This is a genomic window from Methylococcus sp. EFPC2, assembly GCF_016925495.1.
GTDB lineage: Bacteria > Pseudomonadota > Gammaproteobacteria > Methylococcales > Methylococcaceae > EFPC2.
Genome location: NZ_CP070491.1, coordinates 57672 through 114776, shown reverse-complemented (window position 1 = coordinate 114776; position 57105 = coordinate 57672). Strand labels below are relative to the sequence as shown.

Genomic DNA, 57105 nt, shown 5'->3' with positions numbered 1-57105 from the left:
TATCTTCGCTCGCGGCCCTGGTCGCCGCGGCCCTGGCGCCGGCCTATGTATGGGCGCTGGTGGGTTCACCCGCGCTGGTCGGCGTGACGGTAGTCATGAGCGTGCTGCTGATCTGGCGCCACCAGGACAACATCCGCCGCATCCTCAAGGGCGAGGAAAGCCGCATAGGTCAGAAGAAGTCCTGATTTCGTGGTTTCGTAGATAAGCTGAATCGGCGCCCAAATTCGGCCGGGGGATTAGGCCCTGGGCAACGAGATGCCCAGGGAGGAAAGCAAACGGAAATCAAACCCGGGTTCAAAGCCTGGGTGGAGAGGTACTAACGCCGCAAGGCCGCTATGCCGAAGGCAAGGTCATCGTGCGACATAGCGGCGAGAAAGAAACCGGACATGGCGATGGCACAGGATGCGCAGTTGAGCCAAACCGCCCCGAAGCGACCTTGCACAAACCCAGGAAATCAGGGCAGCAAGGCACCCGCATCCAAATCATTACAGGGGGGATGCCTTGCTCTTACAGGTTACGCTACCCGCTGCCTACGGTAATACACAGGTGCCATCGCCACCGTCGCGTACGTAATAGTCGGTAGATAGGGCGCCATAGGCGGCTGAGATGACGTTCAGACCAGCGCTAAGAAAAACGGGGGTATGCCGGCGGGTTGTGCCGTTAAGCTGCGTCAGCGGCACGTTATTGACGGAAACATTCAGTAGGTAAGCACCGTTGTCAAAAAGGTTTATATAGGGCTGCGGCCCACCGGTGAGTGGATTCCATGCGCAACCCGGTGTCACGGTGGCGGATGAACGACCGCTGAAGGCGGTTTCCAGGTCAGCACTCACGGTATTGCCAGAGGTATCCGGGATGCACATATTCGGTTGGCCGGGATACGATAATGAAGCGTCGAATGCATAAGTATCCGCCGTGCGCCTATTGAGTGCCACGACTACCGTGTTGGCACCATTCGCGAGCCAAACATCGGCGTCCGGAGCAAAGAATGTAACGTTGGCTACACCGCTGCCATTGAGCGACACGAGGGCAGTCGAACTTTGTTTCGGGTTATATAGCCCAGCCTTTGCCAAGGGCGCCATGCCTATAGTCGGATGGAGGGCACATTGCACTCCGCTCGATGCGTAGGTTTTTCCGCTGGCTCCGACTTGCACGCCAGTAGCCGCCCAAACCGGCGCACCTTGCACTGCCACAGCCAAAAATCCAGCAACGCCTACGGATAAAAGGTTGGTGCTTTTCATATTTGTTAACTCGCTTTATGGAAAAATGTTACTGGAACCTATAAGCCTTGGTTGAAGATCTGTTTCCCTGGTCCGTAATATAAAACCTGAAGTTAAATTCAAGCTTAAAAGACGAAACCCCTATTCTTTGCTAAACGGGGAAATCCGCGGCTTTGGTTCCGGCTCCTGATCTGGAGAAAAAGAAATACCTGCGCATACTGGCTGCGGACGGAATAGATGCCTTGACAGGATAGGGACCGTTTGACGCGTCTCGCCGCCGACGGGATGCAAGAATGCTCACCAGAAATCGATCATGAGGGTATTCGGGCAGTTGGGGGCTTGAGCCGGATCCGTTTCGAACGCCGGCGAACTCAGGTTGTAACCGACGACTTCGGATAGCTGCCAGCGGGCACGTCCACTTCCGCCGTTGAAAGTACAAGAACCGTCACTTTGAGTGACGCAGGAGTCTTGCCGGTACTTGAAAACGGCGTGGTTTTGTCGGTAGTCGACATAGGTCCACAGTGCATTGACCGTTACGCCTGCCAAGTCCGCGAAGGTCTGAGAGACCGTCGTGCCGTCGGGGTTGAGGACATCCGGGCCACGCAAGGTCACGGTGACGGTGTTCTTGTTTGCCGTTGGATCGGCGCGACAAATGCTATAGAAGTGGAAGCCGTCGGCGTAAGACGCGCCGGGCGAGGCTGCGGCCACCACCAGCATTGCGGCACCGGCTGCGCGGATAAAGGAACGGACGCGGACGTTAGTCATGGCACTGATTTCCTCTGTCTAATCAAGGAATAAGCGTTAACAGGAACGTGTAGAAATTTCCGCTCATATCGTTGTAGCCGGTCAGCACGGTACCGGCTTCATTGATGTCGGTGGCGTGAACGTTCCAGGCGACTCCCTTTGCCGATGCGGGGGCGAAAGCCTGGTTTGCGTTCAGATCGGTTGGACTGGCCGGATCGCTCAACCAGACCAGAGCGGTGTAGCCGTCTGGCGCGAAGGCGCCGGGCTTGACCGCGCTGCCGACCGCCTCGCCCCGGCTATTGATGGATGCTGCGCTCAGGTTGCTGCTGCCTGCGAAGCTCAACTCGGTCAAGGTGCCGCTGGTTAGCTCGTAGCGGAAAGGCCGATTGCCCGCGCAGTTGCCCACCACCCAGACATTGCCGTTATTGGCCTGACTGATGCGCGCAGGACGGCAGTTGATGAGGGGGTCCAGATTGGGAATCGGGGTGATGTTGCCTAAGGCATCGGCCACGAAGCTTTGCTCGACATTGCCGTTCTTGAACCAACCGGTGATCATGCCCACGTCGTTGATGTCGACGGTGGCGTATCCGGAGGCTAGGACAGGCGAAGCGACCCCGTTAAACTGATAGGTGACGGGCCGGTAGACGCCGGAAACGTAAGACATCCCGACCGCGACGCCGTTATTGTTAAGCGCGGCCAATCGGGTGCTACTCGTACCGCTGGTCGAGCTGTCGGCATAGTCGACGTTACCGTTTGAATAGAACCAAGCGCCCGTGAGATCTGCGCCAACCAGCTCACCCGCGTCATTGACCGCAACCGCCATGGCGTTTGCATTACTAGGCCATAGACCGCTGAGCTTGCTCACGCGTTGACCGTCGAACAACCAAGGCGCGTTGTAACAAATGGTTCGCTTGGGCTGCGAGCTGAGTGTCGTGCATTTGGCAACATAAAAACCGGCCACTCTGCCGTTGCTGCTCATGCGCATCGCCGGCCCCGGAGAACCGATCTCCTGGACGCTGACCCCGACGGCCGAAGCGGCGGGCGCAGCGAGGGCGCACAGCGCACCTGACAGCAGGGCGAACTTGGCGGAATGAATCGTTTCGATCGAATTAGCGGTCATAACCATCTTTCTTGTCTCATGGAGTGCTGGCCCAGGCCCAAGCCGGGAGCCCGGTTCAGCGATCATTAAAGGCGTGCCGAGCGGCGTTCGCGATTACTCAGCGATAGTTGGTAGCCACGATCCTGGTACCGCCCTTCGAACTCGAACTCTTCCAGATGGCACGCGCCACGGCTCCGGAACCGGCATCCAGGCCTAACACCTCCTGGAAGGAAGCAAACGCCGTCCCGCGACCCAGCGTGGTCGTGTTCCAGCCGTTGGCGGTCCATTGAGCGACTTGGGCGCTGCCGTGGTAGTGGTCTATCCAGCCCACTAACTGCTGTGCGCCGTTCGGCGACACCGCGACACGCGTGGCGTAGGCGTCCACCGGCACCGTCGGGTCGGTGATGCGTTGCGCCTGCGTCCAGTTGCCGCCGGCATCGCCTTGGCTAACCCAGACGGAGGCCCGATCCACGCCGACGGTCGGATCGAAAATCGAGAGAGCGACGACGGCATTACCGTTGTTGTCCACGGCCAGATCAGGGCTCATGTAGCTCGCCCCGCTGATGTTGGTCTGGATGATGGGGCGATGGGCAGTCCAAGAATTTGCCGAGACTTCGCGCGTTGCCTCCAGACCGTTGCCCATATAGATCACGGTAGCCAAGCCGTAGGCATCAACCGCCACCTGCGGGTTCGTCACGTAGCCCACCCAGGACATGATGGTCTCAGAGACCTGTACCGGACTATTGCTCCAGAGCCCATACGGGCCCGTGCGGGACACATAGTACGCCGCGGTTCCCGTCGAATAGGTGGTGTAAGGTGAAAGCGTATATACAACTCCCGCGTCGCCCCGCGCGTTTACCGCCAGGCTGAAATAAAGCCCGTCGTGGCCCGAAGCAGAGATCGTGGTCGGTCTCGACCAGGTGTTACTGCCGGCCGGCAATGTGGCGGTTTGCACCTCGTTGCCGGTCCCGTTCCACACGTTCCATACCGCGGTCACGTTGCCGTTGTCATCGACAGCGACCGGAACCGAGCGCGTGATCGCGACACCGCCGGGCGTAAACGTCGCAAGCGTGTAGCCTGTCCAGCTCGTTGAACCCGCCGGTCGTACCGCAACCTGGACCTTCTGGCCTGTCAAGTTGGCGTTTTGGTAGGTCCAGGAGACCGCCAGGGTGCCGTCGGCGCCTACGGCGACTTTCGGAGTCATGGAAAAGTTCGTGACGCCTGACATGCTAGGCGCGCATGTCAGGTTGTCGGCTCTTCCCGGACTGCTTCCATCGGGATTTCGATCGGGGATCGAAGTGCCGGAGAATGTGCAGGGAGCGCCCCATCGTCCCCCGGATTGGATGGCAACGCCGATACTGGCGGAAACAGGGGCGTAAAAGTTGTTCTGATCCCATGCCGCCACCGTGAGGCCGCTGGCGTTGACCGCAACATCGTTCAACTGGGAACCGCGCGTCGGGTCCGGCTGTAGGGCCGGGGAGATCGTCGAGGTGCCCGACCAACCGGCTGCCGGCGCAGCCTGGATGTCGATACCGATTGTCAGTGCTGCGACGCATAAGCAAGCCATTGAGGTCGCGCGCAACCGAGCTAGTACTAAAACGGGAACTGAGCTTTGCATAATTTCTTTATTCACCATGTTGGCGGCTATGCGGGACGATGCTTACCTTGTCTCCATTCGGAACGACACATCCGCTGCAACCCGTGATGCAGGCGGTTCCTTGGCTGAGGCTGTGCCACTGGATCGGACGTGTCCCCGATCTCGATCGGGGTGGCTCCGATGAGGTTTTGCCCTTACGGAAATTAGAGCGGGTCATCTCCGGACCGATACGGCCAGAACCATGAGGCTGTAAGGGCGGACAGGAGGGGCGGAGCGAACTGCAGGGTCAATGCGTGTACCGCGGACGCGGCAGAAGAAGCGGCGATTTGTGCAAACGTAGCGAAGAACATGTTCATGGCGTCTTAACTTTCTATGTAGAGCGGGATGCCATGAAACCGTGGCGGAACAGATCCTAGTTACTCCCTATGGGACGTACGATTTACCACATGAAGTTAAATTCAAGCTTAAAAACGGGGAGTAGCGGGCTGTTCTGCGCAACCGAAGATGATGAACGATGAGGGAAGAAGATAGGTAGGCCTTCGGCCCGTCCGGCTCCAAACGGCGTTACCGTGCACCCGTGTAAATTGCACACGCCTTAAGAACCTGAGACCGGGTTCGGCTGCGAGATCGCTGAAGTCGCGCCCGCGACTGTTGGCCTCCGTTTCGACCTGCCGCTTGTATCCCAAGGCTTCCCGAAGCGCTTTTATCGGCTTGTTTGACCGGCCGTCTGTTTCAAGAGTGACGGTTTCTAGGCGATCGCGGGTGGCATCGGCAAGAAAACCCGAACTGAAAGACCACCCAAGGACTCCGACCGGCCGAATTCGAGATCACCACCGTAGAATTCGGCGATGTCGCGAGCAATGGCCAGGCCGAGCCCGTGGCCGGGTTTCGATTCATCCAGGCGGAGACCCCGTTGACTCAGCTGTGCGATCTTGTCGGGCGTACAGCCGGGCCCGTCGTCCTCCACGTTGACCGTGAAGCCGTCTTGGCAGGCAACATGGATGTGAACTTTCCCCTCCGCCCATTTGCAGGCGTTGTCGGCCAGATTGCCGATCAGTTCAAGCAGGTCTTCGCGATCATAGGGAAACAATTGGCACGGCGCGACCACTTCGACGGCCAGATTTTTTTCCAGGTAGACATTTTCCAGAACTTGGACCAGGACGGGGAGTTCCTCCCCCGGATTGAACAGGGCACCGGAACTACCGGCGCCTGCCAAGCGAGCCCGTTTCAGTTCCCGTTCGATCCGCCGGTGTATGGTGGTGGATTGCTCCAGTAAATGTCGGGCAAGATCAGGCGTTGCTTCTAACCTCGAATCGGCAGCAATCCGGAACAGGATGGCGAGGGGGGTTTTGAGGGCGTGGGCCAGGTTGCCAACTGCGGTGCGCGATTGCTGGAGGCGGCGTGCCGTCAGAACCAGCAAGCGGTTGATTTCATCCACCAGCGGCCGGATTTCCGCCGGAGCGTCGGAAGCGATACGCGAACTCTCGCCGCGGGCGATGGCCAAGAGGTCTCGCCGTAGCTCGGACAACGGTCGCAGGGCACGCCGCACATCCAGGCGCTGCCAGATGATGGCGACGAGAAGCAGGCTTGTGCTGAGCACCAGGTATCCGAGACTCAGGCTGGCGATCTCGTGGTCGATGGCCGTCAGTTCCTCCGCCACCGTGAGGGTGATGTTTTGGCCCTGCAGGGCGAGCCCACGGGCAAGTACCAGCAGGGGCTGGCCTTCTGGGCCTACGCAATGGTATTGGCGCCGCTGCCCCGGCGCCAAAGGCTCGACCGCCATGTGTTCATCCGCCAATGACCTCGAATGGAACACCTGGCCATCGGCATGGATGTCCAAGTAATGGCCGGAATAGGTTTGTTCGTAGATCAGTCCCAGCCGGTGGGTGTCGAATCGGATCGCTCCGTCTTGTCCCACTTCGAAGGATGACAGCAGGGAGTCGCCGTCGTGTTCGAGGCGGGTGAGCATTTCATGCTCGACCACGAGGCGCGTGGCATAGCTTCCTAATAGCCATTGCGAAGCGAACACGATCACGAGGATGGCAACGAGTCCGCGGTTAAGCCGGCCTCGCAACGACCTCATGGTTCGTGTCCGAACACGTAGCCCTGGCCTCGGCGGGTGGTGATGAGATCCTTGTCGAGCATGCGCCGGAGCCGGTTGATGTAGACCTCCAGGACGTTGCTGTCGGGATCGATTTCGCGCCCGTAGACGTGCTCCACCAGATGCGCCTTTGACAGCACCTTGCGCGGATGCAGCATGAAATAACGCAGCAAACGGAATTCGAGGGCGGTTAGCTGCATGATCTTCGTGCCGTCGATGGTGACGGTCTGCCGCTCCTCATCCAGCTTGATCCCGTACATTTCGAGTTGGGGATGAACCAGGCCGGCCCGACGTTTCAGCATGGCCTGCAGACGCGCGATCAGTTCCTCGATGTGGAAAGGCTTGCCGAGATAATCGTCGGCACCGGCCTTAAGCCCGTCCACTTTTTCATACCAAGCATCCCGGGCGGTCAGAATAATAACCGGCAGGGCATTGTCGGCCGCGCGCCAGCGGCGCAAGACTTCCAGCCCCGGCAGTTTGGGCAGGCCCAAGTCCAGTATGGCGGCATCGTAGCTTTCGGTCGCGCCGAGGAATTCGCCCGTTTCACCGTCGGCGGCCATATCCACGACGAAACCGGAGCGCTCGAGGTCGGTCTGCAGCGAAGCGCTCAACACGGGGTCATCTTCGATCAATAGCAGGCGAATGGCTAATTCTCCTATTCTCTAATCCCCACTTCGGTCAGGACTAGCCCAGTAGATCGATCACAGCCGTAACCCGACTTTCATTCAAGCCACCTGCTCGGCATCGACTGGCTCGAAGCCAGGGTAGCCAATCGCCATACCGGCCGTCTCGATGGCCCGGCGTGCGTGCTGACGCCTTGGGCCGAAGTCGTGGCGAGCCGCCCTAAGGCACGCACCAAGCCATAGGGCTGGCGGTTGACCGCCGAATCTTCCATGCTTGCGGAAGCGGCCCAGCTGTTCAGACTTCCCGCCAGCGCAAAGATGTTCGCTGAATTCATCTGCGAAGCGGGAAGCGGGGAAATTACGGCCGTAGCGGACATATCCTCACCCCCCCTCCGTTCCACACTTCTATTACCTTAGCCGACCTGATCTTTCCGGGCCGTCAGATAGGCATCGATCAGCAACATACCGACGCCCACGGTGATGGCCGAGTCGGCGACGTTGAATGCCGGGAAGTGCCACTCGCCGTAATAGACGTCCAGGAAATCGATGACGTAGCCGTAGGCCACGCGGTCGATCAGATTGCCCAAGGCGCCGCCCAGCACCAAGGCCCAGGCGCCGGCTTCCCAACGACGATCGCTAGGCAGACGCTTGAGCCAGACGGAGATGCCCACGCTGGCGACACCGGCCAGCGTGATGAAGAACCAACGCTGCCAGCCCCCGGCATCCCTCAGAAAGCTGAATGCCGCCCCCGTGTTGCGCAAATAGGTGAGTTGGAAGGACGGAACCAGCGGGATGCTGTCGTAAAGTGCCAGCGAGTGATCGACCAGCAACTTGGTCGCCTGATCGAGCGCGATCACCAGCACCGACAGCCATAGCCATTTGAGCATGGGCGGGCCTCAGGCGTAGCGGCGGCTTTCGCCCGCACCGGCGACGTTTTCCACGCAGCGGCCGCACAGTTCCGGATGCTCGGCGTTCGCGCCCACGTCGTGCCTATGGTGCCAGCAACGCACGCACTTGGTGTGTGCGCTCGCCTTGAGCTTCAATTGCAGCCCCTCGACCTCGGTCGGCAAGGCGTCGGCCGGCGCTTCGGCGGCCGGCGAGACCTTGGCATATGAGGTGATGAACACGAAGCGGAGCTCGTCTTCCAACTTGGCCAGTTGCTCGTGGAGCGCCGGGGCTGCAAAGAGCTCGACCTCGGCATCCAGGGAGGAGCCGATTTCGCCACGCACGCGCAAGACTTCCAGTTCCTTGCTCACCGCTTCGCGCACCGCCAGCACGACGTCCCAATAGGCCCGGTTCAATGCCGCGGCGTCATCCAGGGCATAGAGTCCTTCGTACCAGCCGCTCAGGAACACGGATTCGGCGCGCGCGCCCGGCAGAAAGCGCCAGATTTCGTCCGCGGTGAACGGCGTGATGGGTGCCAGCCAGCGGGTCAGGGCTTCCGCCAGATGGTACATGGCGGTCTGGGTGGAACGCCGCGCCAGGCTGTCGCCCTTGGCGGTGTATTGCCGGTCCTTGGTGACGTCGAGATAGAAGCTGCCGAGATCCACCGAACAGAAGTGGTGGACCTTCTGATAAACCAGATGGAACTGGTAGGTTTCGTAGGCGGCAATCACGTCCTGCTGCAACTGCCAGGCGCGGTCGACCGCCCAGCGGTCCAACGGCAGCAGCCTCTCGGCGGAAACGAGATCCGTAGCGGGATCGAAGCCGTTCAGATTGGAAAGCAGATAGCGCGCGGTATTGCGCAAACGGCGATAGACGTCGGAAGTGCGCTTGAGGATCTCGTCCGAGACGCTCATCTCGGCGCGGTAGTCGGTGGCCGCCACCCACAGGCGCAGCACGTCCGCGCCCAGGGTTTTGACCACTTTCTGCGGTGCGACCACGTTGCCTTTGGACTTGGACATCTTCTTGCCCTGGGCGTCGACCGTGAAACCGTGGGTCAATACCTGCTTGTAAGGCGCCTGGCCGCTGATCGCCACGGAAGCCAGCAGCGAGGACTGGAACCAGCCGCGGTGCTGGTCGGAGCCTTCCAGGTAGAGATCGGCCGGGAATTGCAGTTCGGGCCGGCGCGCCAGCACCGCATGGTGCGTGACGCCGGAATCGAACCAGACGTCCAGCGTATCGCTCGCCTTGCTGTAGTTTTCCGCGTCCGCGCCCAGCAACTCGGCGGGATCGAGCTGGAACCAGGCTTCGATGCCGCTCTGTTCCACGCGCTGCGCGACCTGCTCGATCAAGGCCAGCGTGTCGGGATGCAGCTCGCCGGTCTGCTTGTGCACGAACAAGGCGATGGGCACGCCCCAATTGCGCTGGCGCGAGACGCACCAGTCCGGCCGGTTGCCCACCATGCCTTCGATGCGGGCCTGGCCCCAGTCCGGCAGCCACTGCACCCGGGCGATCTCTTCCAGCGCCTGGGCGCGCAGGCCGTTCTCGTCCATGGCGATGAACCATTGCGGGGTGGCGCGGAAAATCACCGGCGTCTTGTGGCGCCAGCAATGCGGATAGCTGTGCTCGATGCTGGTGGTGTGCAGGAGCGCGCCATGATCCTTGAGCACCTCGACCACCTGGGGATTGGCGGTCATCACGTGCTGGCCGGCGAAAAAAGGCGTGCCGGGCAGGAACTTGCCGTCGTCGCCCACCGGGTTTTCCACGGCCAGCTTGTATTTGAGGCCGACCGCATAGTCTTCCTGGCCGTGGCCGGGTGCGGTATGAACCGCGCCGGTACCCGCTTCCAGCGTCACGTGATCGCCCAGGATGACGGGCACCTCGCGGTCGAGGAAAGGATGCTTCAGCAACAGGCCTTCCAGCGCGGCGCCCTTGCAATAGGCGACCACGCGGTATTTTTCGATGCCGTAGCGCACCAGCACGTCCTTGATCAGCGCTTCGGCCAGAATCAGGCGTTCGCCGGATTCTTCCAGTTGCACGACGGCATAATCGAGTTCCGGATTGAGCGCCACCGCCTGATTGGCCGGCAGGGTCCAGGGCGTGGTGGTCCAGATCACCACGGACAGGGGCCCTTGCCCGCCCTGCCCGTCGGCAGGATGGAAGCGCTTGATCGCCGCATGCTCGTCGACCACGCGGAAGCGCACGTCTATGGTCAGCGATCGCTTGTTCTCATATTCCACCTCGGCTTCGGCCAGGGCGGAACCGCAATCGGTACACCAGTGCACCGGCTTGGCGCCCTTGATCAGGTGGCCGTTCGCACAGATTTTGCCCAATGCGCGGATGATGTCGGCCTCGAAGGCGTAATTCATCGTCAGATAAGGGTTGTCCCAATCGCCGAACACCCCGAGACGGACGAACTCGTCGCGTTGCAGGCCGACCTGCTCTTCCGCATAGGCCCGGCAGGCGCGGCGGAATTCTGCCGGCTCGATCTGCACGCCGGCCTTGCCGAGCTTCTTCTCCACCATCAGCTCGATCGGCAGACCGTGGCAATCCCAGCCCGGCACATAGGGCGCGTCGAATCCCGCCAGCGTCTTGCTCTTGACGATGATGTCCTTGAGCACCTTGTTGACCGCATGGCCGATGTGGATCTCGCCGTTGGCGTAGGGCGGGCCGTCGTGCAGGATGAACTTCGTCCGCCCTTCGGTCGCCTGGCGGATCTTGGAATACAGCGCCTTCTCACGCCAAATGTCCAACTGCTCCGGCTCGCGTTGCGGCAGATTGCCCTTCATCGGGAAGTCGGTGGCGGGTAGATTCAGCGTGGCTTTGTAGTCCATAGGTCTGTTCCGGCGGTTTATCTGATAGTGTGAGTCGCGAAATACGCCCGCGCGCCCTCGGCATCCCGGGCAATCTGCTCGGCCAGGGCGCGGACGTCGGCGAAGCGGCGCTCGTCGCGCAGTTTGTGATGGAAACGGACATACACCCGGCGCCCGTACAAGTCGCCGGCGAAGTCGAACAAATGGGTTTCGAGCAAGAGGGTAGGCCCCCGATCGACGGTGGGCCGCACACCGACGTTGGCGACGCCGGTCAGGGTGCGGTCGGCGGCACCGGTCATTGTAACGGCAAACACGCCCCGCACAGGAGAGTTTTTGCGGTCCAAGCGGATGTTCGCGGTGGGAAATCCTAGTTGGCGGCCCAGCATCGCACCCGGTCCGACCCGGCCGCACAAGGCATAGGGCCGGCCCAGCAAGCGTTCGGCGCGCGCCATGTCGCCCGCCGCCAGGGCCTCGCGGATCCAGGTGCTGCTGACCCGCACGCCGTCCAGCAGGACGGATTCGGTATCCTCGACGGCGAATCCGGCCTCCACCCCGGCCCGCACCAGGGCGGAGAAATCGCCGGTGCGACCGCGGCCGAAACGGAAGTCGTCGCCGATCACCAGGCGCTTGACGCGCAAGGTGTCGATCAAAATGCGCTGGATGAAACCCTCCGCACTCATGTTCGCCAGGGCATGATCGAAGCGCAGCAGCAGCACCCAGTCCAGCGGCAGTTGGGCCAGCGCGATCAGCTTCTCCCGCAAATTCATGAGCCGGGCCGGCGCCGTGGCGGGCTCGAAAAATTCGCGCGGCTGGGGTTCGAACAGCACGACGACGACCGGTAGGCCCAGACGCCGGCCTTCCGCAGCCAGATTCTCGATCACGGCCCTGTGGCCGATATGTACGCCGTCGAAATTGCCTATGGTGGCGACGCAGCCGCCGGGCGGCAGATCGATATGGCGGATTCCGCGCGCGAGCCGCATGCCTATATCGCCTCGCGCGTTTGCAGGTGGATGGGGCGCAAGCCCAGTACGGCCAGCGCCAGGAAATAGGCTCCCCCGCCGGCGCCGATCCAAAGCCCCAATTGCAGCACCCGTTCGCTCGCCCCCCATTCCAGCCAGGGCAGGCCCCCAGCGGCCTGCGTCAGCAGCCATCCCATGAGGACATTGCCGAGTATCACGCGCGACAGGAACAGTCCCCAGCCGTCCAGTGGACGATAGATCCTCGCCCTTATCAGCCCGCCCAGCAGCAAACCGGCATTCAGCAAGGCCGCCAGCGCGGTGGCCAGTGCCAATCCGGCATGACCCCAGCCCCGCGGTGCGAGCGCCAGCGTAAACCCCAGACCGAGCAAGGCGTTGGCCAGCATCGCATAAATCCCGTAGCGCACGGGGGTGCGTAAATCGTGGCGGGCGCCGTAACCCGCCGCCAGGATCTTCACGGCGATGAATCCGACCAGCCCCGACGCGTAGGTTTTCAGGCTGCGGCTCGCCATGAGAACGTCGCGCTCGCCGAATTCGTCGTAACGGAACAGGGTAGCCATCAAAGGTTCGGCCAATACCAACAGCCCGACGGTAGCCGGCAGACCTATCAGCAACACCCAGCGCAGGCCCCAATCCAGGGTATGGGAAAAACGCCGCGGGTCTTTCTGCACATGGGTCTTGGACAATTGGGGCAGGATGGCCGAGCCCAGCGCGACCCCGAAGATGCCCAAAGGGAACTCCACCAGCCGGTCGGAGTAATAAAGCCAGGACACGGAGCCGGACATCAGGAAAGAGGCCAGCAAGGTATCGACCAGCAGATTCACCTGCGTCACCGAAACGCCGAAGATGGCCGGCCCCATGCGCTTCAGCAGGCTGCGCACCGCCGCATCGCGGAAATCGATCCTGGGCCTGGGCAGCAAGCCGGCGGCGGCCAGAAACGGGATCTGCAAGACCAGCTGCGCCAAGCCTGCCAGCAATACGCCCCAGGCCAGGGCCGACACGGGCTCGGCCAGGTGCGGCGCCAGCCAGATCGCGGCGGCGATCATGCTCAGATTGAGCAGGGCCGGCGTGAAGGCGGGCACGGCGAAGCGACCCGCGGCATTCAAAATGGCTCCGGCAAAAGCCGTCAGCACCACGAAGAACAGATAGGGAAATGTGATTTGCAGCAGCCGGCTGCCCAGATCGAGCTGGCCGGGCTGGTCCAGGAAACCGGGCGCGAATACCAGGATCAATACCGGAGCCAGCACCACACCGGCCAGCGTGGCCAACAGAAACAGCAAGGCCAGCGCGCCGGTGGCCCGGTCGATCAGGCGGCGAAAGCCGTCCCTATCCTCGCCGTGACCGGCGAGCAAGGGCACGAAGGCCTGGGCGAAAGAACCTTCGGCGAACAAGCGGCGCAGGAAATTGGGTATGCGGAAGGCCACGAAAAAGGCATCCGTGGCCGCATCGGCGCCGAACAGCCGGGCGATGACCATGTCCCGCAAAAAGCCGAGCACGCGTGAAACCAGGGTCATGAGCCCCACAACCGCCGTCGATTTCATGAGTTGCCCGCTCAGAGCATTGCCCTCTCGCACCCGCTGGCCCAAAAGCGCGCGATTATAATGTGATGCGCTTCCCCCGCCTAGTTGATATCGGGGATGAAAGGTTGACATCGCTCATGGGCATCAACCAAAATACTCCTTTAAATTTTTGACCAACCCCTTGTTTGAGGTCGTCCCTTGGCTAACATCAAATCCGCAAAAAAGCGCGCCGTCCAGGCGGAGAAGCATCGTGCTCACAATGCATCGGCCCGCAGCCGCCTGCGCACTTTCGTCAAGAAAGTCATCCTCGCAGTCGAAGCCGGTAATCTCGAACTGGCCCAGGCCGCATTTCGCGAAGCCGTGCCCGTGATCGATACCTCGGTCAACAAGGGCCTGATCCACAAGAACAAGGCCGACCGCAGCAAGAGCCGCTTGAACGCACGCGTCAAGGCGCTCGCACTCAAGGCCGCCGCCTAAGTTCACGCCTTCGCCGGAGCGGGCGACTATCCGGTCGCCGCGCTCCGCGGCCTCTCCGCCAGCCCCGCTACTCCGTCAGAACCAGGTTGTCCCTGTGGATCAACTCCGGTTCGTCGACATAGCCCAGTAATTCCTCGATACGGCCGCTCGGCTGCCGCATGATGAGGCGCGTCTCGTCCGCGCCGTAATTGACCAGGCCACGGGCGATTTCTCGGCCCGATTCGTTGCGGCAAGCCACCAGATCGCCGCGCCGGAACTCGCCCGCCACGGCGGAAACGCCTATGGGCAGCAGACTCCTGCCCGATTCCTGCAACACCTTCGCGGCCCCCTGGTCCAGCGTCAAGCTGCCCTTCAGCTTCAATTGACCCGCCAGCCACCGCTTGCGGGCGATCAGAGGATCGGTGTCGGGCACCAGGAAGGTGCCCAGCGCTTCGCCACGAACCAGCCGGGTCAGCACGTCCGGCTCGCGGCCGCCGGCGATCACCGTCGCCGTGCCCGAACGCGCCGCGAGACGCGCCGCCCGAAGCTTGGTGACCATGCCCCCGCGACCGAGACCGCTGCGGCTCTCCCCCACCATCTCGCCGAGGGACGGGTCGTTGATGCTGGCCTGCTCGACCAGTTTGGCATCGGGATTCAGCGAAGGATCGCAGTCGAACAAACCACTCTGGTCGGTCAGTATGACCAGCAGATCGGCTTCCAGCGAGTTCGCCACCAGCGCCGCCAGGGTATCGTTGTCGCCGAAGCGGATTTCGTCGGTGGCGACCGTGTCGTTTTCGTTGATGACGGGCACCACGCCCAGCTCCAGCAAGGTCAGCAAGGTGCTGCGCGAGTTGAGATAACGGTGGCGGTCCGACAAATCGTCGTGGGTCAGCAGGATTTGCGCGGTATTCAGGCCATGCTCCTGGAACAAGGTTTCGTAGGTGCGCACCAATCCCATCTGCCCCACCGACGCGGCGGCCTGCAGTTCGTGCAAAGCCTTGGGACGGCTCTTCCAGCCCAGCCGCGCCATGCCTTCGGCGACCGAACCCGACGAGACCAGGACCACCTCGCGATCCTCGCGACACAAGCCGGCCATCTGAGCCACCCAGGAAGTGATGGCCTCCTTGTCCAGACCGCGGCCGCCGCCGGTCAGCAAGGCACTGCCGATCTTGACGATGATGCGCCGCGCGGCGCCAAACTCACTCCTCTGCTGCATGACGCGCCGCTTCCTGTTCCAGGAAGTTCATGATGCCGTAAGTCAGTTCGCGCACGCCGTCGCCGCGCAAGGCGGAGATTCGGAACACCGGGCCGTCCCACTCCAGCGCGGCGACGATTTCGGCGCAATGCTGGTCGGTCTCCTCTTCCGGCAAGCGGTCAACCTTGTTCAGAACCAGCCAGCGAGGCTTCTCGGCCAAACCTTCCCCGCGCTTCTCCAGTTCGGCGACGATCTTGCGCGCGACCTCCACGGGCGATTCCTCGCCTTCGTAAGGCATGACATCGATCAAATGCAACAGCAAGCGGGTGCGCGCCAGATGCTTGAGGAACTGTATCCCCAAGCCGGCTCCTTCCGCCGCGCCTTCGATCAATCCCGGAACGTCGGCCATGACGAAGCTGCGTTCCTCGTCCACGCGGACCACGCCCAGATTCGGATGCAGGGTGGTGAAAGGATAATCGGCGACCTTGGGCCTGGCGGACGAAACCTTGCGTATGAGGCTGGATTTGCCGGCATTGGGCATGCCCAGCAGGCCGACGTCGGCGATCAGCTTGAGTTCCAGCCGAAGCAAGCGGTGCTCGCCCGGCGTGCCCGGCGTCGCCTTCATCGGCGCGCGATTGGTGCTGCTCTTGAAGCGTGCGTTGCCGATGCCGTGCCAACCGCCCTGGGCGACCAGCAGGGTTTGCTCGGGCTCGGTCAAGTCACCCAGCAGCTCGTCGGTCTCGGCGTCGAACACCAGCGTGCCGGTAGGCACCCGGATCAGCTTGTCGTCGCCTTTCCTGCCGGTACAGTTGGCACCCGAGCCTTTCTTGCCGTGCTCGGCCCGGTGAGTCGGGTTATAGCGGAAGTCGACCAAGGTGTTGAGATTGTTCGACGCCACCAGGATGACGCTGCCGCCGTCGCCGCCGTCGCCGCCATCGGGTCCACCGAAGGGGATGTATTTCTCCCGGCGAAAGCTAACGCTGCCGTTGCCGCCGTTTCCCGCCTCGACGCGGATTACCGTTTCATCTACGAATTTCATGGATCTTTAAAGACAAAAAAGCCCCGTCAAGGACGAGGCTTCCTGTTTCGTGCGTGTAAGAATGAAGAGGCGCGCCGCGGCTCAGGCCGTGGGAACGATACTGACGTATTTGCGCTTCTGCGGTCCCTTCACATGGAACAAAACCCGCCCTTCGGCCGTCGCGAACAAGGTGTGATCCTTGCCGATGCCGACGTTGTCGCCAGGATGGAACTGGGTTCCGCGCTGACGCACGATGATGTTGCCGGCAGCGACCACCTGACCGCCGAAGCGCTTCACGCCAAGGCGTTTGGACTCGGAATCGCGGCCGTTGCGGGAACTGCCGCCTGCTTTCTTATGTGCCATGAGTATCTTCCTCGATTAACCGGAGATGCCGGTGATCTGGACTTCGGTATAGTTCTGACGATGCCCTGCCCTTCTCATGTAGTGCTTGCGGCGTCTGAACTTGATGATGTGAACCTTTTTGTGGCGACCGTGGCTCTTGACGGTGGCGGTGACCTTGCCGCCTTCGACGTAGGGCTTGCCGACCGTGATGCCGGAATCGGACTGGATCAGCAATACCTGGTCGAACTCGACCTGCTGGCCGGCTTCGGCATTCAGCGTCTCCACCTTCAAGGTTTCGCCCTGCTTGACGCGGTATTGCTTACCGCCCGTTTGAATTACAGCATACATGTTGGAAGGCTCCACGAAGGATAGTTCTTTATAGAAACCCGGTATTCTCTTTATACGGCGGGGTAAAGTCAACCTGTGGAGTTGCTGTGATGTTGGGCTTCATATAGAGAGACGGGAAGCCGGGGCGGCGACAGCCGCCCCCCTGCAGCGCTCCCAGACTCATGGTCCGGCTTTGCGCGATTGCCACGGGCTCACCCGGCGGGACCGAAACACATCATGCCTAGCGGCTTATCCTGAGTGGTTTGCGCTCTCCGAGCGATGCCGTTGAAATCGGCTCACCCCGCTGGTTAACTTATACGACCGTTGAACGTCCAGTCCCGCCCACTTGAAGAGCCGCATGCCGACGATAGTCGACCTCAAACACCGCTTCCATAGTCTACCCAGGCCGTCGACCACAAAGCCGGCCAGCGGGTTCGCCGGGCTATGCTCCCTAGCTCGCCTTGGCGCCGTTGCAACGCCATAAGCCGGCATAGACGATGCCGTGAAAAAGCCGCTCGCTTACAAGGGCCGGGGCAGCGTCAGCAATGCCGTGGGCCGCTTCGAGAAACTCGACCGCGAGGCAATCGACGACGGCTGGGGCGGCCTGGATGCGGAACTGGAGCCGCTCGCCACCGAAGTCCTGGTCGACAGCAGTCGCTCGGTCATTACCTACAACGACTCCCCCGACATACCGTTCGACCGTTCGATCAATCCCTACCGCGGCTGCGAACACGGCTGCATCTATTGTTACGCCCGGCCGTCGCATACCTATCTGGGCTATTCCGCCGGGCTGGATTTTGAAAGCCGGATCCTGGCCAAGCCGAATGCCGTCGAATTGCTCCGCAAGGAACTGGGCAAACCGTCCTACCACTGTGCGCCCATCGCCCTGGGCGTCAATACCGACGCTTACCAGCCACTGGAGCGCAGCCACCGGATCACGCGACAAATCCTGGAAGTGCTGGCGGAGAGCCGCCATCCGGTGACCCTGGTCACCAAGTCGGCCTTGGTTGAGCGCGACATCGACCTGTTGGCGCCCATGGCGGAACAGGGGCTGGCCAAGGTTTACCTCTCCATCACCACACTGGACCGCAAGCTGGCGAGAACGATGGAACCGCGCGCCGCGGCCCCGCAAAGACGACTGGAAACCCTGGAGAAACTGAATCGAGCCGGCATACCGACCGGCGTGAACGCGGCTCCCCTCATTCCGGCGTTGAACGACCACGAACTGGAAGCCATTTTGGAAGCGGCCCATGCCGCCGGCGCACGAAGCGCCGGCTATGTGCTGCTGCGCCTGCCCCACGAGGTCGCAGGCCTGTTCGAGGAATGGCTGCGCCACCACTATCCCCTCAAGGCCGACCACGTGCTGAGCCTCGTCCAGCAAAGCCGGGACGGCAAGTCCTACGACGCCACCTTCCACCAGCGCATGACCGGGTCCGGCGCCTACGCCGACCTCATCGCCCAGCGCTTCCGCCTCGCGATCAGACGGTTGGGGCTGAACCGGAAAGGCAGCTCCCTGCGGACCGATTTGTTTCTAAAACCGGATTTGAGAAACAACGGCCGGCAGATGAGCTTCGATTTTTGAAATACCGCAGGGTGGGCTAGGTGCGCATACCGAGTTGTTTGTCGACTGACTCGCCCTTTATCCGCACCGTAACCCACCAAACCCGCATCGGGTGCGAGCGGTTTTATCGCGTATTCACACCGAATAAGGCATCCATAACAGCGCAATACGGTTATCGATAATTGCGCCTTAAGCGGGAGGTCGTCCGACACAGTGATGACAGACACCCAAAATTGGCAAATCCCGATCGGCATGCGATCAACCGAACGGACTAGAAACCGTATTCAGTTTCGGCCCGGCAGATGCGAATCCTAATAAAGAAACCACACCGGTCTTTTGCTCGGCATTGGGCGTGACAATGGAGCGCATTTTCCCACCACGCGCGGATTGCTTCCAGACTGGCCCAATATATTTTTGGAAGATTACGCACTCATTATTAATCCAATGTCCGACAAACTCACACCACGCGCGCTATAACCTATAAATTACATCTTATTTCGAGTGCGGCGCATACACCCGAGCATACTCGCAATCCCAGTGACTAAAAACCAAATAGCAGAAGGCAAAGGCACTGGTGTAGTATTGTTAATCAGCAATTGACTCTCGTCTAACACAGTATTGGAAAGCCTAACTTCATCAATCAGCCCATCCAATTCGAAACCAAATTTTGCACCTGCGCCATCACCGCCGATCGCCAATGATGCAATCGAATTCAACGAAGTTGCACCATGGGCTTTGCTGGTACTTTGCAAGACACCGCCATTGGTCAAATCTTGCACCCAAAAAGAGGCGTTTCCGCTTAGGTCAAACGCAGAAGCAACGTAATAATCTGTGCCGGTGCCCAAAACGAAGCCAGAATTCACAAAAGCAAGTGAGGCGCCATCACTTGTTGCCAAAACGAGTTCTCCAATCTGTGAACCGTATACTTGGTCCAAACGAACTTCAAGAGCGAATGAAGTTTCCGCAATAGACGCCGAATTGGTCGTGCTGCAAACGATGCATTTTCCAAACGGCCCTTCAGCCGAGTTGAGATGAACGAAAGCCTCCACGGTAAAGTTCGAGGTAATCGGAGCGATGGTTGTGCTCAAAGCCTCGCTGCCGTGGAAAGCGGCGGCAGAGGTATTGGGTCCGCCCCCTGGAACTGAGAAATAATGAGGAAACGCCGAACCCGGCCCCGACGCCGGAACGGCGGTTTGTGTGCCACCACCAACGAGTGCGGAAAAACCCGCAGAGTCTGCCGTGAATCCAGGGGCGATTTCGAACCGCCAGTAATGCAGAGTATCCGCGTCTGCCCTGATAGAGGGTGCGAGCCCCCCTAATACTGAGAGTAAAATGGTAGCAATCGAGCAAATACTCCTCCTTAACAAGGATGCGGAATTTCCACCATTTATCAAATCATTGCTCATCGCCTCACCTCACTAAGTCGAGATCGTGGTAACTCACTTGATGTATTCGCTTATTATCGGCAGATGTAAATAGCTAAGCTTTACACGTAAAGAGCGAATCGACCTAGTGCGCAAGCAGACTTAGTGCCAAATTCCTTATCTTATTGAAAGCACTTGGCTTTACTCATCAAATATCGATACAAGAAGATCGTATGTAAAATTTCCTGACATTTTTAAGACCCCACCTCTCACAGGCTTGTCCAATTTGACGGGATACACGCGATTTCTGACAAGTCTCATACGAATAGTCAGTTGGTAAGTGCCGACCTAAGCCAGCGCCACTGTAACGAGCCCATACACATTGCTGTCAATGTCCCAGCCGCGCCCTCACCCGCGCCAGATCCTCTTCGGTATCCACTCCCGCTTCCGGAGCCTGCTCGACGGGTAGGACCAGGATGCGCTCGCCTTGCCAGAGGATGCGCAGCTGTTCCAGCGCCTCGATGTTTTCCAGGTCGGAGGGTGGCCAGCTAACGTAGCGGCGGAGAAAGCCCGCGGTATAGGCGTAGATGCCGATGTGGCGCAGCCAGGGGAAATGAGCCGGCAGGTGGGCGGCATCGCCGTCGGCGAAGCTGGCTCTATGCCAGGGTATGGGCGCTCGGCTGAAATACAGCGCGTAGCCTTCGCGGTCGGTAACGACCTTGACGGCGTTGGCGTTGAAAGCCTCGGCTCGATGTTCGATGGGCGCGGCGAGGGTGGCAACCTTGGCTCGAGTCTGCCCGGCCAGGGCTTCCGCCAGACGGCCGATCAGCGCCGGCTGCACCAGGGGTTCGTCGCCCTGCAGGTTGACGATCAGCGTGTCATCGTCCCAGCCCAGGATCTCGGCCACCTCGGCGATGCGTTCGGCGCCGTTGTTATGGTGGGGATGGGTGAGCTGGGCGCGCACCGGCAGTTCCACCACGGCCTCGACGATGCGCGGGTCATCCGTGGCGACCACCACCTCGCCGGCGCCCGCTTCCAGTGCGCGTTCGCAGACGTGAACGATCATGGGCCGACCGGCGATGTCCAGCAGCGGCTTGCCCGGCAGACGGCTGGAACCGTGCCGTGCCGGAATGACGATCTTGTAGCCGGCCATCACTCGGCGACGGGGGAGCTATGCCGGGACAGGGCATCGTATTCTTCCAGATCGATGCGGCGCGCCTCGTTTTCCAGCATGACGGGGATGTCGTCGCGGATCGGATAGGCCAGACGGTCGGCCTTGCAGATCAGTTCCTGGGCTTCCTTGTGGTAGATGAGATCGCCCTTGCACACCGGGCATACGAGTATTTCAAGCAGTTTTCCGTCCATCGCGTTTCACCTGTAATAGTTGTAAGAGTTTTTCGCCGAATTCCGCCGGCAGCTCGGCCGAAACCGGCACGACCCAATGGTGCTCGCCGGCCAGTCCTGGACATTTGACGGCGTCTTTTTCGGTCATCAGCACCGGACTTTCGTCGCCGAAATCGATGTCGGCCGCCTCATAGGCGTGATGATCGGGATAAACATGCCCTTCCACGGTCAGCCCGGCCCGGCGCAAATCGTCGAAGAACCGGCCGGGATGGCCGATACCGGCGACCGCATGCACCGGCACACCGACAAACTCGGTCAAGAGTTTGCGCAGCGTCGGGTCTAGCAGGTTCACCGCCTCGCCGCCGGCCAGCTTCATTTCGTATTCGCCCGCCTGCGGTCGGCCGCGGGCGACGACCAAATCCGCCTCGTCCAGCCGCTCGGCCGGCTCGCGCAGCGGACCGGCCGGCAGCAGGGCGCCGTTGCCGAAGCGTCGTTCGCCGTCGACCACGGCGATTTCCACATCGCGGGCCAGGGCGTAATGCTGCAGGCCGTCATCGGCGATCAGCAAGTCGCAATCGGTCTCCGCCAGCAAACGCCGGCCAGCCTCCGCCCGCTGCCGAAAGACGTAGACCGGTACGCCGGTGCGCCGGGCGATCAACACCGGCTCGTCGCCGAAGTAGCGCGGCAGGCTGTCGGCATCGACCCGGCAGGGCTCGTTCAGAGGCAAACCGCCGTACCCGCGGCTGATGACGCCCGGCTTGTAGCCCACACGGGCGAGAAATTCGGCCAGCCAGATGACCAGCGGGGTCTTGCCGACGCCGCCGACGGTCAGATTGCCGACCACGACGACCGGCACCGGCAGCCGGTCCGCGGTTTTCCAGCCTTGCGAATACGCCAGCCGGCGCAGGGCCACGGCCCGGCCGAACAGGCCGGCGAAGGGTTTCAGCCAGGCGGCCGGTCGTTCCCGGTCGTACCAAAGCTTTTGGGCATAGCGTTCGAGCGGGAGTTTCACGGTTTCTCGGCCGCTTCACCCGGAGCGGTCTTGGCGGCGAAGGTAATGTGCACGTAGCCGAGCTGGCTGGCGGCATCCAGGGCGGTCATCACGGCCTGGTGCGGAGTTTTCTGGTCGGCGCTGATGACGATGAGCGGGTCCTTGTCCTCGCCCGCCGCCTCCTGCAAGGCTTTCTTGACCGTGTCCGGCTCGTTGTTGATGAGCTGGTGACGGTTGATGATGTAGCGACCGGCGGCGTCGATAACGATATCCACGCCCTTCTCCTCGGCCGAAGCTTGCGCGCTGGCCTCCGGCAGACTGATGTGCAGGCTGGCTTCGCGGCTGAATGTGGTGGTCAGCACCAGGAAGATCAGCAGCACGATGAGCACGTCTATCATCGGGATCAGATTCAGCTCGGGCTTGTCCTCGCGGCGCGGGCGAAAGTTCATGGCCTCAATCCTCGCGCTCGCCGTGCAGGATTTCCACCAGGCGCACGGCCTCTTCTTCCATGCGCACGGTGAAGTCCTCGATACGGGCATTGAAGTAACGATGGAACATCAGGCTGGGTATGGCGATGGCCAGGCCGGAGGCGGTGGCGACCAGGATTTCCGAGATGCCGCCGGCCAGATGCGCGGGGTTGCCGATGCCCTGTTCGGCGGAAAAAGTGGAAAACACCTTGATCATGCCCAACACGCTGCCCAGCAGGCCCAGATAGGGCGAGATGGCGGCGATGGTGCCGAGTGTCGTGAGATAGCGTCCGAGTTCGTGCACGACCGCGCGGCCGGCCTGCTCCAGGCTTTCCTTCATGATTTCCCGGCCGTGCCGGTGATTGGCCAGCCCGGCGGCAAGTATGGCGCCCAAAGGCGACCCCAGGCGTAGCTGGCGGATGTTGGCGCTATCGAGCTGCCCCTTGCGGTGCAGGTTCCAGACATGCGCCGCCAATTCCGGCGGCATGATCCGGCTGGGCCGCAGCGTCCAGAATCGCTCGCCGATGATGGCCAATGCGACGATGGAACACGCGATGATGGGCCACATCATCCAACCGCCGGCCTTGATGATTTCTAGCACTCTGCACTCCTGACACTGACAACGCGAACGGGCATTTTAACCCAAGCGCCGTTTCGGCGGGCTAAAGCGCGCCATCACGGAGCCGGAACAGCCCCCTCCTCCCGCATCGACTGTGGAACGACAGGCGCGCGCAAGCGCTCTGCTGGTATCATGAAGGCATACGGACTTCCCTCCCATCCCTACAACCTCACGCCCTCAGCCTTGCCCATCCGCAGCTTGTTGTTTCAGCGAGAACCCCAGTGGGTGCCCGCACACGTCCTGAAGCACGCCTATGCCCCGACCGCGGCCGGCTCCTGGATCGAGGAATCCGGTTCTCTCACCGCAAGATTGCGCCGGATTTACGGCGGCGGTTTCGGCGTGAAAGTCCTGGGACAGCGCTGGAACAAGCCCTATCCCGACGAGATCCGCATCCTGGGACTGGCCTGGCAACGCCACACCCTGGTGCGCGAAGTTCTGCTGCAGGATCGCGGACAAGCGCTCGTGGCCGCACGGTCCATCATCCCGCGCGAGGCCTTGCGCGGCATGCAATGCCGGCTAGCCCATCTGGGCAACCGTCCCCTGGGAGAACTGTTGTTCGCCTACCCCAGGCTGGCGCGCTTGAGCCTGGAAGTGAGCCGCATCGAACCGTCCCATTGGCGCCCTGACTGCCTGGGCGAGCTGGCTCCGCAAGGCGAAATCTGGGGGCGGCGTTCCGTTTACGCCGTCGCCAGCGGACAAATCCTGGTTTGCGAATTTTTCCTTCCTGCCCTGATCACCCCCACTTGATCATGCTCACCGACATCTTGCTGACACCCGCATTGCGCATCCGTCTGGGCCATTACTGGCGGCTGACCCGCTTCGACAAACCCATAGGCATCCTGCTGTTACTGTGGCCCGCGCTGTGGGCCTTGTGGATCGCCGGACACGGATGGCCCGACCCGCTGGTGCTCGCCGTCATCGTCTTAGGGGTGCTGCTGACGCGGGCGGCCGGCTGCGTCATCAACGACTACGCCGACCGGGATTTCGACCCGCACGTGGAACGCACCAAGCTGCGTCCCATCGCCGCCGGGCTGGTGTCCCCCGGCGAAGCCTTGAAACTGTTCGCGGCCCTGGGCCTGACGGCCTTCGCCCTGGTTTTGCTGTTGAACTGGCTGACCATTGCCATGTCCGTGGTCGGCGCCTTGCTGGCGTCGTCCTATCCCTTCATGAAGCGCTACACCCATTTGCCGCAGGCCTACCTGGGCCTGGCATTCGGCTGGGCCGTGCCGATGAGTTTCGCCGCGCAGACCGGCACCGTGCCCGGCGTGGCCTGGGCGCTGTATCTCGCCACCATCATCTGGGCGCTGATCTACGACACCATGTACGCCATGGTCGACCGGGAAGACGATCTGAAAATCGGCGTCAAATCCACCGCCATCCTGTTCGGCCGCCACGACCGGCTTATTCTCGGATTACTGCAACTGATCATGTGGATGATATTGGCCGGCATAGGCCGCTATCTGGGCCTGAGCCATTATTACTATCTCGGATTAGTCGCCGCCGCCGGATTCTCCATCTATCAGCAATATCTGATCCGGAATCGCGAACGCTCAGGCTGTTTCCAAGCCTTCCTCAACAACCACTGGTTCGGCGCGGCGGTGTTCGCGGGGCTGGCGCTTCATTATCTGGCGGCCTGAACGCGGACATTGCCGTCGTCGGCGACGCCGAATTCAGGCGGCGCGCCGTCCCTCTCGCGCTCCTCGAGGGCAAGCAACAAGCTGCTGCGGTGAGTGCGGGCCACCTCCTGCCAGGGCTCGCCCGACAGCGCAGATTCCAATGCCCAGAGGAGATTGAGGCTTGCCTTAGGGTTGGCCCGCCTCGCCAACACATACGCAGACACCGAGCCCAGTTTGCGCAGTTGCTCGACCGAGCGGATGCCCGCACGGGCGAGCATCTCTTGGGATTTTGGCCCGAGGCTCTTCAGGTCGCTGATCGACTCAGGGTCGGTCATGGACCAGCCTCAAGACGTGGAGCGAGAACATCTTCAAGCGTCGACGAGATTTTGCGCGAGACGTCTTGAGCCGATAGAGACATTCCGGTTTTCCCGCGCCGTGCGGTGGTCTCGCCACCCGTATGCCGGGCACAAAAAAGGCATCCTAAGATGCCCTTTTGCGCCGGTGATCAGACGCCGTTCGGATAATCGTAGCTATAGTGCTTGCGCAAAGGTTTGACCACTTCCCATTGACTGTCCAAGCCCGCGTGAAACGAGACCAGGTCGCCCGGGACGATACGCACGGGTTCGCCACCGGCGGGCGTCACGATGATCTCGCCTTCCAGCACATAGGCCGTCTCGGTTTCGTCAAAATCGATCGGAAACTTGGAGATTTCCTTTTCCCAAATTTCCCAACCGGCCACGCCGAGTTCTTTCAGACGCTCTTCGCTGGGATTGTGTTCTATCGTGAGTTTGCTCATGTCTTTACTCGCTACCCAATTCATAAATAAAAAATCCTAACATCGTTGCCTGTCGGGGAACCAGTCCCGCAGGATGGGTCAAGCGTAGCGAAACCCATCATTCGCCGAGTTCCGGCAGGTCGATGAAATTCGTCGTCGCCCGGTTTGCCGGATAAATCCCTTACTCGACATACCCGTCGAAGAAAGAATGAGGCCCGTCCGCGGCGCCCGTCACATCAGCATGTTTCACCGGGTCATGACGCAGGCAACCAGATGCCGGTTTCGATCCCACGGGAAAATAAGGCGATAGGTTTCGCTATGCTCGACCCATCCTAGCGTCGTTTGGTTTTTGCACCGTTTTTCTTGGAGCTTTGCGGCTTCGTCGCCGGCTTAGGAGACGCGGCGGGGACGTCGTGTTTGGCCCGTCCATTTGCAACGGGCTTATTCGCCCGGGCTGCGCGAGCATGGGTTTTCTCATGACCAACGGTTGGGCCGGCCTTGAGTTCGATCACCCTGCCCTTCTTGCCCCGCCGAGTGGAATGCCTGCCCAGACTGATGACGTGGGCGGGTTCGCCCTGCAGGCCGCGGATACGCACGCGCAGATTGCCTTCGAGGCGGCGGAACCCGCGTTCGTCCAGGCCCTGTCCGGAGAAATAATCCGTAGGGCTGTCGGATCCGTCCTCTTCGTCGCCGTCTTCACTCTCGTCTTCGTCTTCATCCGATGGAGACGGCGCCGATACGACGTCCTGCGCCCATCCGCTCTCACGCTCCACCCGGCGGTGATGCAACCACTCCTGCATCTGCCGCACGCGTTCTTCGTAATTGCGCGGCTCGGCCTCCGCGTCGCCGTTATCGGTTTCCACCCCGATGTTTTCGTCGCCCACTTCGGGCTCGACGGCTAGCACGGGCAGGGCAACCAGGCACAGGACTACGCAGGCCGGCAACAGCGGGCCAAAAACGAACTTGAGTAAACCGCTCATGAGCCGCGAAAATCGAGATGGACGCGCTCCTTGCGTGCGCGGGTTTCGAGGTCGTGCAACAGACGTTGGATCTTGGCCTCCAGGGCTGGACCAACTTTGCGGAAGGAGAAGCCCACTCGCACCGTGGGCTGGCGGGCATCCTGATCGGAGGTTTCGAGCTTGCCGCGTATTTCCAGATCCAGCCGCTCGCTCTCGAAGCCCGGAAAATCCAGCCTGCAATCTTCGAAAACCTGACCGGGGCGTCCCCAGTAACGCAAGCGGCCGGTCTTATCGACCAACGCGATGCCGCGTATGCTCAAATTGACGACGTCGAAATCGTGGATCTCACCGTCCGGCAGGGTGACCCGGCATTTGACCTCCGTACCGTAGGGTATGAACGCCCGGAAGAAATTGCGCCTTTGCAGCCAGAACAGGGATTCGGGGATAGGCGCGGCCAGGAGATCCTGACCGTCCAGCGTGGCTTCGCGTATACCCCGGACTTCAAAGTGGGCCTGGATTCCGTCCAGTAAGCCGTCGAGGACGAGAGGCTCGGCCTGCAACATACGCTCTATGGTCGGGCGCTCGGTCCCGGCATCCAGCGCCAACAGGCCGCGCTCCGGCAATATACGCACGAGGCTGACAAGCACCCCGGAACCGTCGCCCGCACAAGTGGCGGTCAGCAGCACTTGCCGCCTTTCCAGAAGGCGCAGCTTGTCGAGGACCGCACTCCGATCGGTGAGCGTGTAAACCCCTGACTGGGCAGACGGATGGGAGTCCGGCATACGCTTAGCCTGCCTGCACTAGGCCTGGGAACTGCCCGCTCGCGCGCATGCTTGCTCAGAAATGCAGCAATGCGTGGACCGGTCGCGGAGCCAGCTTGTCGCGGCCGGCCAGGAAATCCAGTTCGACCACGAAGGCACAGGCGACGATTTCCGCGCCCAGTCCTTCGATCAGCTCGCAGCTGGCCTTGGCGGTGCCGCCGGTGGCCAGCAGATCGTCGATCAGCAGCACGCGGTCGCCCGGCCCCAGCGCATCGATATGCACTTCCAGCGCTGCGGAGCCGTATTCCAGATCGTAGGCCACGCTCTGGACGTCATAGGGGAGCTTGCCGGGCTTGCGCAGGGGCACGAAACCGACGCCCAGCTCCCAGGCCACCAGCGAGCCGAAGATGAAACCGCGCGCCTCCATGCCGGCGACCGCAGTGATGTTCTGCCCAAGAAAGGGATGCAGGAGCTGGTGCACGGCCAGGCGCAAGGCCGCCGGATCCTGCACCAGCGGCGTGATGTCCTTGAACAGTATGCCCGGCCGGGGAAAGTCCGGGATGTCGCGGATTTTCGCCTTCAACCTCTCCATCAGTGCTTGCTCCGGGCCTTGGCCGGGTGAGCCGGGTTTTGCCGCGCGAGAAAACCCTGTACGGACGCGCGGATGCCGGCGACGTCCAGCCCGCAGGCGGCCAGGCACTCCTCGCGGCTGCCCTGCTCCACGAAGCGGTCGGGCAGGCCCAGGTTGAGGATGGGCAGCAAAACGCCCTGCCGGATCAGGTATTCGTTGACCGCCGCGCCGGCACCGCCCGGTATGACGTTTTCCTCGACCGTCACCAGTACGTCGTGGGTAGCGGCCAATTCCGCCACCAGGGTTTCGTCCAGCGGCTTGACGAAACGCATGTTGACCACGGTCGCGCCCAATTCCTCACCGACGGTCAGGGCCGGTGCCACCATGCTGCCGAATGCAAGCAGGGCCACACCCTTGCCGTGGCGCTTGATCTCTGCCTTGCCGATGGGCAATTGCGTGAACTCCGCGACGGGCGTCACTCCGGGTCCCTTGCCGCGCGGATAGCGGACCGAGGCCGGCCCCGGATATTTGAAGCCGGTATACAGCATCTGCCGGCATTCGTTTTCGTCGGCCGGCGCCATGACGACCAGGTTGGGCAGGCAGCGCATGTAGCTGAAGTCGAAGCTGCCGGCATGGGTCGGACCGTCCGGGCCGACCAGACCGGCGCGATCCAGGGCGAACAGCACCGGCAGATTCTGCAATACGACGTCGTGGATCAACTGGTCGTAAGCGCGCTGCAAAAAGGTGGAATAGATGGCCACGACCGGGTGATAGCCCTCGCAAGCCTGGCCGGCCGCCAGCGTGACGGCATGCTGCTCGGCGATGCCCACGTCGAAATAGCGGTCCGGGAAACGCTCGGAAAACTCCAACAGCCCCGAACCTTCGCGCATGGCGGGCGTGATGCCCAGGAGCTTGGGTTCCTTGGCCGCCGCATCGCACAGCCAGCGGCCGAACACTTCCGTATAGCTCGGCGTGCTGGGCTTGGCCTTGGGCAGATGGTCCTTGCTCAGGTCGAAGGTGCCGACGCCGTGATAGGCCACCGGGTCGAGCTCGGCCGGCAGATAGCCCTTGCCTTTCTTGGTGACCACGTGCAGGAAGCGCGGCCCCGGCGGCAGATCGCGCAGATTGCGCAGGGTGGTGACCAGGACATCGAGGTCGTGGCCATCGATGGGGCCGATGTAATTGAAGCCCAGTTCCTCGAACAGGGTGCCCGGCGCCACCATGCCCTTGACATGCTCCTCGGCGCGCCGCGCCAGCTCCCACACGCTGGGCATGCTGCGACTAAGCAGATGCTTGCTGCCCTCGCGCACGCTCGAATAGAACTTGCTGGAAAGTATCTTGGCCAGATAGTTGTTGAGCGCGCCGACGTTGGGCGAGATCGACATCTCGTTGTCGTTGAGGATGACCAGCAGATTGGCATCCAGCACGCCGGCGTGGTTCAGCGCCTCGAAGGCCATGCCGCCGGTCATGCCGCCGTCGCCGATGATGGCGACCGCATGACGGTCGCTGTGATCCAGGGCCGAGGCGATGGCCATGCCGAGCGCCGCGCTGATCGAGGTGCTGGAATGGCCCACGCCAAAGGTGTCGTAAGGGCTTTCCTCGCGGGTGGGAAATGCCGAGACGCCGTCCTTCTTGCGTATGGTGGTCATGCGGTCGCGCCGACCCGTCAGGATCTTGTGCGGGTAAGCCTGATGGCCCACGTCCCACACCAGGCGGTCTTCCGGCGTGTTGAACACGTAATGCAGGGCGATGGTCAGCTCCACCGTTCCCAGGCCGGCCGACAGATGCCCGCCCGACTGACTGACGCTGTCGAGCAGAAAGGCCCTCAGCTCCTCGGCCACTTGCGGCAACTGCTCTTCGCTGAGTTGGCGCAGGTCCGCTGGGCTGTTGATACCGTTCAGTAGGGTCGTGGTCGATTCACTCATGGATTACGCATTCCGGGGCTGGGGGACGGCTTCTGCAAGTCCGCAAAAGCCGATCATTCCGATAAGAAATTTCGGTCGATTATGAAGCGCCGGGGGGGGCGATTCAACCGGAGGGGCTGGATGCCCCGCCGTTGCTCAGCTCCGCCGCTGGACGATGAAAGCGGATAGCTGGCGCAGATAGTCCGCCCGCTCGTCGAAACCGGCGAGGCTGGCCAATGCATCTTCGTGCAACTCTTCGGCCTTCTGCTTGGCGCCCGCCAGGCCCAGCAGGGCCGGGTAGGTCGGCTTGTTGTTGTCGCGGTCCTTGCCCTGGGTCTTGCCCAGGGTCTGGGTGTCGCTTTCCTCGTCCAGGATGTCGTCCTGGATCTGGAAGGCCAGACCTATGCACTTGGCGTAATGATCGAGCTTTTCCGCGGTTTCCGTCGGCAGATCGGGCGAGGCTAAAGCCGCCAGCCTGACGCTGGCACGTATCAGCGCGCCGGTCTTGCGGATGTGCATGGCTTCCAGGCCCGGCAGATCGAGCTCGCGCCCGACCGACTCCAGGTCTATGGCCTGGCCGCCCACCATGCCGCAGGAACCCGACGCCAGCGCCAGGGTTTCTATCATCGCCAATCGGCTCGCCGCCGGCACGGAGATCGTCGGATCGGTCGCCAGAACCTGGAAGGCCAGCGTCTGCAAGCCGTCGCCTGCGAGGATGGCGGTCGCCTCGTCGTAGGCCTTGTGGCAGGTCGGCTTGCCGCGCCGCAGGTCGTCGTCGTCCATGGCCGGCAAGTCATCGTGGATCAGCGAATACACGTGGATGAATTCCATCGCGCAGGCGGGGCCGTCCAGGACCTCCGGCGCCACGCCCAGGGCATGGCCGGTGGCGTAGGTGAGCAGGGGCCGCAAGCGCTTGCCGCCGCCCAGGGTGGAATAACGCATGGCTTGATGCAGGCGCTCCGGTAACTTGGTGGCGAGCGGCAGGCGTGCGTCCAGAGCGGATTCGGCTCGGGCCTGGCAAGACTGCATGAAATCGGTCAGGGTCATTTCAGGATTCATCGGTGGTGAAGGGCTTGAGTACCGGCTCGCCGTTCTGTTCCAGGAGTATCTGCACCTTCTGTTCGGCATCCTTGAGCGCGCTCTGGCACGCGCGGGACAACTGCACGCCGCGCTCGAACAGCTTGAGCGATTCTTCCAGCGGCAGATTGCCCTGCTCCATCCGCTCGACCAATTGTTCGAGCTCGGCAAGGGATTCTTCGAAACGGGGAACTTTCTTGACCATGACGGCGGCCGGGTTCAACGGCCGGCTATTATCCCATAACTTGGCCCGCTTTATGAAAAAGCCCCCTATCCCGTATTCCCACTGAGCGAGCGTACCGGGCATACACCGGTTAGGCGGCAGAGGCTCCGGCGCGAGCAGGGCCAGTGTCAAATTCAGCAGCAGACGTTCACCAAACTCTGTTCGCGGTTCAACAGGCTAGTCGGCCTGATCGGCCGAGGGCAGCATCAAACCGGTCAACGCAACCCACCCGTTAATTTAAACATTTTATTTATTTTCATGATCTTACATGAAACTCAAAAACATTTTTTTGAGCAGATTTCACCTATCGGCTGGCGCTGGCATGTCCATTGCCCGAGCCCAGGATCGGGCGGAAAAATGCCGGGTACGTATTTGGAAGCGAGTTTCCCGCGGCCACTGCATGAGACGGGGCGCCTCTGAGCAAGTGGATCTCGCTCGCGCCCTTCGGCGGGATCGGGAAAGCGCTCGAGTGAGCTGATCGCAGGGGGAACCGATACGTTACCGTTCGTTCCGCGCTTGTCGAAGGGCATGATCAGCGGCTTTTTTATGACCCTAAACCCTTGCTTCCAACCACTTTCTTCACGGCAGGCTTATGCGAACCCATTCAGTCCCGACATGCTTCTCGGTCTTGGCCCTAGTATTGGTATTGGCGGCTTGCGCACCAGTCCATGACGATGTTCCTTTGGCAGTGTCACCGCAACCGTCGGCGGCCCAAGCGCCTGCAACCGACGAAACGGATCCGCAAGTGATCGGCAATGTGCGGCAGTTGAGCTATACGGGGCTGCGTGCCGGGGAGGCTTATTTCAACCGGGACGGCACCCAGTTGATCTACCAGAGCGAACGGGAAGACAAAAACCCGTTCTACCAGATTTACACCCTCAATCTGTTGTCGGGCAAGATCGACCGGGTGTCGCCCGGCCAGGGCAAGACGACCTGCTCCTGGTTTCATCCCGACGGCGAACGGGCCTTGTTCAGCTCCACCCACCAGGACCCGCGGCTACAAGAAAAGGTAAAAGAAGAATACGAGGCGCGGCGTAACCCGCAGAAGAACCGGTACTCCTGGAGCTTCGACGAGGAATTCAAGATCTACGAGAAAAACCTCAAATCCGGGAAGTTGAAGCTGCTCACACCCGAGCACGGCTACAACGCGGAGGGCTCTTATTCGCCCGATGGCCGGCTGATCGCTTTCGCGTCCAACCGCAACGCCTACGCGCATCCCGAGACATTGACCGCCGAGGATCAAAAGCTCTTCTCGCAAGACCCCAGCTACATGATGGACATCTACATCATGAACGCCGACGGCAGCAACGTGCGGCAGCTCACCGACGTGCGCGGCTACGACGGCGGACCGTTTTTCAGTCCCGACGGACGGAAGATCACCTGGCGACGCTTCGCGCCCAACGGCCAGTCCGCCGAGATTTACACCATGAACCTGGACGGCAGCGAGCAAAAAGCGCTCACCAAAATTAAAGCCATGTCCTGGGCGCCTTTTTTCCATCCATCGGGCGACTACCTGATCTTCACCACCAATACGCAGGGTTACGCCAATTTCGAACTCTACATCGTCGATGCGGAAGGCAAACACGAACCGGTCCGGGTCAGCCACATACCCGAATTCGATGGCTTGCCGGTATTTCATCCCAATGGCCGGGAAATCGTCTGGACCCACAAGACCGAAAAAGGCGACGGCCAGCTCTTCCGCGCCGATTGGGACGATGCCAAGGCACGCGCCTTGCTGGCATTGCCTCCGGCGCAAGCCGCGGCGATACGCGTCGGCCAGTTTTCCAGCGTCAACAAGCCGCTGGAAATTTCGCCCCAGAGCGTGCAGCAAACCGTCGACTACCTGGCCCAGCCCGAGTTTGCCGGGCGCTTGACCGGAAGCGAGCAGGAAGCACGGATTGCCCGGGAGTTGAGTAGCGTTTTCCAGCAGATCGGCCTGAGCCCGGTCGGCGAGAACGGCGGCTATCTAGCGTCCTTTCCGTTCACCTCGCAAGTAGATCTGGGACCGCAAACCCGGGCCGCCTGGTCGTTCGGCGAACCGGGCAAACCCGCGTGGTCCGAGCTGGAAACCGGCAAGGACTTCGTACCGCTGTCGTTTTCCAGGACGGGTACGGCCAAGGGCGGCGTGGTGTTTGCCGGCTACGGGCTGGTGGCTCCTGCAACCGAAAAACTGGAGGCCTTCGATTCCTACGCCCATACCGACGTCAAGGGCAAATGGGCGTTGATCCTCCGCGATATTCCGGAAAATCTTCCGGCGGACAAACGCGTGGAACTCCTGTATTTCTCGCGGCTGCAAAACAAGGTGCAGACCGCCGCGCAAAAAGGCGCCGTCGGCGTGCTGGTAGTCTCCGACAAGATAGCTCCGCTGCATTTCGAGGGCGCCAGCACCGCCCTTTCCCTGCCGGTGATCGGCGTCAGCAAGGAACTGGCGGACAAGCTGCTGGCGTCCACCGGCCGCAACCTGGCGCAATGGACCGAAGTGCTGGACACCGGCACGACGCAGGCGGCCGAGATCAAGACCCGGGAAAAGGAAGTCCTCGTGGACGCCAATATCGACCTGATATGGACCCGCTCCACCGGCAACAACGTGGTGGGCGAGTTGAAAGTGCCAGGCGCCAAGGAGACGGTGGTCATAGGCGCGCATCTGGACCATTTGGGTCACGGCGAATTCGGCAGTTCGCTGGCAAAGGACGAAGAAAAAGGACAGATCCATCCTGGCGCGGACGACAATGCCTCGGGCGTCGCCGGCGTGCTGGCCCTGGCTCACCAACTTGCCGCAGAGACCCAAGCGGGCTTGATACATCCGCAACGCAACATCATTTTCGCGCTGTGGTCCGGTGAAGAACTGGGCCTGCTCGGCTCCACCCATTGGGTGCGCAACTTCGCCGCCAGCCACGGCGGCAAAAACGCGGAGAAAATCGTCGCCAACATCAATCTCGACATGATAGGCCGCTACCAGGGCAAGCTGCAGGTGCAAGGTCTGGGCAGTGCCAAGGAATGGAAAGGACTCTTCGAGAAAGCCGCCCTGCAAACGCCGGTGAACCTGATCTTGCAGGACGATCCTTATCTGCCCTCGGACTCCATGGCCTTCTATCTGGAGAACATACCAACCGTGATGTTCTTCACCGGCGCCCATGGCGAATATCATACCCCTCGCGACGTCGCTTCCCTGATCAACGCCCAGGGCGAGGCGGATGTCCTCAATCTGGTGCGCCGCACTTTGGACGAGCTGGGTGCCAGCCACGGCGGCAAGCCCCTGCCCATCACCTATGCCAAGGCGGAAAGCAGCCGCGGCCAAATGGAAGGCCGATCGTTCCGGGTCTATCTGGGCACCATACCCGACTACACCCAGGAAGCCGTAAAAGGCGTGTTGCTCAGCGGCACCACCAAGAACTCGCCGGCAGAGAAGGCCGGGCTGGCAGGCAACGACGTCATCGTCGAACTCGCGGGCCTGAAGATCGAGAATCTCTACGACTACGTCTACGCACTGCAAACGCTCAAGGCCAATAAGGAAACCCAGATCAAGGTGCTACGCAAAGGCGAAGCCAAAGAGTTCGCTATCACTCCGGAAGCCAAGGAATGACTGCAAAAAAGGTGGGAGGGCCCCGGAACGGGCCATCCCGATGATCGAGGAAGCGCTGACTTAACAGGCTCAGAGCGGACGGTAAGGTATTGATTCCGTCCGTGCTGAGCCCTTCGACTGCGCTCGGGACAGGCTGGTCGAGCGTTCTCCTGTGCCCGCAGTAGGGCATGAATCGAATTATTCGGAGCACCGCTAAGGATTCGGACGCCGGCAAGCCGTCCTGTCCCAAAAGAACCGCTTGCTCGGCATCCTTGAGCGCAGTCGAGCCGCCGCCCGCCGCGCTATTCGTAAAGCCCCCGCTGCTTCCGGCCAAGCCGGCGCACCATACCCCACCCGGCACCTTTGCTGCCGGCCTCATACATGCAGCACGCCTTGTATCCCGACGATCGCGCACTCAAGGCCGTCGCCGCGCCCGCCTGGAATAGAAACAATCGGGCCACCATGAGGATGCAAAGGCGAAATGAATTATTACCTATAACCAGCATGGTTTTTGGTGGATAAAGTCATTAATCTGCCCGACGCCGTTTGGGCCGCTTGGCACTCCGCATGCCGCCCCTACGCTGTCTGAAAAGTCCTGCCGATGGGGTCCGAGTATCGCCGTTGGGTGATACGCCTGATCGATGGCTCCGGGGGCTTTCCGTCGCGAAAAAACATCAACAAATCAAAGGGGCGACCGGTTCAACGGCCGCACCCGGCGCAACAGGGGGGAGCGATGACCGAAACGTTCTACGACGTGCTCAGGCGGCAAGGCATCAGCCGCCGCAGCTTCATGAAATTCTGCAGCCTCACGGCTTCCACGCTGGGCCTGGGCTCGGCCTTCGTGCCCAGGATCGCATCGGCCCTGGAAACCAAGCCGCGTACCCCGGTGCTGTGGCTGCACGGGCTGGAATGCACCTGCTGTTCGGAATCCTTCATCCGCTCGGCGCACCCGCTGGCCAAGGACGTGGTGCTGTCCATGCTCTCGCTGGACTACGACGACACGCTGATGGCGGCCGCCGGCCACCAGGCCGAGGCGATCTTCGACCAGATCATTTCCAAGTACAAAGGCAATTACATCCTCGCGGTGGAAGGCAATCCGCCCCTGAACGAGGACGGCATGTTCTGCATCCACGGCGGCAAGCCCTTCGTCGAAGTGCTACGCCGCGTCGCCAAGGACGCCAAGGCGGTGATCGCCTGGGGCTCCTGCGCTTCCTGGGGCTGCGTGCAGGCGGCCAAGCCCAATCCCACCCAGGCCACGCCCATCCACAAGGTCATCGTCGACAAGCCCATCGTCAAGGTGCCGGGCTGCCCGCCCATCGCCGAGGTGATGACCGCGGTGGTCACCTACATGCTGACCTTCGACAAGATCCCCGAGCTGGACCGCCAGGGCCGGCCCAAAATGTTCTACGGCCAGCGCATCCACGACAAATGCTACCGCCGCCCGCATTTCGACGCCGGCCAGTTCGTCCAGGACTTCGACGACGAATACGCGCGCAAGGGCTATTGCCTGTACAAGGTCGGCTGCAAGGGCCCGACCACCTACAACGCCTGTTCCACCGTGCGTTGGAACGACGGCGTGTCCTTCCCCATCCAGTCCGGCCACGGCTGCATCGGCTGCTCGGAAGACGGCTTCTGGGACAAGGGCTCCTTTTATGACCGCGTCACCGGCATCCAGCAGTTCGGCATCGAATCCAACGCCGACACCGTGGGCGGCGTGGTGGCTGGCGGCATCGGCGCATCCGTCGCCGCGCATGCCGCGGTCAGCGCCCTGAAGAAGGCGCAGAACAAACCGTCGGACGGCGCGAACAACCGGGAGGGGAATTAAACCATGGGCGCATACGAAACCCAGGGCTTCAAGCTGGACAACAGCGGCAAGCGGGTCGTGGTCGATCCGGTCTGCCGCATCGAAGGCCATCTGCGCGTCGAGGTCAACCTCGACGAACACAACGTGATCCGCAACGCGGTCTCCACCGGCACCATGTGGCGCGGACTGGAAGTGATCCTGCGCGGCCGCGACCCGCGCGACGCCTGGGCCTTCACCGAGAGGATCTGCGGCGTCTGCACCGGCACGCACGCGCTCACCAGCGTGCGGGCGGTGGAAGATGCCTTGGGCATCAGCATCCCGGAAAACGCCAACAGCATCCGCAACCTCATGCAGCTGTGCCTACAGGTGCACGATCACCTGGTGCATTTCTACCACCTGCATGCCCTGGACTGGGTGGACGTGGTCAGCGCGCTGTCGGCCGACCCGAAGAAGACTTCCGAACTGGCGCAGAGCATCAGCTCCTGGCCGCTGTCGTCGCCGGGTTATTTCCGCGACTTGCAGAGCCGGCTGAAAAAATTCGTCGAATCCGGCCAGCTCGGTCCCTTCACCAACGGTTATTGGGGCAGCCCGGCCTACAAGCTGCCGCCGGAAGCCAATCTGATGGCTGTGGCCCATTACCTGGAAGCCCTGGATTTCCAGAAGGAGATCGTCAAGATCCACACCGTGTTCGGCGGCAAGAATCCGCACCCGAACTGGCTGGTGGGCGGCATGCCCTGCGCCATCAACCTGGACGGCACGGGCGCGGTCGGCGCCATCAACATGGAGCGGCTGAACCTGGTCTCCGGCATCATCGACCGCCTGATCGAGTTCACCGAGCAGGTTTACCTGCCCGACGTGCGCGCCATCGGCTCCTTCTACAAGGACTGGCAGTACGGCGGCGGCCTGTCCTCGTCCTGCGTGCTGTCCTATGGCGACATTCCGGACAAGGCCAACGACTACTCGGCCGGCAATTTGCTGCTGCCGCGCGGCGCCATCGTCAACGGCGACCTGGGCAAGGTGCATGCCGTGGATCTGCGCGATCCGAACGAGATCCAGGAGTTCGTCACCCATTCCTGGTACCGCTATCCGGACGAGCAAAAAGGCCTGCACCCCTGGGACGGCGTCACGGAACCCAACTTCGAACTGGGCCCCAACTTCAAGGGCACCAAGACCAACATCGAAGCCCTGGACGAAGCCGGCAAATACTCCTGGATCAAGGCGCCGCGCTGGAAAGGCCACGCCATGGAAGTGGGCCCGCTGGCCCGCTACGTGGTCGGCTACGCGCAGGGTAAGGCGGAATTCAAGGAGCCGGTCGACAAGCTACTGTCGGATCTGGGTCTACCGCTGCCGGCGCTGTTCTCCACCCTGGGCCGCACCGCGGCGCGCGCGCTGGAGTGCGAATGGGCGGGCCACAAGATGCGTTATTTCTTCGACAAGCTGGTGGCCAACATCAAGGCCGGCGACCTGGCCACGGCCAACGTGCAGAAGTGGGAGCCGTCCACCTGGCCGAAACAGACCAAGGGTGTGGGCTTCACCGAAGCGCCGCGCGGCGCCTTGGGCCATTGGGTGCACATCGCCGACGGCAAGATCGAGAACTACCAGTGCGTGGTGCCGACCACCTGGAACGGCAGTCCGCGCGACCCCAAGGGCCAGATCGGCGCCTACGAGGCCTCGCTGATGAACACCCCGCTGGCCAAGGCCGACGAACCCCTGGAGATCCTGCGCACCATACACAGCTTCGACCCCTGCCTGGCCTGCTCCACCCACGTCATGTCCCCGGACGGCGAGGAGTTGGCGCGGATCAAGGTCCGTTAGAGGAGGCGCCATGGCCGCACAACCCCAGATCGAAACCGGCTCGCCGGTCTATGTCTACGAACTGCCGGTACGCCTGTGGCACGCCGTCAACGCCCTCAGCATCGTGGTGCTGGCGGTGACCGGCTATCTCATCAGCCATCCCTTGGGGACGACCGAAGGCGAAGCCAGCGCCAACTTCCTCATGGGCTACATCCGTTTCGCCCATTTCGCCGCGGCCTATGTGTTCGCCGCGGCCTTCCTCGGCCGGATCTACTGGGCCTTCGCCGGCAACCGCTATGCGCGCGAGCTGTTCGTGCTGCCTGTCACGGATAAAACCTGGTGGGCCGGGCTGTGGCACGAGGTACGCTGGTATCTGTTCCTGGAGAAATCCTCGGGGCAGCATGCCGGCCACAACCCGCTGGCCCAGCTCGCCATGTTCACGGTCTTCGTACCCGGCACGATCTTCATGATCTTCACCGGCTTCGCGCTCTATGCCGAAGGCGAAGGCCAGGGCTCCTGGCAGGACGCGCTGTTCGGCTGGCTCACCCCCTTATTCGGGCAAAGCCAGGACGTTCACACCTGGCACCACCTGGTGGCCTGGGTGATCGTCTGGTTCGTGATCATCCACGTCTACGTGGCGATCCGCGAGGACATTTTGTCCCGGCAAAGCCTGTTGAAGACCATTGCCACGGGATGGCGGGAATTCCGGTAAGGCCGAGTATTTGTCTTGGATCCCGTTCAGCCGCGCTGAGCATCGCAGCTTGTCGGGCGGAAATGACCCGAAGGGGCGACTCAGGGATGAGTCGCGGCGATCAAGGGGCAGGAAGCCCCTTTGATCGCCTCCCGCCCGACAAGCGACAAATTCGTCAGGAACGAATTTGAACAGCCGAAAGGCTGGCCCGAAGGGCGAAAGCCAGGAAGGCTTTCGTAAAAGCGCAGGAGCTTTCGCGGCTGCCGGGTGGCCTTTCTTTTGGTTACTTTTCTTTGGCCAAGCAAAGAAAAGTAACTCGCCTTCGGGGGCGAAACCCCGATTCAAATGGGCTCGCGCAGCGAAACCAATTTCGGCAACCTGGCCTGGCAATGAATGACTATCCGAACGAAGTTCTGATCCTAGGCATCGGCAACCTCCTCTGGGCCGACGAGGGTTTCGGCGTGCGTTGCGTGGAGGAACTCGTCCGGCGCTATCGCTTGCCGGAAGGCGTAACGGCCATGGACGGCGGCACCCAGGGGCTTTATCTATTGCCCTATGTGCAGGCCGCACGCCGGCTGGTGGTGTTCGATGCGGTGGATTTCGGCCTGACACCGGGTACCCTGCTACAGGTCGAGGACGATGCGGTGCCCCGTTACATGGGCGCGAAGAAGATGAGTCTGCATCAGACCGGATTTCAAGAGGTACTGGCCGCCGCCAGCCTCACCGGCAAGCTGCCGGTATCCCTGCTGCTCATCGGCGCGCAGCCGGTGGAACTCGACGATTACGGCGGCAGCCTCAGGCCGCAAATACGCGACCGGATCGGCGAGGCCGTCGAACTGGCCGTGGCGCGCCTGCGCGACTGGGGTATCGACCTGGCGACGCGCGACGCCGCCGTAGCGTCGAGCCTGAACGACGCCAGCCTGGCCCTCGACGCCTACGAATCCGGCCGGCCATCGGAACAGGAAGCCTGCCGCTACGGCGACGAACGCATATTGTTCGGGAGCCCACCATGTGCCTAGGCATACCCATGCAGGTGCTGGCCGTGGACGGCCGCTATGCCCGTTGCGCGGGGCGCGACGGGGAAAAGCTCGTCGACTTGGGCCTGGTGGGCGAGGTCATCCCCGGGCAATGGCTGATGACCTTCATGGACACCGCCCGTTCCTTGCTGAACGAGGAGGAAGCGGCTCTCAGCAATGCGGCGCTGGACGCCCTAGCGGCGGTATTGGCCGGGGCCGACGACGTCTCGGATTATTTCGCCGATCTCACCGGCCGCGAACCCCAGTTGCCCGACTTTCTCAAGACCCGCCCATGACGCCGACGCCTTCCCCGCCTCCCGACCGCCTGGCCGCCCTGATCGCCAAGCTGACCGAGCGCGACGCCTTTTTGTTGCTGGACGAGGCCGGAGAGGCCGCGTTTGCGGCGGCTCCGGGCGCCGCCGTGCTGCTCTTCGTCGAGGACCCGAGTACGGTGCCGGAAAGCTGGGACGTCGGCGTGGTACTGCCGGAAGTGTTGAAGGACTTGGGACAGCCCTGCCGGACCGGCGTCGTTGCGCCGGCAACCGGCCGGAGCCTGCGGGCGCGCTACGGCTTCGCCCGCTGGCCGGCCGCGGTATTCCTGCGCGACGGCGGCTATCTGGGCGCCATCGAAGGCATGAAGGACTGGCCGGTCCTGCTCGCCGAAACCCGCGCCATCCTGTCCGGGCCCGTGCGCCGCCCGCCCGGCCTGGGCGTGGAAGTCCGCGTCGAAGGCGCCGCCTCCTCCTGCCACTGAGGCTTGCAAAGCCATGAAACCTTTCCCCATCCCCGTCGTCGGCGAGCTGCCCTTTACCCTTGAAGAGGAAGGTCCCAGCCTGATCGTGGAAAGCCCCGGCGACATGGCGGTGTTCCGCATGCCGGCCCGGTACACTCCGACAGAACCGGCGCACGAACAGGCCGCGTGCGAAGTGATCGAACGTCTGCTCGGCGCCCTCGGCGCCTGGAAGTTCGGCGAGGCGGACTATCCGTGCCTGGAACTGGACGGCCTCGACGCCGGCAGCCTGCGCGTGCTGCACGAAACCCTGGGCGAAGGCGAGGTCGGCGCGCGGCTGGGTCCGCGCGCGGAGGCACAGGAGACCGCCTTCGCCGGCATCTGGTGGCTGCGCACACTCGGGCCAGCGGGCGAAGTGAGCAGCGAACGCCTGGAAGCTTGCGCGATTCCCGAAGACGTCCGCAGGGCGGCGCGCGGCAAAGCCGGCATCGACATCCCGCCGGCGACGGCCGGGCTCATGAATGCCCCCGCCCTGATCGCCGAAATCGCCGAGCGCTCCGCGCGATACCGCGTCGACGGAACCAGCCACGTCATCAACCTGACCCTGCTGCCGGTCACCCCGGAAGATCTGGAATACCTGGATGCGACGCTGGGACGCGGCGGCGTCAGTCTGCTGTCGCGCGGCTACGGCAATTGCCGCATCACCGCGACGGCGGTCGACGGCGTGTGGTGGGTGCAATACTTCAACGCGAGCGACAAGCTGATCCTCAACACCCTCGAGATTACCGGCCTGCCCGAAGCCGCCCTGGCGGCCCCCGAAGACCTCGCCGACAGCGTCGAGCGTCTGGCCGAATGTCTGGCCGCCTTGAGGGAAGGCTGATGTTCGAGAATTTCTCGCCGCAAGATCTGCCCGACGACGCCCGTCTCGAATGCGGCGTGTGCTGGTGGGTCTACGATCCCGCCGAAGGCGACGCCGCGGCCCAAGTGCCGCCCGGCACCCCTTTCAGCGGGCTACCGGCCGATTGGCGCTGCCCGCAATGCGACGGCGCGCCGGAAAAATTCCTGGTCCTGCGGGATGAGCCCTGACGACGACGATCCCAGCGCCCGGGTCGCTGCGGCTTACGCCGCGCTCGGCCGCGGTGCCATGGCCGGCCTGCCGCTCAACAACCCGGCCTTGCGCGTGGAGACCGTGGGCTTCCGCCGCTGGCAGGGCGTCTGGGTCGGTGTGCTCGTCACCCCCTGGACCCTCAGTCTGATCCTGCTTCCCGCCGGCAACCCGGCATTTCGTGCCCTGGACGGCGATCAGGTGCAGGACTGGCACCTCCCATCCGGCGTATACGAATTCCGCGGCGGACGCCTGGCCGGGCTGGGGCCTTATCAGACCTGTTCCCTGTTTTCCCCGCCCGCCGAATTCGCCGACCAGGACGCCGCCCGCGCCGTCGCGGAAGAAGTCATGGCCGCCCTGCTCCGTCCGCTGGCCGAGGCCGTCCCTGCCGCGCATAGCCGCCGCGACTTCCTGCGGGCCAGCTTCCGGAACAGCGCATGAATCCGGGCCGTCTGCATCTGCGCGTATTCTGGGACGGCGAATGGGTGACCGGCGTGGAAATCGGCAACTCCCGGCCGCAATCCGCCCGATTGCTGAACGGACGCACGCCGGACGAAGCCCGCAGCCTGATCCCCCTGCTGTTCAGCGCCTGCCGCCACGGCCAAAGCGCCGCCGCCCACGGCGCCCTGGCGCGCGCGGAAGGGAGCGAACACCACGCCAGGGGTATCGCTCTGGCCGTGGAAACGGCCCAGGAACATCTCTGGCGATTACTGCTGGACTGGCCCAAGGTGCTGGGCTACGAGCCCGATTTGAACACCTATGCCCACTGGCACAAGCGCCTGGGCGAAGTGGCGACAGGCGGCGACTGGGGCGACGCCGGATGGGATCTCAAAAAATTTTGCGAACAGACTTTCTTCGGCATGGATGCCGCCGCCTGGTTGGCTACCGACGGGCCGAGCAGCTTCCCCGTGCTGAATACCCTAATGACTAGCCGTTGGGAAAAACCGGCCCATGCGCTTACCCATCCCTCGCTCTTACCCGCCGGATTGACGGCGCGGGACTATTACCGGGCCATGTTCATGGAGCTGGACACCGGTTACGCCCGCTACCCGACCTGGAACGGCGCCGCGGCGGAAACCGGGCCTTACGCACGCTGGCACCGGGCGCCACCGGTTGCCGGGAGCACGCCGATCGCCGGCCGACTGCAGGCCCGCTTGGCCGAGCTGGCATCCGTGGTGCAGGAAGCGGCCGGACAAATCCCGCCACAGCCTCGGTGCGACGCTTACTCGCCCGAAGCCGGCAGCGGGTTTTCCGTGGCCGAGACCGCCCGGGGTCTGCTGGTACACTGGGCCAGGCTGGAACAGGGCCGGATCGCCGATTATCTTATCGTCGCGCCCACCGAATGGAACTTCCATCCGGCCGGAGCCTTTCGCGCCGGCCTGGTCGGCCTGGCCGCGCCCGATTCCGACACGGTCGAACGGCAAGCCCGGCAGTTGGCCCTGGCCCTGGACCCCTGCGTGCCCTACGACATCGACGTGAGGTTGCAGTGAAACCGGATATAAGTAGCGGAGCTTCCCTCGGCGGTAGCGGTAGGATGGGCAAAGCGAAGCATGCCCATCAAACTCCTGATGGGCACGCGGGGCTTTGCCCATCCTACCTGTTTAGAGAATTGAGGCGCTATGCATGAAATGTCCCTAGCCGAAGGCGTGGTGGAGATCATCGAGGACCACGCCCGCCGCCAGGGCTTTACCAAGGTCAGAACGGTATGGCTGGAAATCGGCCGGCTGGCGGCGGTCGAACCTGAAGCCATGCGGTTTTGTTTCGATGCCGTCGTCGCCGGAACATGCGCCGAAGGCGCGCGGCTGGAGATCGTCGACGTGGCGGGCAGCGGCTGGTGCATGGAATGCAGCGAGCCCGTGACGCTGGACGCCCTTTACGGTCCCTGCCCGCTCTGCGGCGGCTACAAGGTGCAGGCTACCGGCGGCACCGAAATGCGAGTAAAAGAACTGGAAGTGGAATAGCTGAGGTGAGACATGTGTAGCACATGCGGTTGCGGTCATGGTGAAACAAAACTGGAAGGCCAGGCCCTCGACCGGGGCGGCAAACCGCGCTTCGTGCCGGTCACGGACAAAGCTCCCGCGCCCCTGCATTTTGGCCACGGACCCGCGGGCGCTCACGCGCCGGGACTGTCCCAGGCGCGCATGGTCAAGATCGAGCAGGACATCCTGGCCAAGAACGACGGCTATGCCGATCGCAACCGTCGCTTTCTCCGGGAACGCGGCATCTTCGCCCTTAACCTGGTCTCCAGCCCCGGTTCGGGCAAGACCACCCTACTAGTGCGCAGCATCGCGGAGCTGCGTGACCGGGTGCCCGTGGCGGTGATCGAAGGCGACCAGCAGACCTCCAACGACGCCGAGCGCATCCGCGCGACCGGCGTGCCGGCCCTCCAAATCAACACCGGCAAGGGCTGCCACCTGGACGCGCACATGGTGGGCGAGGCCCTGGGCCAACTGGACCTGCAGGAAAACGGCATCCTGTTCATCGAGAACGTCGGCAACCTGGTCTGCCCAGCGGCTTTCGACCTGGGCGAGGCGCACAAGGTGGCCATTCTTTCCGTGACGGAAGGCGAAGACAAGCCGCTCAAATATCCGGACATGTTCCGCGCCGCCGATCTCATGCTGCTCAACAAGTGCGATCTGCTGCCCTATCTGCGCTTCGACGTGGAGCTCGCCGTGGAAAACGCGCGCCGGGTGAATCCCGCGATCAAAGTCATCAAACTCTCGGCGCAAACCGGGGAAGGCCTGGACGAATGGCTGGCCTGGCTGGAAGCCGGCGCAGCCGAACGGGCGGTCCGTCAGATCGCCGGATGAATCGGAGGTTTCCATGGACTCGCTGCCGCAAGACTGGTCCGCGCTTTCCCTGCTGATCTTCGCCTTAGGGCTCAAACACGGATTCGACGCCGATCACCTGGCCACCATAGACGGCCTCACCCGCTACAACGCCCGCAACCGGCCGCGCCTGGCCCGCTACTGCGGGACCCTGTTCTCCCTGGGCCACGGCCTGGTGGTGCTGGCCATCGCCGCTGCGGTGAACCTCCTCGCGGGTCGCTGGGCCGTGCCGGAATGGCTGGAAGCCTTCGGCACCTGCACCTCCGTCTTCTTCCTCACCCTGTTGGGCGTGTTGAACCTCCGTGCGGTGCTGCGGGCCGATCCCGATCAGCCGGTCGCCCTGGTCGGTGTCAAGGGGCGATTCCTGGGAAGCTGGCAGCGCGCCGGCCGGCCGGGACTGATACTCCTGGTCGGCGCTTTGTTCGCCCTGTCCTTCGATACCCTGAGCCAGGCCGCGCTGTTCGGCCTGACCGCCCGGCATTACGGCGGCTGGCAGCCGGCCCTGGGCCTGGCCCTGGTGTTCACCGCCGGCATGCTGGCCGCCGACGGGCTAAACGGTTACTGCATCGCGCAGATGATAGGCCGCGCCGACCGCCTGGCGCGCATCGCCTCCCGCTTGATGAGCCTGACCCTGGCCGGTCTCAGCCTGGCCATCGCGGCCCTCATCGTCGCCAAGACCCTGCTGCCGGACCTCGACGCCCTGCTGGAAAAGGAAGAACTGCTGCCCGGCCTCGCCGTGGTCGCCGTGTCCTGCACCGCATTCCTGGCCGCATTGCTACTGGCGCAATGGCGGGCGGTCAAATCGGCTTGAGCCCCCCTTTTCCCGCCGTCTCGGCGGCAGAACCGGTCGTGCTCCGGCGGATCGCCTTGCAGATCACCGGACTGGTTCAGGGCGTGGGCTTCCGGCCTTACGTCTACCGCCTGGCGACCGAAGCGGGCCTCGCCGGCTGGGTGGCCAACACGCCGACCGGCGTGAGCATCGAGGCGGAAGGCTCGGCCACAGCCCTGCAGGCCTTCCTCGCCCGCCTGCCGGCGGAACTGCCGCCGCTGGCGCGCATCGAATCCCTGCAGACCGCCGAACTGCCGGCCACCGGCGAGCGAGGCTTCCGGGTCCGGCTTAGTGAGGCGCGAGGACCGGTTTCGGTCTACGTGCCGCCGGATGCGGCGACCTGCCCCGCCTGCCTCGCCGAGTTGTTCGACCCGGCCAACCGGCGCCACCGCTATCCATTCATCAGTTGCACCGACTGCGGACCGCGCTGGAGCATCACCCAGAGCCTGCCTTTCGACCGCGAACGCACGGTGATGCAGGCCTTCCCGCTATGCCCGGCCTGTCTCGCCGAATACCAAGACCCGGGCGACCGGCGCTTCCATGCCCAGACCCAGTGCTGCCCGGTCTGCGGGCCGCAGATTTCTTTACACGACGCCGAGGGATTGCAGGCGGGCGGCGAAGAGGCCCTGGGACTGACGGTGCAAGCTCTGCGATCCGGCGCCATCGTCGCCTTGCAGGGCCTGGGCGGATTTCAATTACTGGCGGATGCGGGCAACGAGGCCGCCGTTTCCAGACTGCGCAGCCGCAAATCCCGCCCGGCCAAGCCTTTCGCCGTAATGGTGGGGTCACTCGAGGAAGCCGGTGCGATCTGCGAAATCTCGGACGTGGAATCCCGCCTGCTGAGCTCGGCCGCCGCCCCCATCGTGCTGCTGAGGCGACGCGTGGAAAACCGGACTATCGCCGCAGCCGTCGCCCCGGACAACCCTTGGCTGGGCGTGATGGTCGCCTACACGCCGCTGCATCATCTGCTGCTGGCGGAGTTCGGCGCACCCTTGGTCTGCACCAGCGGCAACCGCAGCGGCGAACCGATCTGCACGAGCTTCGAGGAAGCCAAAGCCCGCCTGGGCGGCATCGCCGACGCATTCCTCTACCACGACCGCCCCGTGCTGCGCGCCTTGGATGATAGCGTGGCGCGGGAAATCGCCGGCGAGCCCCTGCTGCTGCGCTGCGCACGGGGCTACGAACCTGTCATCAAGCTGCCCCGCCCGCGCGTCTCCACCCCTTCCCCCTTCCAGGGGGAAGGATGGGATGGGGGTAGCTCGCCCGACACGCCTGACACCTCCCGGAACTCGTGCTTGTCCTCGGGAACGGCACCCCCACCCTACCCTCCCCCTGCCAGGGGGAGGGAGACCGACGCCACGGTGCTCGCCGTCGGCGGCCACCTCAAGAACACCGTGGCGCTCACATTGGACGAGCGCATCGTGCTGAGCCAGCATCTCAGCGACCCAGCCACAGCAGATCATGCCGCCGAAGCCCACTTTTCCACCCCTTCCCCCTCCCAGGGGGAAGGCTGGGATGGGGGTAGCTCGCCCAATACGCCTGACACCTCCTGCCACTCGCGTCTGTCCTCGGAAACGGCACCCCCACCCTGCCCTCCCCCTGCCAGGGGGAGGGGGGGCGACGCCACGGTACTCGCCGTCGGAGGGCACCTCAAGAACACCGTGGCACTCGCATTGGACGAGCGTGTCGTGCTGAGCCAGCATCTGGGTGACCTGGACAGTGCCGAATCACGCGACAGCCACCGGCGCACCGTGGCCGATCTGGAAACCCTGTTCGGCATCAACCCGGACCGCATCGCTTGCGATCTGCATCCGGATTACGCCTCCAGCCGCTTGGCGGAAGCGACGGGCATACCCCTGGTTCGGGTGCAGCACCACTACGCCCATGTGCTGTCCTGCATGGCCGAGCACGGGCTGGAGCCGCCGCTGCTGGGCATCGCCTGGGACGGCGTGGGGCTGGGGCCGGACGGCACGCTGTGGGGCGGGGAGTTCCTGCGCATCGAGGCGGACGGCTATACCCGCATCGGCCGCTTCCGCCCCTTCCCCCTGCCCGGCGGCGAGCAAGCCGTGCGCGAGCCGCGCCGGGCAGCCCTGGGACTGCTTTACGCCGCCCTGGGCGAAGCCGCCTTCGCGCGGGACGACCTCGCGTCCGTGGCCGACTTCGGCCCGGCTGCCCTGAAAACCCTGGCCCATATGCTCAAGCGCGGCATCAACACGCCCCTGAGTTCCGGCGTCGGCCGACTGTTCGACGGCGTCGCCGCCCTGCTCGGCCTCAAGCAGACCACCAGCTTCGAAGGCGAGGCGGCGATGGCTTTGGAATTCGCCGCCGAGCGGGACGAATCCGAGGGAGCTTATCCTTACGAGCTGATCGAAAGCGCGGATGAGGCCGAGCCTCGCTGGACCGTGGACTGGACGCCCCTGATCCCACCCCTGCTGGAAGACTCGAAGGCCGGCCACATCACGGCCTCGGCCGGGCGTTTTCATCGCACCCTGGCCGAAGCCGCCCTGGCCGTCGCCGAGCGGGTCGGCCTCGAGCGGGTGGCGCTTACCGGCGGCGTGTTCCAGAACCGGCTGCTGTCTGAACTCGTCGGCTCCCGCCTGGCATCGTCCGGTTTCGAAGTACACCGCCATCGTTTCATCCCGCCCAACGATGGCGGTCTAGCCCTGGGTCAACTGCGGGCGGCCGCGATGTCCATTGGTGGGAGCGGTCTTCAGACCGCGATGAGTCGTGGGCTGAAGCCCACTCCCACCTCGAACTGAGTCGCCGCTTGACACCCGATCCCAGGTCCGCCACCGTGATGCCCAAGCAGCGACCTAAAAGCGAGACTATCCCATGTGCCTAGCCATACCCGGTCAAATCATCAGCCTTTCCGAAGCCGGCGACGGCATGGGCCGCGTCAGCTTCGGCGGCGTGGTCAAGGAAGTCAGCCTGGCCTTCACCCCGGAAGCCCAGGTGGGCGATTACGTCATCGTCCATGCCGGATTCGCCATCTCCCAATTGGACGAAGAAGAGGCCCAGGCCGCGCTGGCGGAATTCAAAGCCTTGGAGGCCATGGAAGCCGACGAAGCCGCTGCGCCATGAAATACCTCAGCGAATTCCGCGACCCGGCCGCCGCCCGTAGATTGGCGGATGCCATCGCCGCCACGGTCACGAGGCCCTGGACGCTGATGGAAGTCTGCGGCGGCCAGACCCATTCCATCATGAAATACGGCATAGATCGGCTGCTGCCGGAAAGCGTCGAACTGATCCACGGGCCCGGCTGCCCGGTCTGCGTGACGCCTTTGGAATACATCGACAAGGCCATCGCCATCGCCGAAACGCCGGGCGCGATCCTGTGCACCTTCGGCGACATGCTCCGGGTGCCGGGCTCGGGCCGCGACCTGCTGTCGGTGAAGGCCGCGGGCGGCGACGTGCGGGCGGTATACTCGCCGCTGGACGCACTCAAGATCGCCCGCGCGCACCCGGACAGGCAAGTGGTTTTTTTCTCGGTCGGCTTCGAAACCACCGCGCCCGGCACGGCTATGGCGGCCTTCCAGGCCCAACGAGATGCCATCGCCAATTTCTCGCTGCTGGTCTGCCACGTGCGCGTGCCGCCGGCCATGGAAGCCATCCTTTCCTCACCCAACAACCGCGTGCAGGGCTTCCTGGCCGCCGGCCATGTCTGCGCGGTCATGGGCTATGCGGAATACGAGCCCATCGCCGAGCGCTATCGAGTGCCCATCGTGGTCACCGGCTTCGAACCGCTGGACATCCTCGCCGGCATCCACGATTGCCTCGTGCAACTGGAACAAGGCCGCCACGAGGTGAGCAACGAATACGCGCGCGCCGTGACCCACGACGGCAACGTTCCCGCGCAAGCGCTGATGCGCCAAGTGTTCTGCGTGGTCGACCGGCAATGGCGCGGACTGGGCAGCATCGCGCAAAGCGGCCTGGGCTTGAGCGCAGACTATGCCAGCCTGGACGCGGAAAGCCGCTTCGAGCTGCACGCCCTGTCCACACCGGAACCGGCCGAATGTCTAAGCGGGCTGGTGCTGCAAGGCGCCCTCAAGCCCGACCGCTGTCCGGCATTCGGCAGCCGCTGCACGCCCGAACATCCGCTGGGGGCCACCATGGTGTCCTCGGAAGGCGCCTGCGCGGCCTATTACCGCTATCGCCATACGGCCACCGCTACTCCCGCCGAAACCGCCTGATGAACGAAAACCCCGACTTCCAGCTCGCCTGCCCAACGCCCATCGGCATCTACGAACACGTGGTCATGGCCCACGGCGGCGGCGGCCGGCTGATGCAGCAGCTGCTGGACAAGCTGGTCCAGCCGGCCTTCGCCAATCCCTATCTGGCCGCGCGCCACGACAGCGCGGTGTTCGAGCAGGGCGGACAACGCTATGCCTTCACCACCGACTCCTATGTGGTCAAGCCCATGTTCTTCCCCGGCGGCGACATCGGCAAACTGGCGGTCTGCGGCACCCTCAACGACCTGGCGATGGCCGGAGCGAAACCGCTGTTTCTCAGCGCCGGCCTGATCATCGAGGAAGGCCTGCCGCTGGCCGATTTGCAGCGGATATTGAACTCGATGGCGGAAACGGCGCGGGCCGCGGGCGCCCTGATCGTCACCGGCGACACCAAGGTGGTCGACCGCGGCAAGGGCGACGGCCTCTACATCAACACCGCCGGCATAGGCCTGATCGAACACGGCGGCACGATAGCCCCGGCCTCGGTCCGGCCGGGCGATGCGGTTCTGATCAACGGCGACATCGGCCGGCATGGCATCGCCATCATGGCGCAGCGCGAGGGGCTGGCCTTCGAGACCACCATAGAGAGCGACTGCGCCGACCTGTCAGGCCTGGTGGGCGCGCTGCTGGAAGCCGGCATCGAAATCCACTGCCTGCGCGACCTCACCCGCGGCGGGCTGGCCAGTGCGCTGATCGAGATCGCCCAGGCCGCGGGCGTGAACATCGAAGTCCGCGAGGCCGACATTCCGGTGCGCGAAGACGTGCAGGGCGCCTGCGAGATCCTCGGCTTCGATCCGCTCTACGTGGCCAACGAAGGCCGCCTCGCCGCCTTCGTCCCCGCCGATCAGGCCGAGCGGGCACTGGCCGCCCTGCGCCAGCATCCCCTCGGCGCGGATGCGGCCATCATCGGGCAGGTGCCGGGGTCTTCATCCGGCGCGGTGAACCTGCAAACGGCGTTCGGCATAAACCGCCCGCTGGACCTGCTGAGCGGGGAGCAGTTGCCGAGGATATGCTGACCCTGCTTTACCGGGGTTAATGGTGGGTTACGACGCGCGGTAAGGCCGCCTGGACGTCAACTTCAGTGTGTTGCGCGTCTAACCCACCCTGCGCCGGGAACCGGATAATGCGATATCCACTTGATTTGCAAGGGCCGAGCCTCTAGGCTAGCCGGCCAGTTTAGGGCGGGCGACCCGCCCTTCCGCTTCACCCACAGAATTCTCGAACCCCTACGAAATGAGCAATAGCTACGACGCCTCCGCCATCGAAGTGCTGAGCGGCCTCGATCCCGTGCGCAAGCGGCCGGGCATGTACACCGACACCTCCCGCCCCAACCATCTGGCCCAGGAAGTCATCGACAACGGCGTGGACGAAGCCCTGGCCGGTTTCGCCCGCAACATCGAGGTCAAACTGCTGGCCGACGGCGGGGTGGACGTGCGCGACGACGGCCGCGGCATGCCGGTGGACATTCACCCCGAGGAAGGCGTGTCCGGCGTGGAGGTGATCCTGACCAAGCTGCATGCCGGCGGCAAGTTCTCGCACAAGAACTACCGCTATTCCGGCGGCTTGCACGGCGTGGGCGTGTCGGTGGTGAATGCCCTATCGGCCCGGCTGGAGGTGGAAATCCGCCGCGGCGGCAAGACTTACGCGATGAGCTTCGCCCAGGGCGAGAAAACTTCGGAACTGGCGGAGACCGGTACCTGCAAGGCGCGCGAGACCGGCACCACGGTGCGGTTCTGGCCCGAGGCGCGCTATTTCGATACGCCGCGCATCGCGGTTCCCCGCCTCAAGCATTTGCTGCGCGCCAAGGCCGTGCTCTGTCCCGGCCTGCGCATCGCCCTGCTGGACGAAGCCAGCGGCGAACAGGAAGTCTGGCATTACGAGAACGGCCTGCCGCAATATCTGCTGGACCAGATCGGCGACGTGGAATGCCTGCCCGAGCAACCTTTCGTCGGCAACATGGAAGCCAGCGGCGAGGCGGCCGACTGGGCCGTGGTCTGGGCCAACGAGGTGCGCGAAGCGGTGGCCGAGAGCTATGTCAACCTGGTGCCCACACCGCAGGGCGGCACCCACGTCAACGGCCTGCGCGCCGGACTCACCGAAGCGATGCGCGAATTCTGCGATTTCCGCAATCTCTTGCCGCGTGGCATCAAGATCGCTCCGGAAGACGTCTGGGAACGCTGCCAGTACGTGCTGTCAGTGAAGATGCAGGAGCCGCAGTTCTCCGGCCAGACCAAGGAACGCCTGAGTTCACGCGAATGCGTGGCCTTCGTCTCCGGCGTGGCCAAGGACGCCTTCAGCCTCTGGCTCAACCAGCATCCGGCGGCGGGCGAAGGCATCGCCGCGCTCATCATCGAAAGCGCCCAGAAGCGCTTGCGCGCCAGCCGGCAGGTGGTACGCAAGAAAGTCACCTCGGGTCCGGCCCTGCCCGGCAAGCTGGCCGATTGCAGCTCGCAGGACACCAATCTCACCGAGCTGTTCCTGGTGGAAGGCGATTCCGCCGGCGGTTCGGCCAAGCAGGCGCGCGAGCGTGAATTCCAGGCCATCATGCCGTTGAGAGGCAAGATCCTGAACACCTGGGAAGTGGAATCGGACGGCGTGCTGGCCTCGCAGGAAGTGCACGACATCGCCCTGGCCTTGGGCGTGGATCCCGGCTCCACCGACGTGAGCCAGTTGCGCTACGGCAAGGTCTGCATCCTGGCCGATGCCGATTCCGACGGCAATCACATCGCCACCCTGCTGTGCGCCCTGTTCGTGCGCCATTTCCGCCCCCTGGTCGAAGCCGGCCACGTCTTCGTCGCCATGCCGCCGCTCTACCGCATCGACGTCGGCAAGCAGGTTTACTACGCGCTGGACGAAGCGGAGAAGAAAGGTGTGCTGGACCGCATCGAGGCCGAGAAGATCAAGGGCAAGGTCAACGTGCAGCGCTTCAAGGGCCTGGGCGAAATGAATCCATCCCAACTTCGCGAAACCACCATGAACCCCGACACCCGCCGCCTGGTACAGCTCACCCTGGACGACCAGGCCGCCACCGACCAGCAACTCGACATGCTGCTGGCCAAGAAGCGCGCCTCGGATAGAAAAGTGTGGCTGGAAGAAAAGGGCAATCTGGCGGAGGTCTTGTAGACGAAACCACGATGGCTGCGGTTGGTGCCTCACCGCATCCTGCAACTGGAGAAAGAGCTGGAGGAGGTAGGCCGGAATAAGCGGCAACGACCCGGCAACAGGCTCCGCGCTGGGATTCCCGTTGCCATCCCAGCCTGCGGGCTGCAAACGGCGTTATGATGAGGCCGGGCAATCCATCGAGGGCGCTACGGCAAACGGGGCGGAGCGACTGCTATGAGCGCAGCGGAAGGCAGCGCTTATAGCCGGGCCGGACACGCCCGGTTTCCGTGCCCCGCAGCAGCAACCGGAGTGGTATCCATGAGCAGCCAGGCCATCAGCATCGATGACGAAGAATACTTTGACCAGCTTTGGGATACGCCCGAACTCAAGCGCATCGACAAGCGCTTCCGTCGCGATCCCTATGTCGCCATACCTGAGCTGTTGCGGGCCGGGAGGACGGTGTGGGAAGTGGCGGAGGCGTTCAAATCCTGCGGGCTCATCACCGATTTCGGCGAAGGCTACATCGTTCCCGAGACGGACGTGATACACGCCGCGGCCAAGAATGGCGCCGATTGGGAAATCTCGGACGTATTTCATACCCGCGAAGCGGCGGCGCAACGAGTGGCCGATGAAATCGCCGCGGAAATCACGCACAAACTGACACCCGGCGTCGACGATTTCGTCGAGGTGGAAACCTTTCTGTTCGGGTTCGACCAACGCGGCGAGGCCGTTCGCGTCAAGGCGCAAACCCACATCATCATACTGCCGGACGAGGGAGAATTCGGACGAATCTAAATATCGTCACGGTGCCCTGGATATCCCCGGTGATTTATCGGTGGACATGCGAAGATCGAGGACTTCAGGCCTCGATCTTCGCAGGCTAAAGCCCGCTCCCACCCATAAACCAGGGACTTCGGGCCACCTGGCTTAGTCGCGGTGGCGCTCGCCTTGCCGTTCGTGTCGACCGTGTTCGTGGCGATACGCGCACTGGCCCGATAACCGGGCACGATCATCCGCCTCCACTAGTTCGGCGCGCGCGGCCACGCCGGTGTCGGCAAAATCGGTGAACAGGCCGTCGACGCCCAGTTCGAAGTAGTATCTGATTTCCGCCTGCGGATCGCTGAAACCGTAACCGCTGGAATCGTTGCGGAAGGTCCAGGTGTGCACCAGCAAGCCTTTCTCGTGCGCCTGCTCGATCACCCCGGTGCTGCCGACCACCAACCGGTCGTTGATGGTGAGCCGGCCGTCGCCGTTGCGGTCCACGCCGTCATCCACCGTCTTGACCAGATAGGGCTTCCAGGGTCCGATGGCGTCGGCGTAGCTCTTCACGAAATCCAGCCCCTCGTCGGTGAGCAGGTCGCCGAAAGTGCGCGCATCGCCCGACACGACGAAGTCATAGGGCTGCCTGGAGGGCGGCACCAGCGAGATCGAGCCGTCGGCATTCACGCCGTTGGCGTCGACCAACTGCACCCGTTTGATGTGGGTCTTTCTGGCCAGATAGCGCAGGTTGCCCACTTCGAAGGACTGGATGAACACCGGCGCGCATTCGCTGTTGCCGTATTCCTTATGCAGCTTTTTCAGCAGCTTGTCCTCGAATACGTGCTCGCCGAACAGGCCGGCATGGAAGGTGGAATGCTTGATTTCGGGATAAATGCCTATGGTACGACCGGTTTCCTCGCCCTTGCGCTTGGCCAGTTCGATGACCTCGTCCAGGGTCGGAATCTCGTACAAACCGTCGTAGGCGGTGTTGCCGGGGCGCAGCGCGGGCAGGCGCTCCTTGGCCTTCAGCGTCTTGATCTCGGCCAGGGTGAAATCGCTGGCGAACCAGTCGGTGACCGGCACGCCGTCGAGCACCTTGGTGGTCTTGCGGTCGGCGAATTCGGGATGGTCGGCCACGTCCGTGGTACCGCCTATCGCCGGCTCGTGACGGGCGATCAAGTGGCCGTCCTGGGTCAGAACGAGGTCGGGCTCGATGTAGTCGGCCCCCAACTCGATGGCCAGGGCGTAACTCGCGAGGGTGTGTTCCGGCCGATAGCCGGACGCGCCGCGGTGGCCGATGACGATGGGCGCCGCGCCGGTCAAGGTGGGCAGATCGGATGCCTCGGCGCAGCCGGCGTTTAGGGCCACCATGGTCGCCAGGGCCAGAATGGATTGCTTGCGTACATGCTGCAACATAACGAATGTGCTCCTAGAAAAACAGGGGTATGGGTGTAGGGCGGAACGGGCCACGCCCGGTTCCGCCGGATGGAATCACGCTCTCGGCGGATCCCCTATGGGGCATCCACGGTCTCAATCGTGCTCGTGACGTTCGCCGCCTTCGGCCTTCAGCGTCTTGCGGAACACCGAGGCGCCGTACAAATCTTTCAGGTCCACGGTGAGATCGCGGGTTTTGTGGTCGATGTCGACCTCGCCGAAGAATTGCAGGCCGGCGTAGGGCGAGAGGTTGACCTGACCGGCGGGCGGGGCCTTGGAAAACACGACCTGCGGTCCGAAAGTGCCGTCCGTGGTATTGGGCCCGAAGGAGCCGGCGTTGAGCGGGCCGGCGACGAACTCCCAAAAAGGCTTGAACTCTCGCGTACCGGCCTTGGCCGGGTCGTAGTAGTGGGCGGCCGCGTAGTGCACGTCGGCGGTGAGCCACACGACGTTGTCCACGTGCTCGCGCTTGATGAAGCTCAACAAGCGGGCGATTTCCAATTCGCGGCCTGCGGCCGGGCCGTCGTTGCCGTTGGCGACGGCTTCCCAGCGCGCATTACCCGCCGCATCGACGCCGTCGCCGATGTTGAGGCCGATGGGCATGTCAGCGGAAACCACCTTCCAGGTGGCGCGCGACTCCTTCAGCCCTTTTTCCAGCCAACGCAGTTGTGCCTCGCCCAGGAAGGCCGTCTCGGGACCTTCCTGGGCCTGCAGATTGGCCGTGTTCGGGCCGCGGTAGTTGCGCATGTCGATCACGAATACGTCCAGCAGCGGGCCGTAGGCGATCTTGCGGTAGATGCGGTCCGGCTCGTCGGCCGTGTGCGGGCGCAGCGGCGCGTATTCGCGGAAAGCCTCACTCGCGCGGGCGACCAGCAGCGGCACGTCCTTGACCGTGTAGCGCGGGTCGTTGCTCAGATCCTTGGCGTCCGACCAGTTGTTGACCACTTCGTGGTCGTCCCACTGCCAAATCTGCGGCACCTCGGCGTTGAAACGGCGATAGTTTTCGTCCAGCAGGTTGTATTTGTAGCGGCCGCGAAATTCGTCCAGCGTTTCGGCGACCTTGTCGACGCCGTATTCGACGAGATTGGTCCAAATCTGGCCATTTTCGGCCGGCTTGGTCGCCGTGATCGGACTGTCCGAATAAACGCTGTCGCCGCTCTGGATGAAGAACTGCGGCTGCGCCAGGCGCATGGCTTCGTAAATCTTCATGCCACCGAAGGCGGTATTGATGCCCCAGCCCTGCCCCGCCGTATCACCGCCCCAGACGAAACGGATGTCCTCCCGTTTGCCGATGGTGTGGAAACGGCCAAGCACCGGCTCGCTCTTGTTGCGGGCATTGGTCAGGTCCTCGAACCAGACCTTGACGTAAACGTCCTTGCCCGAGGGGAGGCCCACCAGGTCCTGACGCGCGGTGTAGTCGGTAAGCTCCAGCGCATGCGGACCGCGGACGACCTTGGCATCGGTGAATTCGGGATTGAACGCGTATTCCACCCACAAGCGAGCGGGGCGGTCGCTGCGGCTCCACACGACGGCGCGCCCTTCGCTCACGTCGCCGAACTGTATGCCCTGCTCCACCCTGGGCGCGTCGCCGTCCGCATACGCCGCACCGCTCAAGGCCAGGAATAAGACCGGCCAAGCGGTTTTCTTGATCGTGCCGGAAATTTTCGTCTGCATGGAACTCCTCCGCTCAACGGGATTGGTTAGGAGCGGCAGATTCTAGGGAGCGGTATGCGACGGCCTGATGACGAATCGATGACCGGTCCGTGGCAAAACCGGATCGATTGCATCACGTCTCGATTTCGTCATGCCCCTGTCACGGAGCTTGCGTTTAATCCCGCCGGGCCATGGGCGTCGACGCACCCGATGCGAACGGCCACGCGGCCGTGCCGGTTCCCCCGGCGATTAGACTGTTTGCGGTCGGCGGTACGCGCCTGGTCGCACGCTTAGGCCGCCGTAACACCTGATTATTCGGAGAAAAGACATCATGAAACTCACAAGAATCGCCCTGGGCATCGCCCTAGGGATGGCGGCCAACGGCTGCGCCCACGCCGTGATCCCCACCGGCACCACCACCGTCAA

Annotated in this window: 56 protein-coding genes (2 of these 56 running past the window's edge); 26 read left to right on the top strand and 30 right to left on the bottom strand. The window is 63.0% G+C overall.

Features of this window, described 5'->3' with window-relative positions; all coding sequences use genetic code 11:
• Nucleotides 1–185, top strand: the 3' portion of a protein-coding gene (gene plsY, locus JWZ97_RS00480) for a glycerol-3-phosphate 1-O-acyltransferase PlsY (RefSeq protein WP_205432555.1). Its footprint begins 409 nt before the window's first position; only the last 185 of its 594 coding nucleotides appear in the window; the start codon falls outside the window, past its left edge; its stop codon occupies nt 183–185.
• 345 nt (nt 186–530) lie between these two features.
• Here the strand turns inward: plsY and JWZ97_RS00475 are convergent, their stop codons facing one another.
• The 10 genes from JWZ97_RS00475 to murJ all read right to left on the bottom strand — a co-directional run bounded on the left by JWZ97_RS00475 (nt 531) and on the right by murJ (nt 13594).
• A complete protein-coding gene (locus tag JWZ97_RS00475) occupies nt 531–1238 on the bottom strand; it encodes a hypothetical protein (protein ID WP_240342411.1) in 708 nt (235 codons plus the stop codon).
• Between the two features lie 276 nt (nt 1239–1514).
• The gene (locus JWZ97_RS00470; RefSeq protein ID WP_205432553.1) at nt 1515–1982 is read right to left on the bottom strand and encodes a hypothetical protein; all 468 of its coding nucleotides are present in this window, start codon (nt 1980–1982) and stop codon (nt 1515–1517) included.
• 22 nt (nt 1983–2004) lie between these two features.
• Nucleotides 2005–3147: a hypothetical protein gene (locus JWZ97_RS00465; protein WP_205432551.1), complete on the bottom strand. Its 1143-nt coding sequence runs from the start codon at nt 3145–3147 to the stop codon at nt 2005–2007.
• A gap of 31 nt (nt 3148–3178) precedes the next feature.
• The gene (locus tag JWZ97_RS00460; protein WP_205432549.1) at nt 3179–4264 is read right to left on the bottom strand and encodes a hypothetical protein; all 1086 of its coding nucleotides are present in this window, start codon (nt 4262–4264) and stop codon (nt 3179–3181) included.
• 1141 nt (nt 4265–5405) lie between these two features.
• On the bottom strand, nt 5406–6740 hold the full coding sequence (locus tag JWZ97_RS00455; RefSeq protein WP_205432547.1) for a sensor histidine kinase: 1335 nt from the start codon (nt 6738–6740) through the stop codon (nt 5406–5408).
• Nucleotides 6737–7402 (bottom strand): response regulator transcription factor, encoded by a 666-nt coding sequence (locus JWZ97_RS00450; protein ID WP_205434486.1) that lies wholly within the window; start codon nt 7400–7402, stop codon nt 6737–6739. Before JWZ97_RS00450 ends, JWZ97_RS00455 begins: the two co-directional genes overlap by 4 nt.
• Nucleotides 7403–7794: 392 nt before the next feature.
• Nucleotides 7795–8268, bottom strand: a complete 474-nt coding sequence (gene lspA / locus JWZ97_RS00445; RefSeq protein WP_205432544.1) for a signal peptidase II — start codon at nt 8266–8268, stop codon at nt 7795–7797.
• Between the two features lie 9 nt (nt 8269–8277).
• On the bottom strand, nt 8278–11097 hold the full coding sequence (gene ileS / locus JWZ97_RS00440) for an isoleucine--tRNA ligase (RefSeq protein ID WP_205432542.1): 2820 nt from the start codon (nt 11095–11097) through the stop codon (nt 8278–8280).
• 17 nt (nt 11098–11114) lie between these two features.
• Nucleotides 11115–12056 carry a bifunctional riboflavin kinase/FAD synthetase gene (ribF, locus tag JWZ97_RS00435; protein WP_205432535.1) on the bottom strand — a complete coding sequence of 314 codons (942 nt, stop codon included), beginning with the start codon at nt 12054–12056 and terminating at the stop codon, nt 11115–11117.
• A gap of 2 nt (nt 12057–12058) precedes the next feature.
• A complete protein-coding gene (gene murJ, locus JWZ97_RS00430; protein WP_240342410.1) occupies nt 12059–13594 on the bottom strand; it encodes a murein biosynthesis integral membrane protein MurJ in 1536 nt (511 codons plus the stop codon).
• A 177-nt stretch (nt 13595–13771) separates the two neighbouring features.
• On the opposite strand from murJ, the gene rpsT reads away from it, so the two are divergent.
• Nucleotides 13772–14050 carry a 30S ribosomal protein S20 gene (rpsT, locus tag JWZ97_RS00425; RefSeq protein ID WP_205432533.1) on the top strand — a complete coding sequence of 93 codons (279 nt, stop codon included), beginning with the start codon at nt 13772–13774 and terminating at the stop codon, nt 14048–14050.
• Nucleotides 14051–14117: 67 nt separating this feature from the next.
• Here the strand turns inward: rpsT and proB are convergent, their stop codons facing one another.
• From proB to rplU, 4 genes are all read right to left on the bottom strand, one after another.
• Nucleotides 14118–15245 carry a glutamate 5-kinase gene (gene proB, locus JWZ97_RS00420; protein ID WP_205432532.1) on the bottom strand — a complete coding sequence of 376 codons (1128 nt, stop codon included), beginning with the start codon at nt 15243–15245 and terminating at the stop codon, nt 14118–14120.
• Entirely contained in the window at nt 15229–16263 is a 1035-nt protein-coding gene (gene cgtA / locus JWZ97_RS00415; RefSeq protein ID WP_205432531.1) for an Obg family GTPase CgtA, read from the bottom strand. Before cgtA ends, proB begins: the two co-directional genes overlap by 17 nt.
• A gap of 81 nt (nt 16264–16344) precedes the next feature.
• Nucleotides 16345–16605 (bottom strand): 50S ribosomal protein L27, encoded by a 261-nt coding sequence (gene rpmA, locus JWZ97_RS00410; RefSeq protein WP_205432530.1) that lies wholly within the window; start codon nt 16603–16605, stop codon nt 16345–16347.
• A 15-nt stretch (nt 16606–16620) separates the two neighbouring features.
• Nucleotides 16621–16932: a 50S ribosomal protein L21 gene (gene rplU / locus JWZ97_RS00405; RefSeq protein WP_205432529.1), complete on the bottom strand. Its 312-nt coding sequence runs from the start codon at nt 16930–16932 to the stop codon at nt 16621–16623.
• A 481-nt stretch (nt 16933–17413) separates the two neighbouring features.
• Between rplU and JWZ97_RS00400 the strand changes: the two genes are divergently transcribed.
• Entirely contained in the window at nt 17414–18493 is a 1080-nt protein-coding gene (locus tag JWZ97_RS00400; RefSeq protein WP_205432528.1) for a PA0069 family radical SAM protein, read from the top strand.
• A 464-nt stretch (nt 18494–18957) separates the two neighbouring features.
• Here the strand turns inward: JWZ97_RS00400 and JWZ97_RS00395 are convergent, their stop codons facing one another.
• The 6 genes from JWZ97_RS00395 to JWZ97_RS00370 all read right to left on the bottom strand — a co-directional run bounded on the left by JWZ97_RS00395 (nt 18958) and on the right by JWZ97_RS00370 (nt 23239).
• Nucleotides 18958–19878 carry a LamG-like jellyroll fold domain-containing protein gene (locus JWZ97_RS00395; protein ID WP_205432527.1) on the bottom strand — a complete coding sequence of 307 codons (921 nt, stop codon included), beginning with the start codon at nt 19876–19878 and terminating at the stop codon, nt 18958–18960.
• 346 nt (nt 19879–20224) lie between these two features.
• Nucleotides 20225–20992 (bottom strand): 3-deoxy-manno-octulosonate cytidylyltransferase, encoded by a 768-nt coding sequence (gene kdsB, locus JWZ97_RS00390; protein WP_205432525.1) that lies wholly within the window; start codon nt 20990–20992, stop codon nt 20225–20227.
• Complete coding sequence (locus JWZ97_RS00385; protein WP_205432523.1) at nt 20989–21201, bottom strand: Trm112 family protein; 213 nt, start codon at nt 21199–21201, stop codon at nt 20989–20991. The genes kdsB and JWZ97_RS00385 overlap by 4 nt, the downstream gene beginning before the upstream one ends.
• Complete coding sequence (lpxK, locus tag JWZ97_RS00380; RefSeq protein WP_205432521.1) at nt 21182–22192, bottom strand: tetraacyldisaccharide 4'-kinase; 1011 nt, start codon at nt 22190–22192, stop codon at nt 21182–21184. The genes JWZ97_RS00385 and lpxK overlap by 20 nt, the downstream gene beginning before the upstream one ends.
• Nucleotides 22189–22620 (bottom strand): biopolymer transporter ExbD, encoded by a 432-nt coding sequence (locus tag JWZ97_RS00375; RefSeq protein ID WP_205432519.1) that lies wholly within the window; start codon nt 22618–22620, stop codon nt 22189–22191. The genes lpxK and JWZ97_RS00375 overlap by 4 nt, the downstream gene beginning before the upstream one ends.
• Nucleotides 22621–22624: 4 nt before the next feature.
• Nucleotides 22625–23239: a MotA/TolQ/ExbB proton channel family protein gene (locus tag JWZ97_RS00370; RefSeq protein ID WP_205432517.1), complete on the bottom strand. Its 615-nt coding sequence runs from the start codon at nt 23237–23239 to the stop codon at nt 22625–22627.
• Nucleotides 23240–23389: 150 nt separating this feature from the next.
• Here JWZ97_RS00370 and JWZ97_RS00365 point away from each other — a divergent pair, with 150 nt between their 5' ends.
• Both JWZ97_RS00365 and ubiA read left to right on the top strand, forming a co-directional pair.
• Nucleotides 23390–24004: a chorismate lyase gene (locus JWZ97_RS00365; protein WP_205432515.1), complete on the top strand. Its 615-nt coding sequence runs from the start codon at nt 23390–23392 to the stop codon at nt 24002–24004.
• A gap of 2 nt (nt 24005–24006) precedes the next feature.
• Nucleotides 24007–24894, top strand: a complete 888-nt coding sequence (gene ubiA / locus JWZ97_RS00360) for a 4-hydroxybenzoate octaprenyltransferase (protein WP_371822548.1) — start codon at nt 24007–24009, stop codon at nt 24892–24894.
• Here the strand turns inward: ubiA and JWZ97_RS00355 are convergent.
• From JWZ97_RS00355 to JWZ97_RS00320, 8 genes are all read right to left on the bottom strand, one after another.
• Nucleotides 24879–25208 (bottom strand): TfoX/Sxy family protein, encoded by a 330-nt coding sequence (locus JWZ97_RS00355; RefSeq protein ID WP_205432514.1) that lies wholly within the window; start codon nt 25206–25208, stop codon nt 24879–24881. The genes ubiA and JWZ97_RS00355 overlap by 16 nt on opposite strands.
• Before the next feature lie 170 nt (nt 25209–25378).
• On the bottom strand, nt 25379–25669 hold the full coding sequence (locus JWZ97_RS00350) for a cupin domain-containing protein (RefSeq protein ID WP_205432512.1): 291 nt from the start codon (nt 25667–25669) through the stop codon (nt 25379–25381).
• Between the two features lie 311 nt (nt 25670–25980).
• Nucleotides 25981–26628 (bottom strand): hypothetical protein, encoded by a 648-nt coding sequence (locus tag JWZ97_RS00345; protein ID WP_205432510.1) that lies wholly within the window; start codon nt 26626–26628, stop codon nt 25981–25983.
• The gene (locus tag JWZ97_RS00340) at nt 26625–27389 is read right to left on the bottom strand and encodes a flagellar brake protein (protein ID WP_205432508.1); all 765 of its coding nucleotides are present in this window, start codon (nt 27387–27389) and stop codon (nt 26625–26627) included. Before JWZ97_RS00340 ends, JWZ97_RS00345 begins: the two co-directional genes overlap by 4 nt.
• Before the next feature lie 55 nt (nt 27390–27444).
• On the bottom strand, nt 27445–27960 hold the full coding sequence (locus tag JWZ97_RS00335; protein ID WP_205432506.1) for an adenine phosphoribosyltransferase: 516 nt from the start codon (nt 27958–27960) through the stop codon (nt 27445–27447).
• Nucleotides 27960–29864, bottom strand: a complete 1905-nt coding sequence (dxs, locus tag JWZ97_RS00330) for a 1-deoxy-D-xylulose-5-phosphate synthase (RefSeq protein ID WP_205432505.1) — start codon at nt 29862–29864, stop codon at nt 27960–27962. Before dxs ends, JWZ97_RS00335 begins: the two co-directional genes overlap by 1 nt.
• Nucleotides 29865–29999: 135 nt before the next feature.
• A complete protein-coding gene (ispA, locus tag JWZ97_RS00325) occupies nt 30000–30902 on the bottom strand; it encodes a (2E,6E)-farnesyl diphosphate synthase (RefSeq protein WP_205432503.1) in 903 nt (300 codons plus the stop codon).
• Complete coding sequence (locus tag JWZ97_RS00320; protein ID WP_205432501.1) at nt 30892–31125, bottom strand: exodeoxyribonuclease VII small subunit; 234 nt, start codon at nt 31123–31125, stop codon at nt 30892–30894. Before JWZ97_RS00320 ends, ispA begins: the two co-directional genes overlap by 11 nt.
• A 706-nt stretch (nt 31126–31831) precedes the next feature.
• Here JWZ97_RS00320 and JWZ97_RS00315 point away from each other — a divergent pair.
• The 20 genes from JWZ97_RS00315 to JWZ97_RS00220 all read left to right on the top strand — a co-directional run bounded on the left by JWZ97_RS00315 (nt 31832) and on the right by JWZ97_RS00220 (nt 53628).
• The gene (locus tag JWZ97_RS00315) at nt 31832–34726 is read left to right on the top strand and encodes a M20/M25/M40 family metallo-hydrolase (RefSeq protein ID WP_240342611.1); all 2895 of its coding nucleotides are present in this window, start codon (nt 31832–31834) and stop codon (nt 34724–34726) included.
• 712 nt (nt 34727–35438) lie between these two features.
• Complete coding sequence (locus JWZ97_RS00310) at nt 35439–36530, top strand: hydrogenase small subunit (protein WP_205432497.1); 1092 nt, start codon at nt 35439–35441, stop codon at nt 36528–36530.
• Nucleotides 36531–36533: 3 nt separating this feature from the next.
• Nucleotides 36534–38324 carry a nickel-dependent hydrogenase large subunit gene (locus JWZ97_RS00305; protein ID WP_205432495.1) on the top strand — a complete coding sequence of 597 codons (1791 nt, stop codon included), beginning with the start codon at nt 36534–36536 and terminating at the stop codon, nt 38322–38324.
• 10 nt (nt 38325–38334) lie between these two features.
• Nucleotides 38335–39015 (top strand): Ni/Fe-hydrogenase, b-type cytochrome subunit, encoded by a 681-nt coding sequence (gene cybH, locus JWZ97_RS00300; RefSeq protein ID WP_205432494.1) that lies wholly within the window; start codon nt 38335–38337, stop codon nt 39013–39015.
• Between the two features lie 368 nt (nt 39016–39383).
• Nucleotides 39384–40013, top strand: coding sequence for a HyaD/HybD family hydrogenase maturation endopeptidase (locus JWZ97_RS00295; RefSeq protein WP_205432492.1), 630 nt, complete (start codon nt 39384–39386; stop codon nt 40011–40013).
• Nucleotides 40004–40306, top strand: coding sequence for a HypC/HybG/HupF family hydrogenase formation chaperone (locus JWZ97_RS00290; RefSeq protein ID WP_205432490.1), 303 nt, complete (start codon nt 40004–40006; stop codon nt 40304–40306). Before JWZ97_RS00295 ends, JWZ97_RS00290 begins: the two co-directional genes overlap by 10 nt.
• Nucleotides 40303–40764: a hydrogenase gene (locus JWZ97_RS00285; RefSeq protein ID WP_205432488.1), complete on the top strand. Its 462-nt coding sequence runs from the start codon at nt 40303–40305 to the stop codon at nt 40762–40764. The genes JWZ97_RS00290 and JWZ97_RS00285 overlap by 4 nt, the downstream gene beginning before the upstream one ends.
• A gap of 13 nt (nt 40765–40777) precedes the next feature.
• A complete protein-coding gene (locus JWZ97_RS00280) occupies nt 40778–41620 on the top strand; it encodes a hydrogenase expression/formation protein (protein ID WP_205432486.1) in 843 nt (280 codons plus the stop codon).
• A complete protein-coding gene (locus tag JWZ97_RS00275) occupies nt 41620–41826 on the top strand; it encodes a rubredoxin (RefSeq protein ID WP_205432484.1) in 207 nt (68 codons plus the stop codon). The genes JWZ97_RS00280 and JWZ97_RS00275 overlap by 1 nt, the downstream gene beginning before the upstream one ends.
• The gene (gene hybE / locus JWZ97_RS00270) at nt 41816–42286 is read left to right on the top strand and encodes a [NiFe]-hydrogenase assembly chaperone HybE (protein WP_205432483.1); all 471 of its coding nucleotides are present in this window, start codon (nt 41816–41818) and stop codon (nt 42284–42286) included. The genes JWZ97_RS00275 and hybE overlap by 11 nt, the downstream gene beginning before the upstream one ends.
• Complete coding sequence (locus JWZ97_RS00265) at nt 42283–43335, top strand: nickel-dependent hydrogenase large subunit (RefSeq protein WP_205432481.1); 1053 nt, start codon at nt 42283–42285, stop codon at nt 43333–43335. The genes hybE and JWZ97_RS00265 overlap by 4 nt, the downstream gene beginning before the upstream one ends.
• A gap of 138 nt (nt 43336–43473) precedes the next feature.
• Nucleotides 43474–43806: a hydrogenase maturation nickel metallochaperone HypA gene (gene hypA, locus JWZ97_RS00260; protein WP_371822546.1), complete on the top strand. Its 333-nt coding sequence runs from the start codon at nt 43474–43476 to the stop codon at nt 43804–43806.
• 12 nt (nt 43807–43818) lie between these two features.
• Nucleotides 43819–44655, top strand: coding sequence for a hydrogenase nickel incorporation protein HypB (hypB, locus tag JWZ97_RS00255; protein WP_205432478.1), 837 nt, complete (start codon nt 43819–43821; stop codon nt 44653–44655).
• Between the two features lie 13 nt (nt 44656–44668).
• On the top strand, nt 44669–45484 hold the full coding sequence (locus tag JWZ97_RS00250; protein ID WP_205432476.1) for a nickel transporter: 816 nt from the start codon (nt 44669–44671) through the stop codon (nt 45482–45484).
• On the top strand, nt 45481–48261 hold the full coding sequence (gene hypF / locus JWZ97_RS00245) for a carbamoyltransferase HypF (protein WP_205432474.1): 2781 nt from the start codon (nt 45481–45483) through the stop codon (nt 48259–48261). Before JWZ97_RS00250 ends, hypF begins: the two co-directional genes overlap by 4 nt.
• 73 nt (nt 48262–48334) lie before the next feature.
• The gene (locus tag JWZ97_RS00240; protein ID WP_205432473.1) at nt 48335–48583 is read left to right on the top strand and encodes a HypC/HybG/HupF family hydrogenase formation chaperone; all 249 of its coding nucleotides are present in this window, start codon (nt 48335–48337) and stop codon (nt 48581–48583) included.
• The gene (gene hypD, locus JWZ97_RS00235) at nt 48580–49692 is read left to right on the top strand and encodes a hydrogenase formation protein HypD (RefSeq protein WP_205432472.1); all 1113 of its coding nucleotides are present in this window, start codon (nt 48580–48582) and stop codon (nt 49690–49692) included. Before JWZ97_RS00240 ends, hypD begins: the two co-directional genes overlap by 4 nt.
• Nucleotides 49692–50747, top strand: coding sequence for a hydrogenase expression/formation protein HypE (gene hypE / locus JWZ97_RS00230; RefSeq protein WP_205432471.1), 1056 nt, complete (start codon nt 49692–49694; stop codon nt 50745–50747). The genes hypD and hypE overlap by 1 nt, the downstream gene beginning before the upstream one ends.
• 217 nt (nt 50748–50964) lie before the next feature.
• Nucleotides 50965–52854, top strand: a complete 1890-nt coding sequence (gene parE, locus JWZ97_RS00225; RefSeq protein WP_205432470.1) for a DNA topoisomerase IV subunit B — start codon at nt 50965–50967, stop codon at nt 52852–52854.
• A gap of 297 nt (nt 52855–53151) precedes the next feature.
• Nucleotides 53152–53628 carry a hypothetical protein gene (locus JWZ97_RS00220; protein ID WP_205432469.1) on the top strand — a complete coding sequence of 159 codons (477 nt, stop codon included), beginning with the start codon at nt 53152–53154 and terminating at the stop codon, nt 53626–53628.
• 132 nt (nt 53629–53760) lie between these two features.
• Here the strand turns inward: JWZ97_RS00220 and JWZ97_RS00215 are convergent, their stop codons facing one another.
• Entirely contained in the window at nt 53761–55008 is a 1248-nt protein-coding gene (locus JWZ97_RS00215; RefSeq protein WP_205432468.1) for a glycerophosphodiester phosphodiesterase, read from the bottom strand.
• 114 nt (nt 55009–55122) lie between these two features.
• Complete coding sequence (locus JWZ97_RS00210) at nt 55123–56700, bottom strand: alkaline phosphatase (protein WP_205432467.1); 1578 nt, start codon at nt 56698–56700, stop codon at nt 55123–55125.
• A gap of 310 nt (nt 56701–57010) precedes the next feature.
• Here JWZ97_RS00210 and JWZ97_RS00205 point away from each other — a divergent pair, with 310 nt between their 5' ends.
• Nucleotides 57011–57105 carry the beginning of a bifunctional UDP-sugar hydrolase/5'-nucleotidase gene (locus JWZ97_RS00205; protein WP_205432466.1) on the top strand. It continues 1687 nt past the right edge of the window, so the window shows 95 of its 1782 coding nt (coding positions 1–95); the start codon lies at nt 57011–57013; the stop codon falls past the right edge of the window.

Coding starts and splice junctions, on each gene's coding strand:
- JWZ97_RS00365 (WP_205432515.1), top strand. CDS start 23,390: ATGAAGGCATACGGACTTCCCTCCCATCCCTACAACCTCACGCCCTCA.
- hypE (WP_205432471.1), top strand. CDS start 49,692: ATGAACGAAAACCCCGACTTCCAGCTCGCCTGCCCAACGCCCATCGGC.
- hypD (WP_205432472.1), top strand. CDS start 48,580: ATGAAATACCTCAGCGAATTCCGCGACCCGGCCGCCGCCCGTAGATTG.
- JWZ97_RS00280 (WP_205432486.1), top strand. CDS start 40,778: ATGAAACCTTTCCCCATCCCCGTCGTCGGCGAGCTGCCCTTTACCCTT.
- cybH (WP_205432494.1), top strand. CDS start 38,335: ATGGCCGCACAACCCCAGATCGAAACCGGCTCGCCGGTCTATGTCTAC.
- JWZ97_RS00290 (WP_205432490.1), top strand. CDS start 40,004: ATGTGCCTAGGCATACCCATGCAGGTGCTGGCCGTGGACGGCCGCTAT.
- JWZ97_RS00265 (WP_205432481.1), top strand. CDS start 42,283: ATGAATCCGGGCCGTCTGCATCTGCGCGTATTCTGGGACGGCGAATGG.
- JWZ97_RS00395 (WP_205432527.1), bottom strand. CDS start 19,878: ATGAGCAATGATTTGATAAATGGTGGAAATTCCGCATCCTTGTTAAGG.
- JWZ97_RS00275 (WP_205432484.1), top strand. CDS start 41,620: ATGTTCGAGAATTTCTCGCCGCAAGATCTGCCCGACGACGCCCGTCTC.
- JWZ97_RS00455 (WP_205432547.1), bottom strand. CDS start 6,740: ATGAGGTCGTTGCGAGGCCGGCTTAACCGCGGACTCGTTGCCATCCTC.
- rpmA (WP_205432530.1), bottom strand. CDS start 16,605: ATGGCACATAAGAAAGCAGGCGGCAGTTCCCGCAACGGCCGCGATTCC.
- rplU (WP_205432529.1), bottom strand. CDS start 16,932: ATGTATGCTGTAATTCAAACGGGCGGTAAGCAATACCGCGTCAAGCAG.
- ribF (WP_205432535.1), bottom strand. CDS start 12,056: ATGCGGCTCGCGCGCGGAATCCGCCATATCGATCTGCCGCCCGGCGGC.
- JWZ97_RS00350 (WP_205432512.1), bottom strand. CDS start 25,669: ATGAGCAAACTCACGATAGAACACAATCCCAGCGAAGAGCGTCTGAAA.
- JWZ97_RS00345 (WP_205432510.1), bottom strand. CDS start 26,628: ATGAGCGGTTTACTCAAGTTCGTTTTTGGCCCGCTGTTGCCGGCCTGC.
- JWZ97_RS00250 (WP_205432476.1), top strand. CDS start 44,669: ATGGACTCGCTGCCGCAAGACTGGTCCGCGCTTTCCCTGCTGATCTTC.
- hypA (WP_371822546.1), top strand. CDS start 43,474: ATGTCCCTAGCCGAAGGCGTGGTGGAGATCATCGAGGACCACGCCCGC.
- JWZ97_RS00320 (WP_205432501.1), bottom strand. CDS start 31,125: ATGGTCAAGAAAGTTCCCCGTTTCGAAGAATCCCTTGCCGAGCTCGAA.
- JWZ97_RS00285 (WP_205432488.1), top strand. CDS start 40,303: ATGACGCCGACGCCTTCCCCGCCTCCCGACCGCCTGGCCGCCCTGATC.
- JWZ97_RS00310 (WP_205432497.1), top strand. CDS start 35,439: ATGACCGAAACGTTCTACGACGTGCTCAGGCGGCAAGGCATCAGCCGC.
- JWZ97_RS00240 (WP_205432473.1), top strand. CDS start 48,335: ATGTGCCTAGCCATACCCGGTCAAATCATCAGCCTTTCCGAAGCCGGC.
- JWZ97_RS00460 (WP_205432549.1), bottom strand. CDS start 4,264: ATGACTCCGAAAGTCGCCGTAGGCGCCGACGGCACCCTGGCGGTCTCC.
- ubiA (WP_371822548.1), top strand. CDS start 24,007: ATGCTCACCGACATCTTGCTGACACCCGCATTGCGCATCCGTCTGGGC.
- JWZ97_RS00215 (WP_205432468.1), bottom strand. CDS start 55,008: ATGTTGCAGCATGTACGCAAGCAATCCATTCTGGCCCTGGCGACCATG.
- JWZ97_RS00470 (WP_205432553.1), bottom strand. CDS start 1,982: ATGACTAACGTCCGCGTCCGTTCCTTTATCCGCGCAGCCGGTGCCGCA.
- JWZ97_RS00335 (WP_205432506.1), bottom strand. CDS start 27,960: ATGGAGAGGTTGAAGGCGAAAATCCGCGACATCCCGGACTTTCCCCGG.
- proB (WP_205432532.1), bottom strand. CDS start 15,245: ATGCAGCAGAGGAGTGAGTTTGGCGCCGCGCGGCGCATCATCGTCAAG.
- parE (WP_205432470.1), top strand. CDS start 50,965: ATGAGCAATAGCTACGACGCCTCCGCCATCGAAGTGCTGAGCGGCCTC.
- lspA (WP_205432544.1), bottom strand. CDS start 8,268: ATGCTCAAATGGCTATGGCTGTCGGTGCTGGTGATCGCGCTCGATCAG.
- cgtA (WP_205432531.1), bottom strand. CDS start 16,263: ATGAAATTCGTAGATGAAACGGTAATCCGCGTCGAGGCGGGAAACGGC.
- hypB (WP_205432478.1), top strand. CDS start 43,819: ATGTGTAGCACATGCGGTTGCGGTCATGGTGAAACAAAACTGGAAGGC.
- dxs (WP_205432505.1), bottom strand. CDS start 29,864: ATGAGTGAATCGACCACGACCCTACTGAACGGTATCAACAGCCCAGCG.
- ispA (WP_205432503.1), bottom strand. CDS start 30,902: ATGAATCCTGAAATGACCCTGACCGATTTCATGCAGTCTTGCCAGGCC.
- JWZ97_RS00375 (WP_205432519.1), bottom strand. CDS start 22,620: ATGAACTTTCGCCCGCGCCGCGAGGACAAGCCCGAGCTGAATCTGATC.
- JWZ97_RS00210 (WP_205432467.1), bottom strand. CDS start 56,700: ATGCAGACGAAAATTTCCGGCACGATCAAGAAAACCGCTTGGCCGGTC.
- murJ (WP_240342410.1), bottom strand. CDS start 13,594: ATGAAATCGACGGCGGTTGTGGGGCTCATGACCCTGGTTTCACGCGTG.
- JWZ97_RS00355 (WP_205432514.1), bottom strand. CDS start 25,208: ATGACCGACCCTGAGTCGATCAGCGACCTGAAGAGCCTCGGGCCAAAA.
- ileS (WP_205432542.1), bottom strand. CDS start 11,097: ATGGACTACAAAGCCACGCTGAATCTACCCGCCACCGACTTCCCGATG.
- JWZ97_RS00465 (WP_205432551.1), bottom strand. CDS start 3,147: ATGATCGCTGAACCGGGCTCCCGGCTTGGGCCTGGGCCAGCACTCCAT.
- JWZ97_RS00305 (WP_205432495.1), top strand. CDS start 36,534: ATGGGCGCATACGAAACCCAGGGCTTCAAGCTGGACAACAGCGGCAAG.
- JWZ97_RS00295 (WP_205432492.1), top strand. CDS start 39,384: ATGAATGACTATCCGAACGAAGTTCTGATCCTAGGCATCGGCAACCTC.
- JWZ97_RS00220 (WP_205432469.1), top strand. CDS start 53,152: ATGAGCAGCCAGGCCATCAGCATCGATGACGAAGAATACTTTGACCAG.
- JWZ97_RS00340 (WP_205432508.1), bottom strand. CDS start 27,389: ATGCCGGACTCCCATCCGTCTGCCCAGTCAGGGGTTTACACGCTCACC.
- JWZ97_RS00475 (WP_240342411.1), bottom strand. CDS start 1,238: ATGAAAAGCACCAACCTTTTATCCGTAGGCGTTGCTGGATTTTTGGCT.
- hybE (WP_205432483.1), top strand. CDS start 41,816: ATGAGCCCTGACGACGACGATCCCAGCGCCCGGGTCGCTGCGGCTTAC.
- JWZ97_RS00385 (WP_205432523.1), bottom strand. CDS start 21,201: ATGGACGGAAAACTGCTTGAAATACTCGTATGCCCGGTGTGCAAGGGC.